This is a genomic window from Solwaraspora sp. WMMD791 (genome assembly GCF_029581195.1).
Classification (GTDB): domain Bacteria; phylum Actinomycetota; class Actinomycetes; order Mycobacteriales; family Micromonosporaceae; genus Micromonospora_E.
The window spans coordinates 4087853-4144536 of the sequence record NZ_CP120737.1; the positions used below are offsets into that span (position 1 = coordinate 4087853).

Here is a 56684-nt window from a genome sequence, read left to right on the forward strand (position 1 = left end):
GCGGCGTCGAGGACGGCTTCGCGGTTGGGGTAGAGGTCGGCGAGGACCGGTACGGCCGCGTAGTCGTCGGCGAGTTCGGGCAGCACCGGGTCGGTCTGGTAGCTGGTGCCGATCATGCGGTCGGCCAGGCCGAGGCTGAGCAGGATCTCGGTGGCGTTCTGCTCCATGGCGAGGGCCCGGCGCGGAGGTGCGGCGATGGTCAGCGTGGTGCCGCAGTTGGTGATCTCGACGGCGTCGGCCGCCGGGGTCGTGGCGGTGCCGGCGTCGGCGTCGGTGCTGGCGGTGGCGCAGCCGGCCAGGCCGACCGCCAGCGCCACCGCCAACCCGGCAGAAACGGTAACGGTTTTCATGTCGGCAAGCTAGCATGGTCGAACCGCAGGTCAACCCAGGGGTCCGCAGGTCAGCCCGGGATCACCCGCCGCGCCTTCCGCAGGTTGACGATCAACTCGTCACGGTTCTGATGTGCGTGCCGGAGCCAGGCGGGTTGGCCGGGACCACTGCGCCAGGACTCGGCCAGCGGGCTGTTGTCGACGGTGTCGAACCCGAACTGGTCGTACAGCCGGGTCACCAGCGCCACGGCGTCCGGGAAGTTGCTCGACACCGACAGCGCCAGCCGGTCGGGGGCACCCGGCGGCCGTCCGGAGGTGAGCAGCCGGGGAGCCTGGATGTGGGTGAACGCCTTGGCGACCTTGGACGTCGGGAGTTGTTCCTGACGGAGTTCGTGGACCGTCTTCTCTCCGGAGTCGAGGACCGGAATGTTGCCGTCGCGCCAGACCATGTAGTTGTTGGTGTCCAGCACGACCTTGCCCGCGAGTTCCTCGACCGGCATGTCGTTGACGACCTTGAGAGGCACCGCCACGACGGCGAAGTCGCCGGCGGCTGCGGCCTGTGCGGCGGACGCCGCCCGCGCCATCGGGCCGAGCTCGGCGACGAGGCCCGCCAGCGTCGCCGGTCCCCGGGAGTTGGCGATGACGACCCGGTATCCGACCGACACCGCCGCCCGCGCGATCTGGCTGCCGACCTCGCCGGCACCGATGATCCCGATCGTCGTTCCCACTGTCTGTGTCTTCGGTCGGTCAGCCACTGTCCCTCTCCTGTCCCGTCACAACCTGCTCCTTCCCGATCGCGCCCACCAGCCCGCCTTTTGTACCGATCGGTTGGGAGGAACCGTAACAGATTCTGTACCGATCGGTCGGTGAGCCCGGTCACGATCTGTACCGAGCGGTAAAGTGGGCGCATGGGCACAGGGACACACCCCGCCGGCCGACCCCGGGCCTTCGACGAGGAGGCGGTCCTCGACCGGGCCACCGAGGCGTTCTGGCAGTACGGCTACGAAGGCGCCTCACTGAGCATCCTCACCGCCGCGATGGGCATCAACCGGCCCAGCCTGTACGCCGCGTTCGGCAGCAAGGAGCAGCTGTTCCAGCGCGCCTTCGCCCGCTACCAGGACACCCAGCTGGCCGCCGTGCGCACCGCGCTCGACCAGCCCACCGCGTACGCCGCTATGGAAGCGTTCCTGCGCGCCAGCGCCGACGGCCTCACCGCCGACAACCACCCCGCCGGCTGCCTCTCCGTCCAGGGCGGACTGAGCTGCTCGCCGGAGAACACCCGGATCACCGAGATGCTGGCCGCCGGCCGGGCCGCCATCGAAGCCGCCGTCGCGCAACGGCTGTCCCGCGCGGCCGAGGACGGCGACCTGCCCGAAGGCGTGGACGTCCGGGCGCTGGCCCGGTTCGTGATGTCGCTCAGCGAGGGCCACGCCGTGCAGGCGGCGGCCGGTGCCAGCCGCGAGCAACTGCACGCGTCCGTCGACATCGCGCTGCGCGCGGTCGCCGGGTCACCACGCTGACCGGCGGCTTCACCGAGAAGCCGAGCGCATCAACCGGCGACGAACCGGACCCGCAACAGCGTCGGCCAGTACTTGCCGGTGATGAGGAACTCGTCGGAACCGGGCACGGCGGCGATGCCGTTGAGCACGTCGGCGCCGGCCCGCTCGGCGTCGCTGAGCAGCCCGGCGGCATCCACCTGCCCGGTCACCGCACCGGTGGCCGGGTCGATCCGGACGATCTCGTCGGTCTGCCAGACGTTCGCCCAGACCACGCCGTCGACGCACTCCAACTCGTTGATCTGCGTCAACGGCGTACCGGCCCGGGTCACCGACACCGACCCGGTCTCGGCGAAGCTCGCCGGATCCCGGAAGGTCAACTGGTCGCTGCCATCGCTCATCACCAGCCGGTCGGCGGCGGTGTCGTGGCAGATGCCCCACCCCTCACCCGTGTAGTCGACCCGGCGCCGCTCGGCCAGGGTCACCGGGTCACGCTCGTAGGCGACCCCCTCCCGCCAGGTGATCTGCCACACCCGTGAGTCCGCCACGGTGATGCCCTCACCGAAGTCACCCGCCGGCAGGGCGACCCGCCGGCGTACCTCACCGGTGTCGAGATCGACGACCCGCAGCTCGGACTCGCCGTACTGGCCGGTGCCCTCGTAGAGGTCGCCGTCGTGCAGCTCCAGCCCCTGGGTGAAAGCCGCCGGGTCGTGCGGATACCGCTCCAGCACCTCGACCCGCAGTCGCTCCACCGACTCCGGGGCCGTATCGGGGACGACCGGCACCACCGCCGGGTCGGACGTCGTCGCGCATCCGGCGACCAGCAGCCCGGCGACCAGCAGCGCGGGGAGCACCGCCAGCGGAACCATCCGACGTGACCGCACGCCACCACCTCCAGCTCGGCCGACGACACACCTGCCCGGGTGCCGTCGTCGACCAGTCTTGCGCATCGTCGGCGGTGGCTGCCGATGTCGACGCGCCGCGAGTCACATCTCGATGACGTACTTCGAGCGGGGGTGCTCGGCGGCGAAGACCCGCATCGCCTCGGCGGCGTCGGCCAGGGGGAACGTCCGCTCCACCGGCGGCACGATCCGATGGGCCTCGATCAGCTCGGTCACCTCGCGCAGCGACCGCTGGTCCGCCACGGCCAGGTAACCCGCCAACCGCTGGCCGACGAACGGCGACCAGGCAAGGGCACGCGCCAGCCGGGGCAGCGGCCCGAGCCACCGCCCGCCGGCACCGCCGCACAGAATCAACGTCCCGCGCGGGGTCAACGCCCGGCGGCAGTCGGCCAGCCGGTGCCGGCCGGCCACGTCGAGGATCAGGTCCCACCGCCGGCCGGTCCGGGTGAAGTCCTGCCGGGTGTAGTCGATCACGTCGGATGCGCCGAGCCCGCGCACCAGCTCCACGTTGCGGGTCCGGCAGACTCCCGTCACCTCGGCGCCGAGCGCCGTCGCGAGAAGTACGGCGAACGTGCCGACGCCGCCGGAGGCGCCGTTGACCAGCACCCGTTGACCGGGCTGGAGCCGGCCGTGTCGGTGCAACCCCAGCCAGGCGGTGACCCCGGCCAACGGCACCGTCGCCGCCTGCGTGACCGTGAGGTGCGCCGGCCGGTGCCAGGCCCGGTCGGCGGGTACGGCGGCGTACTCGGCGAAGCTGCCGGTCTCGATCTCGGCGTACACGGCGTCGCCGGGGCGGAAGTCGGTCACCGCCGCGCCGACCGCGACCACCTCCCCGGCGACGTCGCGGCCCCGGACCGCCGACTTCGGGCGGGTCAGGCCCAGGGCCAGTCGACCGAGGTACGGCTCACCGGTCATCAGCACCAGGTCGGCGTAGTTGATCGAGGCGGCCCGGACCCGTACCAGCAGCTCGGAGTCGGTGATCGACGGACGCGGCAGCTGCCGCACGGACAGCACCTCGGCGGACCCGTAGCGGTCCTGGGCGAGAGCGCGCATCGTGGCGGCAAGCTGGTTGGTGCTCTCGGTGCTCTCGGTGCTCATTCGACGGTCCGTAGGATCTGCTCGATGGTGTTGGTCCGCGAGCGCAGCTCGGCCAGGTCGGCGGCCACCCGCTGCTGGGCGTCGAGGGAGTTCGCGGCGAGCTGTTCGTACCGTTGCACGAGCTGGCGCATCGCTTCCTCCTGGCCGGCCAGGATCCGGGTCTTGCGGAACTCGTGCAGAGTGGCCATGACCGCCACGATCAGCACGACCCCGAGGGCGAGCACCCCGAGGACGAGGATGGTGCCGGGCCAGGTGGCAGACTCGGCGGCCTGCGCCGCGTGGACGTACATCAGGACTTCTCCTTGCGCGCGGGACCCGATGCGGACGGGTCCGGTTCGGTGAGGGTCGCCGCGGCTGCGGCCAGGGTCGCCGGGGTCAACCGCAGGTCGACGTCGACGACCTCGTAGTACTTCATCGCCTTGCCGTCGGCGGAGAGCTCGAGGTTGCCGACGATCAGACCGGCGGCCTCCAGCCGCTGCAGGTGCATGTGCAGCAGCGGCCGGCTGATGCCGATCTCCCGGGAGAGATGGCTGACGTAGTCACGGCCGGCGGCGAGCCGACCGATGATCCGCAGCCGCAACGGATGGGCCAGCGCCGCCAGCTTCTCGACCAGGTCGTCACCGGAGGGCGCCGCCGATGTCATCGCTCTCCTTCACGTGTCAGAATCTTCTTACACGTGAAAGAGTAGCAGACCTCAGCTGGTTCGGAGGCGGATCGGTGCCTCGATGCCGTCCTGGATCAGCTCGCCCCACCACCCGCGCCAACGTCAACGCCGGCCGGGGACGGCAGGCCGGTCGAAGTGTCCGTGGTCGCTCCGCCACCTTCCACAGGCACCCACAGGTTTTCCACACCTTTGTCCACAGGCCGCGCCCGGTTGACGACATGGCGGTGCACACGACCGCGCTCACCAAGGCGTACGGCAGACAGCCGGTGCTGACCAGCCGGTGCTGACCAGCCGGTCGGGAACAGCGTCGGACCGGCGCTGGCCTGGTGCGCGGGCATCGCCGCCGCGTCGGTGCTCGCCGCCGGCTGGTTGTTCCGGTCCCGTACCAGCTGCTGAAGCGGGCCGCGCGGTCGACGGATCGCCCAGGGACCTCACGGGCTGTGACTGTCCGGAAGGCAGGTACGCGTTCAGCGAGTATTCCTGTGAGGAATGATTATTCCTCACAGGAATACTGGTCTAGCGCAGTACGTGTCCGCCAGGTTCGGCCGCGCAGCGGCGAAGGTGAGCCCGCACCGCCTAGGGTGAACCGGTGACGAGTATCTCCTGGACCGAGTCGTACCTCGGTCAGCTGCGGGCGTTGGCCGGCGACCGTACGTTGATGTTCGTCGGCGCCCGCTGCGTGGTCCGCGACGCCCACGACCGGGTCCTGCTGATCCAGCGCTCCGACAACGGGCTGTGGGCGCTGCCCGCCGGTGCGATGGAGCTCGGTGAGTCGATCGCCGGCTGCGCCGCCCGCGAGGTCTTCGAGGAGACCGGGCTGCGGGCAGCCGGCGTGACCCCGTTCGCCATGCACACCGGCGTCGACTACACCTTCACCAACATGTTCGGCGACACGTACCAGCTCTTCGTGACCTGCTTCCGGGTCGACGGTTTCAGCGGGGACCTGCTGACCAGCACCGACGAGACCACCGACGCCGGCTTCTTCGACCCCGACGCGCTGCCGACGCCGCTGGCCGGCACCGTTGGCGAAACCCTTTCCGACCTGGCCGCCTTCGAGCACTCCGGCCAGCTCGTCCTCAAGTAGGCCGGCCGGACGGCCCGTCAGCCGGCCAGGTCGGCGGCGGACGTCGTCGACTCCTCCAGCTCACCGCGCAACTCCCGGTCCGGCAGCACCAGGGTGATCAGCACCGCGATCAGCCCGACCAGCCCGGTCACCAGGAACACGGTGTGCAGCGACTCGACGAAGGCGTACTGGATGGCCTCCCGGACCGGATCGGGCAGCGCCAGGATCGCCGACGGCTGGTCGATCGAGATCTCGGTGCCGCCGGCCGCGGCCACCGACGCCGCCTGCTCCGGCGGCAGCTGGGCGACCGCGCCGGGCATCCGGTCGGCCAGTTCCCCGGTCAACCGGGCGTTGAGCACCGCACCCAGGATCGCCACGCCGAACGAGCCGCCCAACGACCGGAAGAAGGTCACCGCCGAGGTGCCGGCCCCCAGGTCCCGCAGCGGGATCGCGTTCTGTACGGCGAGCACCAGCGACTGCATCGATAGTCCCAGCCCGACGCCGATGATCACCATCATCAGGAACGCCAGCCACAGTGAGGTGTCCACCTCCAACCGGGTGAACAGCAGGCCGCCGAGCACCAGCGAGACCGAGCCGGCCACCGGGAACCACTTGTACCGCCCGTACCGGGTCATCGCCCGGCCCGCGACCACCGAGGTGACGATGATTCCCGCCATCATCGGCAGCATCAGCAGTCCGCTGGCGGTCGGCGAGGCACCCTTGACGATCTGCAGGTACAGCGGGATGAAGATGATCGAGCCGAACATCACCAGACCGAGCACGAAGCCGGCGGCGGTGGCCAGCGCGACGGTCCGTTCCCGGAACAGCCCCAGCGGCAGGATCGGCTCGGCGACCCGGGACTCCTGCATCAGGAACAGCACGGCGAGCACGGCACCGGCGACGAACAGGCCGATGATCAGCGGGGAGCCCCAGGGGTACTCGCCGCCGCCCCAGCTCAACGCCAGCAGGATCGCGCTGACCCCGGCGACCAGCAGGGTCGCGCCGAGCCAGTCGATCGCGTGATCACGACGCTGGAACGGGATCAGCCGCATCACGTACCAGCAGATCACCATGGCGACGATCGCCAACGGCACGTTGATGTAGAAGATCCACCGCCAGTTGGTCTCGGCGAAGTAGCCGCCGACGAGTGGACCGGCCACCGACGACAGGCCGAACACCGCACCGAACAGCCCCTGGTAGCGGCCACGCTCACGGGGCGAGACCACGTCGGAGATGATGGTGAACGCCAGCGTCATCAGGCCACCGGCGCCGATGCCCTGGATGCCCCGGGTGACGATCAGCTGGGTCATGTCCTGGGACATGCCGGCGAGCAGCGAGCCCAGCAGGAACGTCCCGATGGAGAACAGGAACACCGGGCGGCGGCCGAGCAGGTCGGCCGTCTTGCCGTACAGCGGGGTGGAGGCCGTCGACGCCAGCAGGTACGCGGTCACCACCCACGAGTAGTGGTTGATGCCGCCGAGCTCGCCGACGATCGTCGGCAACGCCACGCCGACGATGGTCTGATCCAGCGCGGCCAGCAGCATGCCGGTCATCAGGCTGCCCATCAGCAGCATGATCTGCCGGTTGTTGAGGGCGGGCGCGACCCGTTCCTCGGTGGTTGTCACGGCTTCTCCTCTTCCACCCGCGGACACCGGTCCGCCGGATCGGTCCCCCCGTAGCGGGCGTTGATCGTTTCGTTCAGCCGGGTGAGCAGGCGTTTGAACTCGGTCGCCTCGTCCGGGGTCCAGTCGGCCAGCAACTCGCGCATCGCGTTCACCCAGATGGCCCGGTTGCGGGTGAAGACCTCCTGGCCGAGCGGCGTCGGGGCGATCACGCTGGCCCGCCGGTCGGTCGGATCCGGGGTACGGGTGGCCAGGCCGGCGGCCTCCAGGGCGGCCACCTGGCGGCTGACCGTGGACAGGTCCAACGCCATGTCCTCGGCGAGCACGCTGAGTCGCGCCGGCCGGTCGGCGACCCGCACCAACAGGGTGTACGCCGCCCGCTCCAACGGCGGGTCGAAGCGCAACCGCTGGTAGAACATGTGCACCGAGCGGTGGAAGACGCCGAACTGCTTGCCCAGTGCGATCAGTTCGGCGTCGGATCCGCTCAGTGGGTCGGCCTGCGTCGCCACCTGCACCCCATCCAATAGTTGCTTGCTACAAGCATTCTGTCACGCCAGCGGCGGATGGCGAGCCGATTTCCTGTGATCCCGGACAACACCGGGCAGGTTTGGTCGGCACCGACCGGGGCACCCGCAGTGCATGGGCCCCTCACCCACCGACCCACGGCACCTGGCCGGCATCGTCGACCGCTGGGTCGGCCGGCCAGTCCTCGTCGTCGGCGACGCGATGCTCGACGAATGGCGCTTCGCCATATCCACCCGGCTGTGCCGGGAGGCGCCCGCCCCGGTGCTCGCCCTCGACCACCGGCAGATCGCTGCCGGCGGGGCCGCCAACACCGCTGTCAACCTGGCCGCCCTCGGAGCCCGGCCGTTGCTGGTCGCCCCGATCGGCGTCGACCCGATCGGCGACCAGGTGGCCCGCTGCCTGCACCAGGCCGGCGTCCAGGACCGGATGGTCGCCCAGCCGGGAGCCCGTACCCCGGTGAAACGCCGGCTGATCGCCGCCGACCAGATCCTGCTGCGCGAGGACGAAGGCGACCTGTTCGGTACGCGGCCCGCCGCCACCGAGCGACTGCTCGCCGCGATCGCCGCCAGCACCGAGCAGATCCGACTCGGCCCCGCCACCGGCCCGGCCGGACCCGACCGCCCCGACCTGGTGATCTGCGACTACGGGCTCGGCGGCCTGGCCGAGCCGGTCCGGCGCTGGCTGATCGACAACCGGCACCGCTACGGCACCGTCGCCCTCGACGCCCACGACCTGCGCCAGTGGGCGGGACTGCGGCCCACCGTGATCACCCCCAGCATCGCCGAAGCGGCCCTGGCCGTCGGTCACGCCGTACCCGATCATCACCGCACCGACGCGGCGCGGTCGCTGCTGCCCCGGCTGCGGGCCGCCACCGGCTCCGAGGTGGTCGCGGTGACCCTGGACGTCGACGGCGCGGTCGTCGACGACGGCCACGGCCCGGCCCACCACAGCCCGACCACCCCGGTCCCGGCCAGCCGGGCCGTCGGCGCCGGCGACGCCTACCTGGCCGCCCTCACCCTCGCCGTCAGCGTCGGTGCCGCCGGCCCGGCCGCAGCCGAGCTGGCCCAACGCGCCGCCGCGCTCACCGTCCGCGACATCGGCACCTGCGTATGCCACCGGGAAACGCTGCTCGCCACTCTCACCGACGCCGGCACCGACCCGGCCGACCTCGTCGACCAGGTCCGCACCGCCCGCGCCGCCGGCGCCCGGATCGTCTTCACCAACGGCTGCTTCGACGTCCTGCACCGCGGCCACGTCACCTACCTCGCCGAGGCCGCCGCCCTCGGCGACCTGCTGATCGTCGCCGTCAACTCCGACGACAGCGTCCGCCGGCTGAAGGGACCCGACCGGCCGGTCAACCCGGTCGAGGACCGGGTCGCCGTCCTGACCGCGCTGACCTGCGTCGACCACGTCGTGACCTTCGAGGAGGACTCACCGGCGGCGCTGATCGAACGGATCCGGCCCGACGTCTACGTCAAGGGCGGCGACTACCCGCCGGAGATGGTGCCCGAAGCGCCCCTGGTCCGCCGGCTCGGCGGCGAGGTGCACATCCTCGGCTACGTCGCCGACCGCTCCACCTCGGCGATCATCGACCGGATCCGGGCCGAGCACGTCGACGTACGAGGTGGCACGTGAGCCGACCACTGTCCCCCGGCGACCCGGCCGAGTTCCGCCGCAACCGGCTGCTCGACGTACTGATCCCGACCCGCAACCGGCCCGCCGAACTGGCCACCACCCTCGCCGGGCTGGCCGCCCAGGAGCTGCCGGAGGAGTTCGGCGTCGTGGTCAGCGACCAGTCCGACGGTGGGCCGGCGTGGGCCGAACCGGCCCCGGCCAGCATGGTCCGGGCGCTGCGGCACACTGGTCACCCGGTGCTGCTCACCCGCCGGCTGCCCCGACGCGGGCTGGCCGAACACCGGGCGTACCTGCTCAGCCTCTCCACCGCCCGGCTGGTGCTGCTGCTCGACGACGACGTCTGGCTGGCCCCCGGCACCGTGGACCGGCTGGTCACCGCGCTGCGCGAGCTGCGCTGCGGCTTCGTCGGCAACGCCGTACACGGATTGTCCTACCTGGACGACGTACGGCCGCAGGACCACGACGCGTACGTCGAGTGGGACGGCCGGCCGGAGCCGGAACGGATCCTGCCCGGCACCGCGCAGTGGCAGCGGGCCCGACTGCACTCCGCCGCCAACCTGCTGCACGTCACCGAACGACTGCGGCTGCGCCCCGACGAATGGCGGGCGTACCGGGTCTCCTGGATCGGCGGCTGCGTGCTGTTCGACCGGGCCAAACTGGTCGCCGCCGGCGGCTTCGACTTCTGGCGGCAGATGCCCCCCGACCACCAGGGCGAGGACGTCGCCGCCCAGCTCGCGGTGCTGCGCCGCTACGGCGGCGCCGGCATCGTGCCCAGCGGCGCCTACCACCTCGAATCGCCGACGACCGTCACCGAACGGCGGGTCGAGTGCTGGCAACTGCTGCTCGACGACGCCGACGAGGCCGGCGAAACCGGCGAGGCCGGCGAACGCCAGCAGCGACGACACCAGGAGGTACGGCGATGACGGTGCGGCTGGTCCGGCCGACCACCACGATCTGGCAGTGGGACGTGGCGGTGCTGCGTACCCTCGTCGAGGCCCTGCCCGCCGGTGAGGCCGCGCTGCTGGTCGACGCCCTTCCGCCGCTGCTGGCCATCGCCGCCCGGCCCGACGACCACGCCGACCACGGCGACCAGGGCAGCGACCAGGTCGAGTTGGTCGAGTTGGTCCGCCGGGTCCGGCGACGCACCGCGACCTACGACCTCGACGACGACGCGGTACGCGAGGAGATCCGCGCCGCGCTGGGCCGCGTCGCCGGCCACTGCCCGGCCGGGCTGCTCTACCGGCTGCAGCTACCGCTGCCCGACGACGTCCGTGCCCTGTTCCCGGAGCCGGTCCGGGTGCACGCCGTCGGCACCGGTTAACTCGGCGACCGCCTCCAGCACCTCGGCCACCGGCACGTCGACGACGAACGACTCCTGATGTCCGCAGCTGGGCCCGCCGCCCCGGGCCGGGAAACCGACCCGGCTGACGTCCTGTCCGCAGACCGGACAGTGGATCGTGAACGCGGCCAGCGGCCGGTGCCGGCCACGCAGCGGCGGCGCGCCGTTGAGCAGGTTGCCGATCCAGTAGATGCCGACCGTCGGGGTGCCGACGGCCGCCGCCAGGTGCAGCGGGCCGGTGTCGTTGGCGACCAGGACGGCGCTGCCGGCGAGCAGCCCGGCCAGCCCGCCCAGGCTCAGCGCGTCGACCACCGTACGCACGGGTCGGGTCGCCGCCGCGGCCACCTGCTCGACCACCGCCCGTTCCGGCCCGGTACCGGTCACCAGCACCTCGAATCCCTGGCCGACGCAGACGTCGGCGACCGCCGCGAACCACTGGGCCGGCCAGCGCCGCCGGGGGTCGCTCGCCCCCGGGTGCAGCACCACCCGGGGCCGCCGGGCCGGCCCGAGGACCTCGTCGGCTTCGGCCCGGTCGGTCTCGGTCACCGGCACCCGGGGCAGCATCGTCACCGGCGCGGCCCCGAGCAGTCCCACCACCTCCAGGTACCGGAACACCTCCGGCTGGTAGTAGACATAGCGGATCCAGCGGTCCAACGGCGGTGCGTCGACCGCCCGCAGCCCCGCCGTCACCCGCGCACCCAACGCCGTGACCAACGGGTTGCTGTTGCGTCCGCCGCCGTGCAGCTGCACCGCCAGGTCGAACCGCTCGCGGCGGGCCCGCTCCACGAACTGCGTCATCGTCGTCGGCTCGTCGCCGGGTGCGGCGGCCCGGATCCCGTCGGCGGCGGGCACCACCAGCACCCGGTCGACCGGGCCGGGCCGGTCGACCACCGCCCGGGCGTCCAGCCAGCGGGCATGCCACGGGGCGCCGAGCAGCACCAGCTCTGCCTGCGGGTACGCCGCCCGCAACGCGGTCAACGCCGGTACGGCGAAAATGAAGTCACCGAGCGCGTTGGCCCGCAGTACGGCGATCCGCCGCACGTCGGGTACCAGCCCCGGGTCGTCCGGCAGCAGCGGCACGGCGTACGGAGTAGGCGCCACGGCGTCGGTCATCGGGCAGTGCTGGGCTGCTGGCGCTGCATGGACGCCTCGCCGACGTGCGGATGATGCATCTCCCGGTCGGCCGCCGGGTCGATCTCCTCGGCGCCGATCGCATCGGCGTCGGCGGCGATCCGCACCTGCTTCCCGCCGCTGGCCCGGGCGCCGGCCGAGCCGGCGGTCGGCTGCTGGTACTGCGGTCGGCCGACAGTGATCGACCGACGTCCGCCCGGCTCGGCACGGGGCATCGTGACAGTCAGCAGGCCGTGGTCCATCACCGCGTCCATCCGTTGCACGTCCACCCCGCTGGGCAGGCGCAGCCGGTACTCGAAGCCGCGCTCGGTCGATCCGCTGTCCGGCATCCCGTTGTCGATGTTGACTTCCTGCTCCGACCGCGCCCGCACACACAGGTCGGCGCCGTCGACCTCGACGGCCACCTCCTCCGGGGCAACCCCGGCCAGTCGGGCGACCACCCGCCAGCCGTCGTGGGTGTCCTGCAGTTCCATCTCGGGCGGGCCCGCGTCACCGCCGAGGGCGCGGTTCAGCTCCGACCAGAGCGACTGCAGATTGCCGATCGGATCCCAGCCACGGTCCTGCATCTGGTCGCGGGGTTGACTCATCCGGCACCTCCCGTACGGTCCGCCCCGGGCGGGAGGGTGGACCCGCCCGGTCGCGGGGGCAGCATCCCCGACGCGTACCCACGGATCGGGACGGCAAACCGCGACTGGGGCGGGCCAGGGCTGGGCTGGGACCGGTTACGGAGCTGTGCGTCTGCTCCGGCCCGGTGGGTGTGCCGGGCCGGAGCAGACGGTGTCAGGTGGCGCGGTGGTTGCGGCCGTGCTGGTGGTTCAGCGTTGCAGGGTCAGCACACCCGGCCGGTACGGCAGCAGTCCGTAGTCGCCGCCGGAGTTGGGGTCGCGTCCCTGGTAGAGGAACTGGAGGTTGCAGGGGTCGATGGTCATGGTCTGGTCGGCGTTGGTGCGGATGAGTTCGCCGTGGCTGATGTCGTTGGTCCAGGTGGCGCCGCTGTTGGCTTTTCCGGCGAAGGGGTTGGATTCGGTGGTGGCCTGGGGGGTCCAGGTGCCGCCGAGGTTGGTGGCGGTGAAGGAGCGGAAGTAGCGGCCCTGGGAGCCGATGGCTTCGACGATCATGAGGTAGCGCTGTTGGCCCTGGAGTTTGTAGACCTGGACGCCTTCGAAGAGGTTGTTGGTGGTGTCGGTCATGATGGTGGTGTAGTTGGAGCCGAAGCTGCCGGGGAAGTTGCCGATGGGCATGCTGGCGCGGTAGATGCGGCCGTTGTCGCCGGCGAAGAAGAGGTACATGTTCTGGTCGTCGCCGATGAGTGCCTGGTCGATGGGTCCGGTGCCGGAGTTGGAGATGCTGCCGGTGAACAGGGTCTGGTGGGCCGACCAGCTGTTGACGTTCGTCGGGTTGGTGGAGGTGCGGTAGGAGAAGGCGGGGCCGCCCCACTGGTAGGCCAGGACCCAGACGTTGCGGGGGGCGAAGTAGAACAGGCTGGGTGCGACGGCGGAGAACGGCATGGCGTTCTGGCTGGCCGAGCCCATCTGGTTCCAGTTACTGAACAGGCCGAAGTTCATCGAGCCCCAGCTGGTCCCGAAGTCGTGGGTGGTGCCGTAGACGAGGTGCTGGCCGTTGTACGGGGCGTGGGTGAAGTCCTTCAACGACACCCAGCCGGAGCGGGGCTGCGCCAGCGCGCCGGTGGACGACCAGCGGTACGTCGACGGCAGGTCACAGGTGCCACCCGGTGGAGGTGTGGTCGCTGGCGGCGCGGTGGTGGGATTGGGGTTCGGGTTGCCACCGACCCGGACCAGTTGCCACTGCTGGTTGGCGCCGCCCCAGTCGTCGTACTGCACGACGGCGCCGCCGTCGGCGGTCGACGCACCCTGCACCTCCAGGGCCTTGTTGCTGTGCCGGCTGATCAGGCGAATGTAGCCGCCGTCGGAGTTGGCCACCCGCCACTGCTGGTTGGTGCCGTTGAGGTCGGACCACTGCACGATCGCCGCGCCGTTGGCGGTCGACCAGTTGTAGACGTCGAGGACCTTGCCCGAGTGCCGGGCGCGTAGCCGGTAGTAGCCGCCGCCGGAGTCGACGAACTGCCACTGCTGGTTGTTCCCACCCGACCTCGCGTACTGCTGAATGCAGGCGTTGTCCGCCGTGGACACTCCGCAGACGTCCAGCGCCTTGCCGCTGTTGCGGTTCACCACCTCGTAGTAGGCGCTCGGATCGATCGGCCCGTTCGCCGGTGGCGGCGTGGTGGGGTTCGGGCCCGGGGTGGTCGGGCTCGGGCCCGGAGTGACGCTGTTCAGCGCGGAGAGGGTGGCGTCGTACGCGGGCTTCTTGTTGCCGTTGTTGTCGAACAGCAGCGGCGTGCCGTAGGACCGCCACGAGTCACTGTCTCGGATGCCCCACACCGTGATCCCGGTGCAGCGGGCGATCGCCAGACAGTCGTTGACCACACCCCGGTAGGCGTTCGCCTGGGCGGTGCCGGAACCCTCGATGTCCAGCTCGGTGATCTGCACGTCCACCCCGAGGGCGGCGAAGCTCGACAGCGTCGTGCGGTAGTTCGACGGGTACGGCGACTGTGCGTTGAAGTGCGACTGCAGACCCACACAGTCGATCGGCACCCCGCGCTGCTTGAAGTCCCGCACCAGGTTGTACGCCGCCTGCGTCTTCGCCCACGACCAGTTGTCGATGTTGTAGTCGTTGTAACACAGCTTCGCGCCCGGGTCCGCCGCCCGCGCGGCCCGGAACGCCGCCTCGATCCAGTCGTTACCGGTGCGCTGCAGGTTCGAGTTGCGCCGGGCACCGGAGTTGCCGTCCTCGAACGCCTCGTTCACCACGTCCCACGAGTGGATCTTCCCCCGGTAGTAGGACGCGACCCGGGTGACGTGGTTGAGCATCGCCTGGCGCAGCGCGGAGCCCTCCATCTGCTCCATCCACGGCGGCTGCTGGGAGTGCCAGGCCAAGGTGTGACCGCGGACCGCCATCCCCCGCGAGATCGCGTGGTTGACGATCCGGTCACCGTTGGTGAAGTTGAACTGGTTCTGCTGCGGCTCGGTCGCGTCGATCTTCATCTCGTTCTCGGCGGTGACGCTGTTGAACTCCCGGTTCAGGATGTTCACGTACGTCGAATCACCGAGCTTGTTCGCCGCGACGGCGGTGCCGAAGTACCGGCCCGACTGGGCGGCGGCCGCCCCCAGCGTGGACTCGGCGGCGTTGGCGAGGTTGGGAAGCAGGGTCACGGTGAGGACCGCGACGAGCGTGGCGGCGCCTGTGGCCCAGAGCGTTCGGAATCGACGCCGGGCCGGACGGTGGTGAGGGTTCACTGATCCTCCGGTGCGGTGGACGGATGTGCACTGGTTGGAGCGGGACGGATTGTTAGCGCTAACATCGATGCGGATTCATCTAGAGTTGCAGAAAGTTCCGGGGTTGGCAACCAGCGGGATCCGACTCGTCCCGCATTCACCACGGTCGCCCTCACATGGCACCTGACCTGGCGTACGCGATCGGTGACGCATCGACGTGGGTCGCCGGCCGGCACCGTACCGCTGCGGCCTGGCCGGCTCGACCGGCCGGGATCGCGACCTACGGGCGCTCACATTTCCGGAAGTTTTGCGAACAGTACGCCGGCACCAGCCGGTACCGAGCGACCGGCGACGGGCCCGAGCGGCCTCGGCCCCGGCCAACCACAGGTCCGAGCCGTGCGGTTGTATCGGGACGACGGCAACGCCACAGCCGGCGCTGCACCTCCACGACCCCGGCGAGACGGACCAATGATCATCCTGATGCACAGCTCCAAGACGATGCGCCCACCGACGGGCGACCACGGTCACCCGGCAACCGGCGTACCAGCGCTGCTGGAGCGGTCCACCGAGTTGATCACGTACCTGCGGACCCTGTCGGCCGACCAGCTCCGCCGGATGATGGCCGTCTCCGCCGAGCTGGCACAGCGGACCCGGCAGCAGTACGCCGAGTGGACCACCACGCCGCAGCACCAGAGCCCGGCAGCGGCGACGTTCGTCGGCGACATCTACAGCGGGCTGCAGATCGACACGTTCAGCCCGGCCGACCGGTCACACGCCGACCGGCACCTGCGCATCCTCTCCGGTCTGTACGGGATCCTGGGCCCCTTCGACGGCGTCTGCCCGTACCGGCTGGAGATGGGTTACCGCCTGCCGGCCGAGCCGTACGCCAACCTGTACCGGTACTGGGCGGACTCGATCGCCGCGCAACTACCGGCGACCGGCTGGATCGTCAACCTCGCCGCCAACGAGTACAGCAAGGCCGTCCTGCCGTACGTCGACCCCGGCCGGGTGGTCACCCCACGGTTCCGCACCGTCGACCCGGCATCCGGTGAACCGAAGTTCGTGGTGGTCCACGCCAAGATCGCCCGGGGTGCGTTCGCCCGGTGGCTGGTGTCCCGCCGGATCGCCGACACCGCCGACCCGGTCGCCGAGCTGCGCGCGTTCGACGACATCGGCTACCGGTACGACCCGGCGTCCAGTACGCCCGACGCCCCGTCGTTCATCTGTCAGGAGTTCGGCGGCAAGGGCCTGTCCGTCCGCCTCACCTGACCGGCCCGACCTCAGCTCAGCCGAGCCAGGAGATTGCACCCTGTCGCTGGTTGTCGAGGCCCCAGAGGGTTTACGGGGGGTCGACGGGGTAACAAACCGTCAACTGGTGAACAGCAACCGGCCGGTCATGCAGACGCCGCGCAGTGGGTTTCCGCCAGCCGGCGACGTCGACGCGAAGACGTAAGGGGACGACCATGCCGAACATCCAGCAGCCCGAGATGCGCCGCAGCGGCGAGACCCGCCTGGTGCAGGAGAGCGACGGCCGTCAGGACAAGGCCGGCAAGAGCCCGCGGGCCGAGCATCGCACCGTTCCCGCCGAGCAGCAGTCCCCGTACGGCCCGGGTGTCACTGAGAGCAGATCGCATCAGGAGCCCACGGGCCGCGAGGCCGAAGGCGAATAGCGCACCGCGTTCGCCATCAGACCATCGCATTGACCTGCACAAACGCGACGGTGCGGTGGGCTCGACACCGAGGAGCGTGTGAGCGCCTCCGGCGATCATCAGCGAGGACAACGAGTTGCGGAACAACAGCGCCAGCTCGGCCTGCCGTCGGGTGCGGCTCCTGACCGGGCCAGCCCGGCCGCGAGCCTCGAGGAGGCGGTGGAAGGAGGTCGTCAGCGCCTACGACGCCGAGACCGAGCGCAAGACGGCCGGCGATGACGGCTACGAGACAAAGCCGATCCTGACCGGCACTTCTGCCGGTCAGGATCGGATCCTGGAGCCGCCTGACGGAATCGAACCGTCGACCTACGCATTACGAGTGCGTCGCTCTGCCGACTGAGCTAAGGCGGCAACGATCAACCAGTGTACGGCACCGGGCAGCCGGTACGCCCGCCGGCCGGAAGCCGGCCCCGACCGGGCACCAGGCCGGCGGATGACAGGGGTCGATGACCGACAGTAGGCTGCCAGACGTGGACGATCCGACCGGAACCGCCCCGCCCGACTCCTCGACCGGCCCGCACCAGACCGGTACGACCGCGACCGGCCCCGGTCAGACCGGCACGGGCGGTGTCGATCCGGCCGGCGACCGCCGCCCCCGGCCCCGCTCACTCGACCCTTCGGAGCTCGGCTTCACGCCCCGACCGCCGGTGCCGTGGCTCGCGCCGATGCTGCTGCTCAGCACCGGACTGCGGACGGTGCTGGCGATGCTGTTCGGCGCGTACCTCGACAAGCGGGAACTGCAGGGTGCGCTTCCCGACGACGTGCACCACCACGACGCCGTCGACGGCGAGCTGTGGATCGACTACGTCGCCGACCTCGGTGACGGTTTCCCAGCGACCTACTCGTTGGCGTACCTGCTGGCGCAGCCGGAGCTGGCGGTCGACGGTGCCGGCCGGCTGCGCCGCGGCGATCTGCTGGTGATGGGGGGCGACCAGGTCTACCCGTCGGCCAGCGGCGAGGCGTACGAGGACCGGTGCAAGGGTCCGTACCAGGCGGCGTTGCCGACGATGCCGGCCGGCCGGCCGCAGCCGACGCTGTACGCCATCCCGGGCAACCACGACTGGTACGACGGGCTCACCGCGTTCCTGCGGCTGTTCGCCCGGCGGCGGGACGCCTCGATCGGCGGCTGGCGCACCGAGCAGAAGCGGTCGTACTTCGCCGCCCGGCTGCCGCACAACTGGTGGCTGTTCGCCATCGACGAGCAGTTCGGCGCGTACCTGGACGACCCGCAGCTGATCTACTTCGAGAAGGCGGCCGAGCAGCTCGGGCCCGACGACCGGGTCATCCTGGCGGTGCCGGAGCCGACCTGGGTCAAGGCCGTCGTCGACCACCAGGCGTACGACGCCGTCGACTACTTCCTGCGTACGGTGATCAAGCCGACCGGCGCCCGGGTGCCGGTGATGATCTCCGGCGACCAGCACCACTATGCCCGGTACGCCCACCCGGACCGACAGTTGATCACCTGCGGCGGTGGCGGCGCCTACCTGTCGGCGACCCACACCCTGCCGGAGCGGATCACCGTGCCGCCGGTCGACACCATCGCCCGCAACGCCAGCCCACGCCGCCAGTACGGCCTGGCCGGGCGTTACCCGCAGGCCGACCGGTCCCGCCGCTACAGCTGGGGGATCTTCCACCGGTTGCCGCGCCGCAACCCCGGCTTCGTCACCCTGCTCGGCACCCTGCAGACCCTGCTGATGCTGGCCGTCGCCGGCGTCATCGTCTCCTGGGCCGACACCAACGGGCAGCGGTTGTTCAGCATCCCGCTGGTCGCGATGGTGGTGCTCACCCTCGGTGCGTCGGTGGTCTTCGCCAAGCCGCCGAGCGCCAGCGGCGTACGACATTCCCGGCACTGGCTGCTCGGGCTCGGGCACGGCGTCGCGCACATCGCGCTGGCCTGGTGCGGTGCGCTGATCTGGCTGCAGCTGCCGTTCGTCGACTGGCCGTGGCCGCTGCCGGTGGTCGCCGCCGCCGTCGTGTACGGGCCGGTCGCCGGTCTGGTCGCCAGCCAGCTGACCGCCGGTTACCTGGTGCTGGCCGGTGCCTTCGACGTCAACGTCAACGAACTCTTCGCCGGGCAGGGCATCGAGGACTCGAAGAGTTTCGTCCGGATGCGGATCGCCGCCGACGGGGCCCTGACCATCTACCCGGTGGCGGTCGACCGGGTGTGCCGGCGCTGGCGGGCCGACCCGGCCGGGGCGCCGCACGACCCGTGGATCGTGCCGGAGCAGCCGCTGACCGCCCGGCTCGCCGAGGAGCCGATCACCGTCCGGTGACGCGGCGCGCAGCGACGGTGCCGGTACCGGTGCCGGTGCCGACAGCGAAGGCTGCGGTCAGCCGTACGCCTCGTCGTGGGCCTTTCGCGGGCCGCAGACCGACGCCCGGCTGCAGCTGCACCGGCTCCCGTCGGCGTCCATCCGGACCACGACCGCGTCCCGGGGGACGCTGTGGCCGACCACCCGCCCGTCGCCGTCGGGGGTCGACACCCGGGCACCGATCGGCGGGGCGGACTCGGCGAACTTGGCGTACAGCGGATGTTCGTACTTCAGGCAGCACATCAGCCGGCCGCAGGCGCCGGAGATCCGCAGCGGGTTCAGCGGCAGGTCCTGGTCCTTGGCCATCCGGATCGTCACCGGCTCGAAGTCGGTCAGGAACGTGGCGCAGCACAGGTCCCGCCCGCAGGATCCGATCCCGCCCTGCACCCGCGCCGAGTCACGGGCGGAGAGCTGGCGCAGCTCCACCCGGCAGTGCAGGGTGGCACCGAGGTCACGCACCAGGGACCGGAAGTCGACCCGGTGCGGCGCGGTGAAGTAGATGGTGGCGCGGGAGCTGTTCAGCGTGCCGGGCTCCAGCACGTGGTCGACGGCGACGACCTTCATCGGCAGGCCGTGCTCGCGGATCAGCCGCTTCGCGGCGACCTTCGCCTCCGCCTTGCGTTTGCGCTGCACCTCGTCGCGGCGCAGATCCTGGTCGGTGGCGATGCCGGCGAGCCGGGGGAACCCGTCGGTGGGCTCGTCGACCCACTGCGGTGCCCACACGCACTCGGCGACCTCGGTGCCGTCGTCGGTCGGCACCAGGACCTTGTCGCCGACCGCCGGCCGCAGCTCACCCGGATCGAGGTAGAAGAGGCGCCCGTACCGGTTGAAGCTGACCGCGCAGAGCATCCCCATGGGCCCCACCCTACGTCGCCGCCCGCGCGCCGAGAAGGCCGCCGTACATCGAACAGCCGTCCCGGCGCTGCCCGATCCGGCAATGCCGGCCGACCGAACGGCCGGATCCGGCGGGCAGGGCGTAACCCGGCACGGTCGGCCGCGTTCCACCCGGTATCACAAGCCTGCGGGGGGTGCAGGGAAAGGGCCACGGCGTCGCAGCCGGGAGCAATAGGCGAAAAGCCTGGCTCCCTGAGCGCGGCGCCGTCGCCATGTCCGGCGTCGATGACATCCAGCCGCCGCGCACGGCCGCCGGTAACGCGCCGCGGCCGCCGGTAACGCGCCACGGCCGCCGGTAACGCGCCACGGCCGCCGTCAGTAGCGCAGCCGGATCGACCCGTCGGACCGTACGGGTGCGTCGTCGACCGGGCCGGCCGCATCCGCCGGCGCCAGCAGCGGCCCCCACCACGCCGCCAGGCTCTCGCCGTGCTCGACGATCTCCAACAGGACCGACAGCACCGGCACGGCGATACGGGCCGCCGCGTCCGCGCCGGCCGTGACGCCCGGACCATCGGTGCCGGTGCCGGTGCCGGTGCCAGTGGTGACGGTGACCGCCTCGGCCGAGCCCAGCACTTCGGCCAGGGTGCGGGCCAACGCGGCCCGGCTCAACGACACCCACCGGGCGGTCGCCTCGGCGTACGCGGCGGTCGCCGCCAACCGGCCGGCGTGACTGACCGCCCCCGGGTCCGGCCCGCCGCCGACCAGCCGGGCCGCCAGCGCCTGCCGGCCCGCGTCGTACGCCTGCGCCGCCGCACCGGACCAGTCCCGGTGCACCGCCAGGGCGTCGGCTGCCTCGGCGTACCGGTCGAGGTGGGGTCGGATCGCGGTGCCGGCAGCGACCAGCGGCGCCGGCCGGACCGCGACGAACGCGGCCACCGCGTCCCCCGGCAGCGCTCGCAGCCGCCGCGCCAGCGGCCAGACCGGGTCGTCGGCGGCGGCCCCGTGGTGGGCCAGGCTGCTGTCCACCAGTGCCAGCAGGGTCAGCGCCGGCCCGGCGACCCGGTCCAGGGCGTCCATCACGGCGCCTCCGGGTGGTGCTGCCCGGCCTGCGCGTCGATGTCCCGGTACGCCTGCGCCACGGCGCGCAGCGCGGCGGCGGTGTCGGTCAACCGCCGCGCCGCCTCGGCCGCCTCGGCCGCCCGCTGCGCCGTGGCGGCGTGCCAGTGCCCGACCAGCGTGGCGGTCAGCTCCCCGAGCCGCCCCGGCGCGTCCCCGTCGAGTACGGCGTCGACCGCGCTGTCCAGGTCGGGCAGTCGACGGGCGGTCTCCGCCAGCTGATCGGCGCAGCGGGTCAGGTCGGCGGCGACCTGCGTGACGGCGTCCACTCAGGCCCCCCGCAGGGTCGGGTGGCCGCCGACGGTCTCGGCCCACAGTTTCTCCCGGGCCCAGCGGGCGGCGTCGGCGGCGGCGACCACGGTGGAGCGCACCGCGCCGGCCAGGTCGGCGTTGCTGCGGGAGTGCAACGGGCCGAGGATCCGTACGTCGGTGACGGTGCCGGCGGCGTTGACCACGATCTCGACCGACCCGTCCGGCGAGCGGACGGTGACCTCGACGGTGTGCACCGCCTTGTCGAACTCGACCTGCCGGGCCTCGATGCTGCGGTACCGCTCGACCGCGTTCTCGATCCACGCCTCGTCGATTTCGCGTACCACCGGGATCCTCACCATCGTTCGCGGCGAACGGACGCAGACGACGCCTGCACCCAACGTACGGATGGGGCTGCGCTACGGCACCGAACCGTACCGGGCGGAGGTCTAGCCGCGCCAGAGGCTGAGCATCATCGCTTCGACGGCGATACGTGGCTTGACGTTGCCGGCGATGGCGTCCCGGCAGGTCAACACGGCTTCCAGGCGGCGCAGCGTCGCCTCCGGTGTCCACTTTTCGGCAGCTGCGTCGGCCAGCGGCGCGACGTCGGTGTGCACCGGTGCCACCGGTGCCCGCAGCGACGCCACCAGCACGTCGCGGTAGAAGCCGGCGAGGTCGACCAGGGCCCGGTCCAGAGCGTCACGCTGGGCCCGGGTGGCCCGTGACTTCTGCCGCCGTTCCAGCTCCTTGAGCTGGCCGGCGGAGCCCCGGGCCGCGCCGGCCGCGCCGCGTCCGGTGCCACCGGCGCCGAGCGCGGTCTGCAGGGCGGCGCGTTCCGCCGCGTCGGTCTCGGCGACCGCCGCCTCGGCTTCGGCCTCGGCGGCCTCGATCAACGCGGAGGCGGCGTCGAAGCAGGCGCCGACGTTGGTCAATCGACGCGGTACGGCCAGCACCGCCTCCCGCCGCTGCCGCGCCTGCGGATCCCGGGCCAGCCGTCGGGCGCGGCCGACGTGGCCCTGGGCGGCGGCCGCCGCCCACATCGCGGTCTCCTGCGGTACGCCGTCGCGGCTGGTCAGCACCTGGGCGACCGCGTCGGCCGGCGGCTGGCGCAGGGCGACCACCCGGCAGCGGGACCGGATGGTGACCGAGATGTCGTCCGGGTGGGTGGACGGGGTGCAGAGCAGGAACACCGTCCGGGGCGGTGGCTCCTCGACGGCCTTGAGCAGAGCGTTGCCGGCGGCTTCGGTGAGCCGGTCGGCGTCCTCGATGACCAGGACCTGCCAGCGTCCGCCGGACGGGGTGCTGGCGGCCCGCAGTACCAGGGCACGCATTTCGCCGACGCCGATGGAGAGCCCGTCCGGCACCACGAACCGGACGTCGGCGTGGGTGCCGGCCCGGGTGGTGTGGCAGCCGGGGCACTCACCGCAGCCCCGACCGTGCACGCACTGCAGGGCGGCGGCGAGGGCGCGGGCGGCCACCGACCGGCCGGAACCGGGTGGACCGGTGAAGATCCACGCGTGGGTCATCGCGGCGGCGGACGGCGGTGGCTCGCCGTCACCGGCGGCGAGCAGGTCGGCGGCGGCCACGGCGGCTCGGCGCAGGATCTGCACGGCCTCGTCCTGGCCGACGAGTTCGGTGAAGACGTCGGTGTCCGTCACGGCACTCACCCGCGCCGGCCGGCTTCCGCGTCCGCCGACGCCTCCGTTGGCAGCGGTACGGCGTCCGCCGCCGGTGGATCGGCCGGGCCGTGATCGGCCGGACGGTCGTCAGCCGGCCCGGTCAGTGCCGCGACCCGGGTACGGACCGCGTCGTGCAGTTCGTCCGGCGCCCGGCTGGCGTCGAGCACCAGGTAACGCTTCGGGTCGGCGGCTGCCAGGTCCAGGAACGCGTACCGGACCCGCTCGTGGAAGGCAAGCGACTCGCTCTCCAACCGGTCCGCGCCGGCCCCGCGCCCCTGCGCCCGGGTCAGCCCCGCCGCCGGCTCGATGTCCAGCAGCACCACCAGGTCCGGCTTGAGCCCACCGGTGGCCCAGGAGGAGAGCCAGGAAACCTCCTCCACCGGCAGGACCCGGCCGGCGCCCTGGTAGGCGAGCGACGAGTCGACGTACCGGTCGCTGATCACCACCGCGCCCCGGGCGAGCGCCGGGCGGACCACGGTCGCCACGTGATGGGCCCGGTCGGCGGCGTACAGCAGGGCCTCTGCGCGGGGCGACGGCGCGTCCGCCCCGCCTTCCAGCACCAGCCGGCGGATCTTCTCGCCGAGACCGCTCGACCCCGGTTCGCGGGTCACCACCACGTCGCGGCCCTGCTCCCGCAGGGTCTGCGCGAGCTCGGCGACCTGGGTCGACTTGCCGGCGCCCTCACCGCCCTCGAAGACGATGAAGACCCCGCTGGAGGTGAACGGCTCAGCCGGTGCCAACGGCCGGCCCCGGACCGACCCCCACAGGTCGGCCAGGATCGGCACGCCGGGCTTGTCGTCCATCTGGCGGAACGCGCTGAGCCCGGCGAAGATCCCGGACACCCCGGCGAGCAGCAACAGCAGCCGGGTCGACGAGAACGACAGCCCCAGGTTCGCCACCTGGAACTGGCGGGAGCCACCGACGCCGACCAGCACGCTGCTCAACGAGATGGCCAGCATCAGCACCACCCGGGTGCCGGTCTGCACGACGGCGAACACCCGGCCCCGGACGTCGTCGGCGATCTCGCCGCCGAGCAGCGTGATCCCGGCCAGGAACGCCATCCCGGCGGCCGCGCCGACCAGCACCGCGCCGAGGATCGCCATCGACAGGTGGATCGACAGGGCCAGGATCAGCACAGAGCCGCTGGCCAGCATGATGCTCAAACCGAACCAGCGCCGCCGGGACAGGTCGCGCACGATGGTCGGGCCGAGCCCGATCCCGGCGCCCAGGCCCACGAACAGGGCGGCGAACAGCAAATAGAAGGCGGCGTCACCGGCGCTGAGCGAGGCGGTGAAGAACTGGGCCGTACCGATGACGATGCCGCCGCCGGCGAAGGCACCGAAGATGCCCAGCACCAGCCCGCGCACCAGCGGGGTCTTGCCGATGAACCGCCAGCCGTCGACGAACTGGCGCAGCAGGCTCTGCTGGGTGGCCTCGGCCGCCCCGGCGCGGCCGCTGATCTCCTTGATGCCGTAGAAGACGACGATCGCCGTGGCCAGCCGGGACGCGGCGTTGAAGAAGAGCGCGAGCTGCGCCGGCTCCACCCAGGACGGCAGTTCGGCGCCGCCGCCGGCCGCCCGGACCGCGCCGTCGAGGACCGCCAGGCTGATCGCGGCCAGCACCGGGGTGATGCCGTACGTGGCGATCAGGGTCAGCTGGTTGGCGATCTCCAGCCGGGCCCGGGGGATCAGGTTGGGGACGGCGGCTTCCTTCGCCGGGATCCAGATCAGGGTGATCGTCTCGATCAGGAAGATGGCGATCGCCGCCCACGCCACGGTGGCGGCCCCGCTGGCTCCGAACATCGGCAGCAGCGGGATGGAGGCGAACAGAGCGAACCGCAGCAGGTCGCAGATGACCATCGTGTAGCGGCGGTCGAACCGGTCGGCCAGCACCCCGGCGACCGGGCCGAGCACCAGCGCCGGCAGCAGCCGTACGGCGATGACCCCGCCGAACGCGGCACCCTGCGCCGCGCTGCCGGAGACCTGGGCGGCAGCGAAGACCGAGGTGGCGAGCAGGCCGAGCCAGTCACTGAAGGAAGCGACGCCGAGCACCAGCCAGAGCCGGCGGAACGGACGGATCCGCAGCACCGACCGGAGCGCGGGCAGGCCGGAGAGGTCGACCGGCGCAGCGGCCTGGTCGGCGGGTGGCGCGTCCGGCGCGCCACCGCGTCGCGGACCGCTGACGTTGTCGTCGATGATCGTTCCTCCCCGTCGGGCCGGCGTCGGGCCCCGCTGACACTCTAATCGTGGCTTGCACCTGCCCCCGACCGACATTCCTGCGACGTACCGGACCCGGACCTGGCCCGCGAGACACGAGCCTGTTTCGCGTTCCACCGACACCGGCTACCGTGCGTACGTGGATTCCGACCGGCAGCGTCTGCGTGCCCGACTCGACCGGGCCACCGCCCAGCTGGACCCGCCGGTCGCTGTCGTCGACCTGGCCGCCTTCGACGCCAACGCCGCCGCCCTGGTGCGCCGCGCCGACGGCAAGCCGCTGCGGGTGGCCAGCAAGTCCGTCCGGTCCCGCCAGCTGCTGCGCCGGGTGCTGGCCGGAAAGGGCTGGCGCGGGGTGCTGGCGTACACCCTCGCCGAGGCGAACTGGCTGGTCCGCTCCGGCGTCACCGACGACGCGCTGGTGGCGTACCCGACCTGCGACCGCACCGCGCTCGGCGCGCTGACCAGCAGCGAAGCGCTGGCCGACGGGGTGACGCTGATGGTCGACGATCCGGCCCAGCTCGACATCGTCGACGCGGTCCGGCAACCGGGCGACCGGCCGGTCATCCGGGTCTGCGTCGACCTGGACGCCTCCTGGCGGCCGTTCGGCACCGACCGCGCCCACGTCGGGGTACGCCGGTCCCCGGTGCACGCCGCCACGACCGCCGCCGAGCTGGCCGCCGTCATCGCCGGACGCCCCGGTTTCCGCCTGGTCGGGCTGATGGCGTACGAGGCGCAAATCGCCGGGCTCGCCGACGCCCCCGCCCGTCAGGCGCTACGGGCGGCGGCGATCCGGGCGGTGCAGCGACGGTCGTACCAGGAGCTGCTGCGGCGCCGGGCGGCGGCGGTGGCGGCCGTCTCCCGGTACGCCGAGCTGGAGTTCGTCAACGGTGGCGGTACCGGCAGTGTCGCGGCCACCAGCGCCGATCCGGCGGTCACCGAGGTGACCGCCGGATCAGGGCTGTTCGGGCCGACCCTGTTCGACCACTACCGGGCCTGGCGGCCGCAGCCGGCGGCGCTGTTCGCCCTGCCGGTGGTACGCCGGCCGGCGCCCGGCATCGCCACGGTGCTCGGCGGCGGCTGGATCGCCTCCGGGCCGGCACAACCGGACCGGCTGCCCAGCCCCTGGCTGCCGGGCCGACTGCGGCTGCTCGGCACCGAGGGTGCCGGCGAGGTGCAGACCCCGCTGGTCGGGCCGGACGCGGCCGGGCTGCGGGTCGGCGACCGGGTCTGGTTCCGCCACGCGAAGGCCGGTGAACTGTGCGAGCACGTCACCGAGCTGCACCTGGTGACCGGTGACCGGCTCGACGGCGCGGCACCCACCTACCGTGGTGAGGGCTTCGCCTTCCTCTGAGCCCGGTGCGACGTCAGCTGGTCGTCCGCGCCCTACTGCGGCGGTGCGGTGCGGGCCGTCGGGACGTCCGCCGGGTCGACGTGGCGGTGCAGGTACTCCCGGATCAGCGCCTTGGCCTCGCGCAGCACGCTGTCGTCGCCCTCGGTGTCGCGGCGGAACGCCAGCTTGATCAGCGCGTCGGCGGCCTCCACCGCGATCTGCAACGCGAACCGTAGTCGCGGTTCGTCCGGGATGCCGAACCGCTCCACCAGCACCCGGGTCAGTTCCCCGGCGATCACCGCGTTGTTGTCCCGGCTCTCGTCCAGTAGCCGGACGTCCACCACGTCGCCGAAATGCAGGGTCCGGAACCCCGGCACCGTACGGTGCATGCAGATGTACTCGTCGATGCCGGCGTCGACACCGTCCCACCAGTGGGCGAAGTCGCCACCGGCGAACCGGTCGTTCAGCCGTTGCAGATAGGCCTCGATGTTGCGCAGCGTCAACGCCTGCACGATCGCCCGCTTGTCGGGGAAGAACTGGTAGACCGAGCCGATGGCCACCTCGGCCCGTTCGGCCAGCAAGGTGGTGGTCAGGCCCTCGTAGCCCACCTCGTCGACGATCTCGGCGCACGCGTCGAGCATCCGTTGAACCCGGGCGAGACTGCGCCCCTGGACCGGAACCCGACGCAGCGGGCCACTGGTGACGGCCGGTGTCGACACTCGTCCCACTCCTTTCCGAGAAAGATCCCCCGCGCGTCGGATGCACGTCAGCAGCAGCGAGATCGAAAACGTTACTCGGATTAACGATCGAACCCGATATCGGTATTTACCTGCCCAGGATGAGGCTGATATGAATATCTTTCACGTGTGTCCCAGCGCCCGGGAGGCCGGATGTCAGCCACTGCCGCGTCGCCCCCGACCGGCCCGGTGCACTGGTCGAACTGGGCCGGCAACCAGCAGGCCACGGTCCGGCAGGTGCTGCGGCCGGCGACCGTCGACGAGCTCTCCGCCCAGCTGCGGGCCGCCGCCGACGCCGGCGGCCGGGTCAAGCCGGTCGGCAGCGGGCACTCGTTCACCGACATCGCCACCGCCCCCGACCGGCAGCTCGACCTGAGCGCCCTGGCCACCCCGGTGACGGTGAACACGGGGGCGCGGCTGGTCACCGTACCGGCCGGGATGACGCTGCGCCGGCTCAACGCCCTGCTCGCCAGCCACCGGCTGGCCCTGCCGAACCTCGGCGACATCGATGCGCAGACCATCGCCGGGGCGATCTCCACCGGCACCCACGGCACCGGCGCCGGGCTGCCCGGGCTCGCCGGGTTCGTCGACTCCCTCACCATGGTCACCGCCGCCGGCGAGGTGCTGCACTGCTCCGAACGACAACACCCGGACGTGTTCGCCGCCGCCCGGGTCGGGCTCGGCGCACTCGGCGTACTCGTCGAAGTGACCCTGCGCTGCGTGGACGCCTTCGTGCTGCGCGCCGCCGAACGCCCCGGCACCCTCGCCGACGTCCGCGCCACCCTGCCCGAGCTGGCCGACGGCAACGACCACGCCGAGTTCTTCTGGTTCCCGTACACCGACCGGGTGCAGCTGCGGGTCAACAACCGGACCCCGGTCGACGACCAACCGCTGCCGTCCTGGCGCGGCTGGTTCGACGACGAGTTCATGGCCAACACCGTGCTCGACGGGGTCTGCCGGCTCGGCCGCGCGATACCCGGCGTCGTGCCGACGTTGAACACGCTCACCGCCCGCGCCGCGGCCACCCGCACCTACACGGGCCGATCCGACCGGGTCTTCTGCAGCCCCCGCCGGGTGCGGTTCGCCGAGATGGAGTACGCGCTGCCCCGCTCGGCACTCGACCCGGTGTTGACCGCCCTGGCCGACATCGTCGACCGCCTGCCGCACCGGGTGATGCTGCCGGTGGAGGTACGGTTCGGTGCCGGCGACGACAGCTGGCTGTCACCGGGCCACCGGCAGGACTGCGGGTACGTGGCGGTCCACCAGTACACCGGGATGCCGTACGAGGAGTACTTCCAGGCGTTCGAACGGGTCGCCACCGACCTGGGCGGTCGACCGCACTGGGGCAAACTGCACTGGCGCACCGCCGAGACGCTCGCGCCGGCGTACCCACGGTTCGCCGACTTCCTGGCGGTCCGTGACCGGCTCGACCCGGGCCGGGTCTTCGCCAACGACTACACCGAGCGGGTCCTCGGCGGCTGACCGGCGGTCAGCCGCCCCGGTCCCGGTCAGCCGCCCCGGTCAGCCCTCGTCCGGTTGGCCGGTCGCCTTGCGGGCGGTGGTGGCCTTACGGGGCGCGGCTTTCTTCGCTGGCGTCGCCTTCGACCCGGTGGCCTTCTTCGTCGCAGTCGACTTCGCCGCCGCCGTCTTCTTCGCGGCGGTCGACTTCGACGCGGTCGCCTTCTTCGCCGGCGTCGCCTTCTTGGCTGCCGCCTTCTTGCGCGGCGCCGGCCCCTTCGCCCGCTTCTCGGCGAGCATCTCCGAGGCCTGTTCGATGGTCAGCGACTCCGGGGTCTGGCCCCGCCGCAACGAGGCGTTGCTCTCGCCGTCGGTGACGTACGGACCGAACCGGCCGTCCTTGATCACCAGTGGCAGTTCGGTGAGCGGGTCCACGCCCATCTCGCGCAGCGGCGGCGCGGCGGCCCGCCGCTGCCGGGTCTTCGGCGCGGCGAGCAACGCCAGCGCCTCGTCCAGCGAGACGGTGAAGATCTTCTCCTCGGACTCCAGCGACCGGAACTCGTCGCCCTTCTTCACGTACGGGCCGTACCGGCCGGCCGCGGCGAGCACCTCGGCACCGTCGGGTGCGGTGCCGACCAACCGGGGCAGGGAGAGCAGTTGCAGCGCCTCGGCGATGCTCAACGACTCCGGCGACTGGGAGCGCAGCAGTGAGGAGCGGCGTTCGCCACTGGCGACGTACGGGCCGAACCGGCCGGACTTCAGCACGATCGGCTCGCCGGTCTCCGGGTGCTCGCCGAGCTTGCGCTCACCGCCGCCGCCGAGGAACAGCTCGTTGACCTTTTCCGGCGTCAACTCGTCCGGGGCGATCCCTTCCGGCAGCGACACCCGGTCACCGGCGGACCCCGCCGCCTGCTCCGACCCTTCGCCGCCGGCCTGCTCCGACCCTTCGCCGCCGGCAGCCGTCGAAGTCGGGGTCGGGGCCGGGGCCGGGTTCGGCTGTTCGGCGTTGTCCGCACCGTCCGCACCGGGCAGGAACCGCTGCAGGTACGGGCCGTACCGGCCGACCCGGACGACGACCTGCCGCCCGTCGTCGTCGACGAACAGCGGGATCGAGTTGACGCTGCGCGCGTCGATCTCGCCGAGTTTCTCGGTGACCAGCCGCTTCAGGCCGCCGGAGCGGGCCACCGACTGGTCCCCCGCGCTGTCGCTGCCGAAGTAGAACGAGGTCAGGAAGTCGACCGCCTGGTGGTCGCCGGAGGCGATCTCGTCCAGCTCGTTCTCCATGCTGGCGGTGAAGTTGTAGTCGACCAGCCGGGGGTAGTGCGTCTCGAGCAGGCCGATCACCGCGAACGCCAGGAACGACGGGATCAGCGCCTGCCCGCGCTTGGCGACGTACCCCCGGTCCTGGATCGTCTGCATGATCGACGCGTAGGTCGACGGCCGGCCGATGCCCAGCTCCTCCAGCGCCTTGACCAGCGACGCCTCGGTGTAGCGCGCCGGCGGCTGGGTGCTGTGGCCGACCGCGGCCAGCTCCTGGGCGGTCAGCGGCTGGTCCTTGGTCAGGTTCGGCAGCCGCCGCTCGGCGTCCTCGGCCTCGGCCGACTCGTCGTCGGAGGACTCGACGTAGGCGCGCAGGAAGCCGGGGTCGGTGATCGTCTTACCGGTGGCGCCGAAGTCGCACTCCTCACCGGCGGTGGAGACCGCCCGGATCCGCACCGAGACGCTGGAACCGACCGCGTCGGTCATCTGCGAGGCGATGGTCCGCCGCCAGATCAGCTCGTAGAGCTTGAACTCCTCGCCGGACAGCTCGTTGGCCAGCTCACCGGGGGTGCGGAAGTGGTCGCCGGCGGGCCGGATCGCCTCGTGCGCCTCCTGGGCGTTCTTCACCTTGCCGGTGTAGCGGCGCGGCTCCGGCGGCACGAACCGGTCGCCGTACAGCTCGGCGACCTGGCTGCGGGCGGCGGCGATCGCCGTCTCCGACAGGTTGACCGAGTCGGTACGCATGTAGGTGATGTAGCCGTTCTCGTACAGCCGCTGCGCGGTCCGCATCGTCTGCTGCGAGGAGAACCGCAGCTTGCGGGCCGCCTCCTGCTGCAGCGTGGAGGTGATGAACGGGGCGTACGGCCGACGCCGGTACGGCTTCTCCTCGACCCGGGTGACGGTGAACGGCCGGCCGTCCAGCCGGGCCGCCAGACCACGGGCCCCGTCGCCGTCGAGGTGCACCACCGACGCCTCCGGGCGGACCCGGCCGGTGGTCGGCTCGAAGTCCTTGCCGGTGGCGATCCGGTCCCCGCCGAGCGCGATCAGCATGGCGGTGAAGCTGCGCGGTCCGTCGGCGTCGGCACCCGTACGGCCGGTCAGCGCCAGGGTGGCCTGGATGTCCCAGTATTCGGCGGTACGGAACGCCATCCGCTGCCGTTCCCGCTCCACCACGATCCGGGTGGCGACCGACTGCACCCGGCCGGCGGAGAGCCGGGGCATCACCTTCTTCCACAGCACCGGCGAGACTTCGTAGCCGTACAGCCGGTCCAGGATGCGCCGCGCCTCCTGGGCATCGACCAGGTCCCGGTCGATCTCACGGGGGTTGGCGACGGCGGCCTGGATGGCGGCCCGGGTGATCTCGTGGAAGACCATCCGCCGGACCGGCACCTTCGGCTTGAGGGTCTCCACCAGGTGCCAGGCGATCGCCTCGCCCTCGCGGTCCTCATCCGTGGCGAGGAAGACCTCGTCGACCTCCTTGGCCAGCCTGGTCAGCTTGGCGATCTGCTGCTTGCGGTCGGGTGAGACGACGTACAGGGCGGAGAATCCGTTGTCCACGTCGACGCCGAGCCGGGCCCACGGCTCCTTCTTGTACCGGGCGGGCACGTCGGCGGCATTGCGCGGCAGGTCCCGGACGTGCCCGAGGCTGGCCTCCACGACGTACCCCGGGCCAAGGTAGCCCGAGATCGTCTTGGCCTTCGCCGGCGATTCGACGATGACCAGACGGCTGTTTGAGGTGTTGCTCGGCACTTCTCTCCTGACCTCGACCCAGTCAGGTCGCTGCCCGCAGGGCAGCGACCCAGCCACTCCGGGCTGCTGGTGACAGGCAGCGGCCCAGATCGACCGGCGCCCGCCACGGCGGGCGGGCGACAGTCACGACGTCCAACGTAACGCGAACCCGGGGCCGGTGGAGCACACGCACACCAGCCGTACGCCCGATTCGCCTCGGTCGTCCGGTTGTTCCTTCGCAGCCGACCAGCAGCCCGCCCGACGCTGAACCAGCTCGTGCCCACCGCACCAACGGCGACACGGTACACCGAACGGTAGGCGTGACGTGGCGCACCGCACCGGATCGAACCTGGCCAGTGACTCCGACGCGTACCTGCCCGCCCACCGACAGGTACGGGTCGGGCCCGGGGTGGGCCGCCGAGCGGCCCTGGTCACGCCCAGCCGTCGACCGGGGCGGCGGCGGGCCGGTCGCCGAGCAACTCGGCCAGCCGGGTCAGCCGCCGGCGGCCGACGATCCGGTACGCCGGACCACCCGAACCGGCGTCCAGCAGTACCGCCGGCAGGCCGATCGCGGCGAGCGCCGCGCCTACCTGGGGCCAGTTGTCGGCGTCCGCGACGTCCAGGCCGAGCCGGTAGCCGAGCTGGTCGCGCAGGCCCGCGGCGGCCGCCCACAGCCGGAGCCGCTGCCCGGCCAGGTGGAAGCCCGTCGGCGGCCGCTTGACCAGCCGCTCGTCCTCATCACCGGGCTCCGGCCCGGCAGCCTCGTTGGTGCGGTGGGCATCGGGCGGCGGGTGCAGCCAGCCGGCCCCCAGCCGGGCCAGCACCGCCGTGTAGGCGGTCCGCACCACCAGGCCGCCGCCCTCCGGCAGTTGCCGCCAGTTCGGCGTCAGCCCCCGTAGCCGCAGCTCGGCCACCAGCACGTGCACCCGCCAGGGATCGTCGACCCGCACCGACACCCGGACCGTACCGCCCATCCGGCTGATCTGGCCCGGCCCGGCGAGCAGGCCCGCCAGGTCACCCGGCGTCGGATCGACCGCCGCGACCCCGAACAGGGACAGCTGCCGCGCGGTCAGGGCACCGGCGGACGGCTCGACCGGCGGGGTCAGCGACACTCCGGGACCTCGTCGAAGGCCCGGTTGAGTTCGGCGGAATCCAACGAGCTGGTGTCCAGCGCGCTGCGCTGGTAGTCGTCGGTGAGCGTGGCCAGCACCGCCTCGACCCCGTCGTAGAAGGTCTCCGAGGGGCCGCTGGCGTCCAGCCCGGCGATCCCCTCCTCGGCCTTACCGTACGCGTCCCGGACCGCACTCAGCGACGCGACGAAGCCGGTGGCGACCTGCTCGCCCTGGTCGGCGTCGGGGATTCCGGCGTCGGCCACCCGGGTCCGGGCGGTCTCGGTGGCGGCTTCCGCCCCGGCAAGCAGCCGGACCAGGTTCTCCTGGGCCTGCGCCGGGGTGGTCTGCGCCGTCATCTGCTGCTGGGTGCTGCTGGTCAGGTTGCTGATCTCCGTCCGCCACGGGCGCAGCGCGGTGCAGACCTCAGCGGCCCACACGACCGGGCTCGGCCCACCGCCGCAGGCGGCCAGAGTCAGTACGGCGACGACGAGCACCACTGTGGTCCGGGCGGTGGATACCACGTGGTGCGCTCCCATGATGTGCAGCGTACGCACCGGCGCCGACAGCCGTACGGCCCGCCGCCGGTGGCACGATACGTCGATGCCGGTGGCCCCGGGCGGCCCACCCACGAGGGGTACGCGGGCCGCCCGGGGCCACCGGATGGATCAGACGCTCACCCGCTCCGATTCCGAGCCGGTGGCACCGCCGCCGGCCGGGCCGTCGCCGATGTTCTCGCCCATCGCCATCGGCTTGCGCTTGGTGAACACCACGGCGGCCACCACGATCAGCGTGGCCACCACCGCGATGGTGATCCGCAGCGGGTCGTTCTGGTCGGTCCCGACGCCCCACATGATCACGGCGGGCGCGATCAGCAGCGCCACCAGGTTCATCACCTTCAGCAGTGGGTTGATCGCCGGGCCGGCGGTGTCCTTGAACGGGTCGCCGACGGTGTCACCGATGACCGTGGCGGCGTGCGCCTCGGAGCCCTTGCCGCCGTGCGCGCCGTCCTCGACCAGCTTCTTGGCGTTGTCCCAGGCACCACCGGAGTTGGCCAGGAAGACCGCCATCAGCACACCGGTGCCGATCGCCCCGGCCAGGTACGCGGCGAGCGCACCGGCACCCAGGCCGAAGCCGACCGCGATCGGTGCCAGCACCGCCAGCAGACCCGGGGTGAGCAGTTCCCGCTGGGCGTCGCGGGTGCAGATGTCGACGACCTTGCCGTACTCCGGCCGTTCGGTCCGTTCCATGATCCCGGGGTGCTCCCGGAACTGGCGACGGACCTCCATCACGACGGCGCCGGCGGAGCGCGACACCGCGTTGATCGCCAGGCCGGAGAAGAGGAAGACCACCGCGGCACCGATGATCAGGCCGACCAGGTTGCCCGGGTTGGCGACGTTGAGCGAGTCGGCCAGGTACGCCGGGACGTCGTCGATGCCGGCGTCGTTGAGCGCGATGCTGACCGTGTCGGTGTAGGAGCCGAACAGCGCGGTCGCGGCGAGTACGGCGGTCGCGATCGCGATGCCCTTGGTGATCGCCTTGGTGGTGTTGCCGACCGCGTCGAGCTCGGTGAGGGTGCGGGCCCCGGCCTCGTCGATGTCGCCGGACATCTCGGCGATGCCCTGCGCGTTGTCGGAGATCGGGCCGAAGGTGTCCATCGCCACGATCACGCCGACCGTGGTGAGCAAACCGGTGCCGGCCAGCGCCACGGCGAACAGCGACAGGGTGATGGAGCCGCCGCCGAGCAGGAACGCGCCGAACACGGCGGCGCCGACCAGCAGCGCCGAGTAGACCGCCGACTCCAGGCCGACGCTGATGCCGGCCAGGATGACGGTCGCCGGGCCGGTCAGCGAGCTCTTGCCGATGTCCTGCACCGGGCGGCGGTGCACCTCGGTGAAGTAGCCGGTGAGCAGCTGGATCGCGGCGGCCAGCACGATGCCGATGATCACGGAGCCGATGGCCAGGCCGGCCGGGGACAGCGGCAGGTCCACACCGTCGTCGACGCCGAGCTGCGTACGCCAGTCGTCGCCGAGCAGGTCGGTCCAGCTGCCGGGCAGGTAGAGGAACGCGGCGATGGCGACCAGTACGGCGGCGAGCACCGCCGAGGTGAAGAAGGCCCGGTTGATCGCCACCATGCCGTTGCGGTCCGACGGACGCAACCGGGTGATCAGTACGCCGAACAGCGCGATCACCGCGCCGATGGTGGAGACGATCAGCGGGAAGACCAGGCCCTCCTCGCCGAACGCGGCCCGGCCCAGGATCAGGGCGGCGACCAGGGTCACCGCGTACGACTCGAACAGGTCGGCGGCCATGCCGGCGCAGTCACCGACGTTGTCGCCCACGTTGTCGGCGATGGTCGCCGGGTTGCGGGCGTCGTCCTCCGGGATGCCCTGCTCCACCTTGCCGACCAGGTCGGCACCGACGTCGGCGGCCTTGGTGAAGATGCCGCCGCCGACCCGCATGAACATGGCCAGCAGGGCGGCACCGAAGCCGAAGCCCTCGAGGACGGTCGGCGCGTCGACCCGGTAGATGACCACCACCAGGGCCGCGCCGAACAGGCCGAGACCCACCGTCAGGAAGCCGACCACGCCGCCGGTGCGGAAGGCGATCTTCATCGCGTTCTCCCGGCCGCCGGCCCCGGCACCGGCCGCGGCGGCGACCCGCAGGTTCGCCCGGGTGGCCAGGGCCATCCCGGCGCCGCCGATGAAGGCGCTGAACACCGCGCCCACCACGAAGAAGGCGGACCGGCCGATCTTCACCATCGTCTCGCTGCCCTGTGTCTCGTGGACGGGCAGCAGGAAGAGCAGTACGACGGCGAGTACGACGAACACGCCGAGGGTCTTGAACTGGCGGAACAGGTACGCCGACGCGCCTTCCTGCACGGCGCCGGCGATCTCCTGCATGTTCGTGGTGCCCTTACCGGTCGCCAGCACCGCCCGTACCAGGGCGGCGGCGAAACCCAGCGCCACCAGCGCGATGACCGCGGCGATGACGACGTACGTCAGGTGTGAGCCGGTAAGGGACAGCCCGCCGCCTTCAGCGGCCAAGGTGGTCCGGGACATCAGTGTCCTCCTGTACCGAACGCTCGCCCCGGCCGGTGGACGAACCGTCGGGGCGACTCCACGCGGGGAGCAACGAGGTCTGCTGGCGCCCACGGTTTGTGGGGCCAGGACAGTTGGTGATAACCCGCGTACTCTAGCGGCCCGAGGTAAGCCAGGTCACACCGTCTACCCACCCAGTTGTGGATCATTCTCGCAGGCAGCGGGAATTGTGTGACGACCGATGTTGATCTTCGTCGGTTTGGGCGGACCCGTCGGTGTTGCGCTCAGTGGCATCGGCGCTGCGGTAGGTGGCATCGATGGCCGCGCTCAGCGGCAGGATGGATCAGCCGCACGAACGGATCAGCGGCCCGATGGGATCGACGCTTCAGCGGCCGACCGGCCAGACCATCCGTACCTCGGTGCCGATGCCCTCGTCGACCGGGCGCACCTGCAGATCCTCGACGAAGCCGGCCAGCAGCGCGAAGCCCACGCCGACGGTCAACGCCTCGTCGGTCAGCGACTCGTCGGCCAACTCGTCCGGCGGCAACGCGCTGAGCCCCAGACCAGCCTCGATCGGCGCCCGGTCGATCACCCGTACGGTGTACGTCTCCTCATCGGACATCTCGACCTGCACCAGGTCGGTCAGCCCGTACTGGCGGTGCAGGGCGACCGCCCGGGTGCACGCTTCACCGATCGCCAACCGCACCTCGTCGAGCAGCTCCTCGGCGACGCCGGCACGACGCGCGACAGCAACGCCGACCAGGCGCGCGGTGCGCACGTGCACCGGCGCCGGGGAGAACGACAGGCGGACCGTGGCCATCACGCCGTCGGAGCTACGCCGAGTGGGCCGTCCGGTCCGTCACCGGTGGCGGCCTCGACCGTCGGGAAGATCGGGAAGACCTGGTCCAGCGCGGTGATCCGGAAGATCTTCAACAACGGCTCCTTGTCGCAGACCAGCCCGAAGGTGCCGCCGGCGGGGCGCAGCCGCTTGAGCGCGCCGACCAGCACACCGAGTCCGGTGGAGTCGAGGAAGTCGACCCGCCGCAGATCCACCACGATCTTGCGACTGCCGGCGTCGATCAGCTCGATCAGCCGTTCCCGCAGGCGTGGAGCGGTGTAGACGTCCACCTCGCCGCCGACTTCCAGCACCGTGTGCTCGCCCGCCGTGCGAGTCGACAACGACAGCTCCATCGGTCTCCTCCTCGGCTGCGACGCGTGCTGTTGGCATCTAACCACCGACCGGCACACCCGCGCCGCGCGGCTGCCGGTCGACGACGTCCGCCCCGGGGTGCCGACGTCCGCACACCAGTGCGAGAGTGCATTGGTGACCTCACCCGCCACCGTAACGCCTGGGCCGGCACCGGACCCGGCGGGGTTGCTGCGCCGCTGGCGGTCCATCGGGCACCAGCCCCGCCAGGGGCCGGACGGCGGGCACCAGCCCCGCCAGGGGCCGGACGGCGGGCAACTGCCCCGCCAGGGTGGCGGCGACCCCCGGTCGGCGGCCGGCTTCGGGCCGGACGCGGTCACCCACGTCGAACGGCTGCCGGCCCGGGACGGGGTGAGCGTGCCATGGCCCGACTGGGTGCCGGACCAGCTGCGCGCGGCGCTGGCGGCCCGTGGGGTCGACCGGCCCTGGCAACATCAGGCGTACGCCGCCGAGCTGGCCCGCGCCGGACGCCACGTCGTCGTCGCCACCGGCACCGGTTCGGGAAAGTCGTTGGCGTACCTGCTGCCGGCGCTGGCGACGCTGCTGGCCGACCCACGGGCCACCGTGCTCTACCTGGCACCGACCAAGGCACTCGCGGCCGACCAGCTACGGACCGTCGCCGGGCTCGGCCTGGACGGCATCCGACCGGCCTGCTACGACGGCGACACCCCGCAGAGCGAACGGGCCTGGATCCGCCAGCACGCCCGCTTCGTGCTGACCAACCCGGACATGCTGCACCGGGGCATCCTGCCCGGGCACAACGGCTGGTCACAGTTCCTGCGCCGGCTGACGTACGTGATCGTCGACGAATGCCACAGCTACCGGGGAGTCTTCGGCTCCCACGTGGCACACGTCCTGCGTCGGCTGCGCCGACAGACCGAGCGGTACGGCCGGATCCGCCAGCAGGCCGCCGTACCCGACGCCGGTCGGGCCAAGGTCGACAGCCGGGCCAAGGCCGACGACCGGGTCGGTGCCGCCGGCCTGGCCGGGCCGACGTTCATCCTCGCGTCGGCCACCTCCGGCGCGCCGGAGCAGTCCGCCGGGCAGCTGACCGGGCTGCCGGTGACGGCGGTGACCGAGGACGGGGCACCCCGGGGCGCGGTGACGTTCGCCCTGTGGGAGCCACCGTTGCTGCCCGGTGCCCGCGCCGACACCGAGGACCTCACCCCGGTCCGCCGCTCCGCCCTGCGGGAAAGCGCCGACCTGCTCGCCGACGCCGTCTCCGCCGGGGTACGGACGCTGGCGTTCGTCCGCTCCCGGCGGGGAGCCGAGGTGGTCGCCACCACCGCCCGCCGGGCCCTGGACGAGGCGGTCCCCGGGCTGGGTGCCCGGGTGGCGGCGTACCGGGCCGGGTTCCTCGCCGAGGAGCGCCGCGCACTGGAACGCTCCCTGGCCAGCGGTGAACTGCTCGGGATGGCCACCACCAACGCGCTGGAACTCGGCGTGGACCTGGTCGGTCTGGACGCGGTGCTGATCTGCGGCTACCCCGGCACCCGGGCGTCGCTGTGGCAGCAGGCGGGGCGCGCCGGCCGGGCTGGGCGGGAAGCGTTGGCGGTGCTGATCGCCCGCGACGACCCGCTCGACACGTACCTCGTGCACCACCCGGAGGCGGTCTTCGGCCGGCCGGTGGAGGCGACCGTGCTCGACCCCACCAACCCGTACGTGCTCGGGCCGCAACTGTGCTGCGCGGCCGCCGAAGGGGCGCTCACCTCGGCCGACATCGACCTGTTCGGCGGCGCGGTGGTCAAGCAGACCCTGGACGAACTGGTCGCGGCCGGGCTGCTGCGCCGCCGGCCGACCGGCTGGTACTGGACCGCGGCGGGTCGACCCGATGTGGACCTGCGCGGTGAGGGCGGCGCACCGGTCCAGGTGGTGGAGGCGGCCACCGGGCGGCTGCTGGGCACCGTCGACCCCGGCTCGTCGCACTTCCTGGTCCACCCCGGCGCGGTCTACCTGCACCAGGGCGTGTCGTACGTCGTCGACGACCTCGACCTGGCCGACGCCTGCGCCCTGGTGCACGCCGAGGAGCCGGACTGGTCGACGCACGCCCGCGAGGTGACCTCGGTGTCGGTCGTGTCGGTACGCGAGTACCGCGACGCCGGGCCGGTCGGCCTGTTCGTCGGTGACGTCGATGTCACCAGCCAGGTCGTCTCCTACCAGCGGCGACGGATCGGCTCAGGTGAGGTGCTGGACACCCGTCCGTTGGATCTGCCGGCCCGGCAGCTGCGTACCGTCGCGGTGTGGTTCACGGTGTCGCCGGCCGCGCTCGCCGCCGCCGGGGTAGACCCGGCCGACGTACCGGGTGCGCTGCACGCCGCCGAGCACGCGGCGATCGGCCTGCTGCCGCTGGTCGCCACCTGCGACAGGTGGGACATCGGCGGCCTGTCCACGGCGTCGCACGCCGACACCGAGGCACCGACCGTGTTCGTCTACGACGGCCACCCCGGTGGTGCCGGCTTCGCCGAACGGGCGTACCGGGCGGCCCACACCTGGCTCGGTGCCACCCGTGACCTGATCGCCGCCTGTGGCTGCGACACCGGCTGCCCGTCGTGCGTGCAGTCACCCAAGTGCGGCAACGGCAACAACCCACTGGGCAAGGCCGACGCGGTGCGGGTGCTGGACGTGGTCCTGACGAACCTGCCGCCGACATTGGCCGATCAACCATCGGATCCTGGTTGATTTGCTGGCATAGATCTCAGCTGATCTGGATAGATTAGGTCATGGGAGCGCTTCCAGCACGTCGCCGGAGGAGAACGCCGTGGCCGACACCGTGACCGAGACCGTCGAGTTGCTCTACTCGATCGACCAGCAGAACCTCACCGTCGACCAGCAGATAGCCCTGGCCCAGGCGTACGCGTCCCTGGCACAGGCCGAACGCCTCGAGCTGATCCAGCAACGCCTCTACAACATCCAACAGGTCATCTCCCGCTGGGCGATGCACGCCACCACCGCCGACGGTCCGGCCCGCTGATCTCCGGCTCAGTCCTGCGCGTCGGTGCCTCCCCATGGAGCGGCCCGGAGCGGCCCGGCACGGGCGGTGGCGGTCACCGGCCGGTCGACGGCGGTGGCCGGCAGCGGCGTCACCTCGACGGTGACGACGACCTCCAGCCCGTCGACGGTGCAGACCCGCAGCCGTCCGCCGTTGCGCCCGGCGACCTCGGCCGCTCGGGCACAGGCGACGTCGGGGCCGGCGAACACCCGGGCGGCACCGGCCAGGGCGGCCAGGTCGGCCGCCACCGACGCCTGCTGGCGGGCGAGGCGGACCGCGCCGATCAGCGCGCCGGCCGTACCGGCGGCGACCAGCGTCAACCCGACCGCGAGCAGCCACAGACTGGCACTGCCCCGCTGCCTGTCGCCGACCACAGACTGCGACCGACGCTGGTCCCCGGTCACCGGTGCTCGACCGGGGCGTCGGTGCCGTCGGTGGAGCCGGGCCGGTAGGCGCTCCCCGGCGCGGCGGTGGAGCCGGGCTGGTCGGCGCTCCCCGGCTCGTCGGTGGTGCCCGGTTCGAGGGCGGCGGTCGCCGAGGCGGTGACCGACGCCGGCCCGAGTCGGGCACCCAACGCCCGCAACGGCGCCCGGACGGTCACCGTGACCAGGTCACCGTCCACGACGACCCGGACCTCGGCCCCGGCCGGGCCGGGCGGGGCAGCCGTACGGTCCCCACGGGCGGTGGCCAACGCGACCGACCGGGCAAGGTCGAGGCACTCGGCCTTGGTGACCACGGCGGCGACGGCCGAGAGCCCGACTGTCAGCAGCAGGACCAGCGCCGGCAGACCGGCGGCCAACTCGGCGGTGAACGAACCCCGGTCACCGCCGGTCCGCCGGCGCGGCCTCATCCGAGCGCCCGATCGATCACCGAGGCGAGGGCTGCCTGCACACCGTCGCTGGTCAGCACCTTGAGCAGGATCCCGGCGAACGCGACGGCGGCCAGGGTGCCGACGGCGTACTCGGCGGTGTTCATCCCGGCGTCGTCGGCCAACCGGTAAGCCAACCGGGCGCGCCACCGGCCACCCGAGGGGCGACCGGACGCGCCGGCCGCCGTCACCTCCGCTGCCGTCGCCGCCGCGTCGAGCGGAACCTTCGTCAACCGCATGGTCGTTCCTTTCCTCAGAGGACGTCGCCGAGGACGGCGACGATCACCGGCACCAGGCCGGCGAGAATGAAGGCGGGCAGGAAACACAGCCCGAGTGGGAGCACGATCAGCACACCGGCGCGACGGGCCGCCGCCTCGGCCGCCGCCGAACGGCCGGCCCGCAGGTCGTCGGCGAGCCGGATCGCCGCACCGGCGAGAGCGGCTCCGCTGGCGGCGGAGCGCGCCGCGGCGGCGGCCAGCCGGTCGCCGCCCGGCACCGCGTCGAGCTGCCGCCACGCCTCGACCGGCTCCGCCCCGAGCCGCAACGCCCGCGCCACCCGGCTCAGCCGGGCACCGAGCGGCCCGGCGACGGCGTCGGCCACGGCGACCACCGCCTGATCCACCGGCGCTCCGGCGCGCAACGCCGCCGCCAACAGGTCGGCGGCCAACGGCAGGTCAGCGGCCGCGCGCAGCCGTCGACGGCGTACCGACGGGGGTTCGATCCGCCGCAGCGACCGGTCGACCCCGACAGCGACCCCGACAGCCACCGGCAGGTACCACCCGCTCCCGCCGATCACCAGCACCGCCAAGCCGGACAGTGCCGCGACCGGCCGCACCAGCCGGGACAGATCGAACTCCGGTGCCGGCTCCCCGCCGAGGCGGGCCAGCCGGCGGCGGGCAGCACGCGCCGTGACCGGCCCGGCGGCGGTCCGCAGTGGTGCACGGATGCTGGTCGCCATCAGCTGGTCGCCTCCGGTGCCCGGTTCAGCCGCTCGGTCCAGGCCAACCCGGCGACTTGCAGAGCGACGGCGGCCAACGCGCAGCCGGCACCGGTCGGGGTCCGCAGCAGCACCGCCAACGGGTCCACTCCGATGCTGTAGCCGAGCGCCAGACCGCCGACCGGCAGGGCGGCCAGCAGCCAGGCGGTCATCTGCGCCCCGGCGGCCTGCGCGGCCACCGCATCCCGTGACCGGTCCACCGCCCGGGCGTCGGCTTCGATCCGTTCGATCAGGTCGGCCAGTGGCGCGCCGGTGCGTTCCGCCAGCCGTACGGCAGCGGCCGACAGGTGCGCGAGCCGCGTCGCGGCGGCGTCCGCCGGTACGGCCGTCAGCGTCACCGGCTGCACCGGAAGGCCGGCCCGCAGGTCGGCGGCGTGCGCGGCCAGTGCGTCCACCTGCCGTACCCGCCCGTCCCGTCTGGCCTTGCCGGCCGCGCGGCCCGCCGCCGTCCTCAGGCCGAGCCCGAGGTACGCGGCGGCGACCGCCGCCGCCACCGGCCCGCCCAGCCAGCCGGCGGCCAGCCCACCGCCGCCGGCCACCGCGACCAGCGTCCAGCGTGGATGCCTGCGGGCGGCGTCGCCGAGCCACCGCGCCCCGGCGCGCAGCCGGACGCCGACCTGGGTGCTCGCCGGTGCGGTCGGTGCCGGCAGCGTCGAGGCCTGGCCGGTCACCGCCAGCAGCCGACGGCGGTAACTCCGAGGCCGCAACGGGCGGGGCCAGCGCCGAAGTAGCGGACCGGGACGCCGGCGCGGCGGGTCGGACCGGCCTGCCGGGCCGGGCCGGGTCATCGCGGTCCCCCGTCGTCGAGCACCGCCGGCACCGGTACGCCGCGTTCGGTGAGCAACCGGGCCAGGGCCGGTCCGGCCGGTTGCGGGCCCGCACCGCGCCGCCAGGCCGAGGTGACCGTGATCAGCTGGTCCGGGCCCTGCGGGGTGAGCAGGCACACCGCGTCGACCACCCGCCGCCCGGCGATCCGGCGCAGCTGGACGACGACCTGGATCGCGGCGGCGATCTGCGCGTGCAGTGCGGCGCGCTGCAGCCCGCCGAGCAGCCCCAACGCCTCCAGCCGGGCCGGCACGTCGCTGGCCGCGTTGGCGTGCAGGGTGCCGGCACCGCCGTCGTGGCCGGTGTTGAGCGCGGCCAGCAGATCGACGACCTCGGCGCCCCGGCACTCGCCGACGACCAGCCGGTCCGGCCGCATCCGCAACGCCTGCCGGACCAGCTCCCCCAACCCGACCGACCCGACACCCTCCACGTTGGCCGTCCGCGCCTGCAACGTCACCACATGCGGATGCTCCGGCCGCAACTCCGCCGCGTCCTCCACCATCACGATCCGCTCACCGGCCGGCACCAGCCCGAGCATCGTGTTCAACAGGGTCGTCTTGCCCGACCCCGTACCGCCCGCGATCAGGTACGCCAACCGGCCGGCCACCACCGCCCGCAGCAGCTGCGCCACCCCGTCGTCGACCATGCCGTTGGCCACCAGCTCCGCCAACTGGAACGGCCGCTGCCGGAACGTCCGCAACGACAGGTACGGACCCGTCGCCGCCACCGGCGGCAACACCGCGTGCAACCGGGTCCCGTCCGGCAACCGGGCGTCGACGTACGGGCAACCGTCGTCGAGCCGACGCCCACACGCCGCCGCCAGCCGCTGCGCCAACCGCCGTACCTCGTCGACCGACCGCAACGCCACCGCGGCCCGCTCCAGCCCGCTGCCCCGGTCCACCCACACCTGCACGCCGTTGACCAGCACATCGGTCACCCGTACGTCGGCCAGCAACGGCGCCAACGGCCCAGCGCCGGCCAACTCCCCGTGCACCCGGTCGGCCAGCCGCAACAACCCGGCGTCACCGCGCAACGCCGCCCCCGGCTCGGCCCGCACCGCACTGACCACCGACGCCGGCGTCACCGGCGTACCGTCCGCGACGAACCGCTCCCGCACGCGGGCCGCCACCGCCGCACGATCGACCTGGCCCGCGACGTCACCCCGGGGTCGCCTCTCGGCGGTGACGAGCGGCGGGTCGGTGCGGTGCATCGCGGTGGGGTACGGCGGCGGCATCTGAGCCCTCCTACGGATCAGGAAGCGATGCCGAAACTGTGGACGTCGACACGGCGTCCACGCCTGGCCGATCAGACGGCCTGTGGACAACCGACCCGCCTGTGGATAACTCCTCCCGGCGCAGGTGATCTGCTATGGCAACCGGGGCACCGAATCGACCGGGTCAGATCGAACGGCGTGGCCAGCGTCGGCGCGGGCGCGGCTCCTCCTCGCGGTGTTGGCGCTGGTGCTCGCGCACCCGGTCTTCCCATGCCTGCTGGTCGTCGTCGGCGGGATCGAACGGGTACCAGCGGTGCGAACCGTCCTCGAAGTGCATGTCCTCGTCGCCGGGCCGAATGACCGACATCAGCGCCACCACCCCATGAAGCGCCAGTACAGGTAGCCGCTGCGGTCGTCTGCCAGGTCGATCATCGCGTCGAGCAGGCACGTCGCCATGTAGACCGACAGCGACACCGTCGCCCCCGCGTACTCCGCGAGGAGTTCCTGACGACGGGTGTGACAGGGCCAGGGATCCGCGCATCCGGCACAGGTCCACGCCGGCTGGATCGGGATGTGGACGCTCACTCGTCCTCCTTCGGCCAGTGACCCCGGTTGATCGGTATCCGGTGCCGCGCCCGGCAGGGCAAGGCCGACCCGCACCGACAGACCTGCTGCCACTTGCTCCAGGACCACACCGGCCGATGTCGCCTGGCCAGAGTCCGTGCGACCGCGACGACGTACGCCTCGTAGCTGACCACAGGCTGCCTCCTCGCTACAGAACGAGAGCATCGGTGCGGCGTCGGGCACGCCGCGCTGTTCGCCGTACCGGTGATGCGGCCGGCGTTCACATGTGCCCTATCACCATGGCAGCCATCATTGAAATCCGCAATATGCGGATCGCAGACTGGCCTTGATCAACTTGTGTCGGACATGGGCTTGATCAGCAGTTGGGTGGAGTGCAGTATGCGTCTGTGGCACCACGACAAAGCCCGACAGTCAAACGGCGACGACTGGCGATGACGCTCCGACGCCTGCGGGAGCAGGCAGGTCTATCGTCGACCGAGGCTGCCCGGCAGGTCGATCATGACGGGAGCTGGCTGTCCCGTATCGAAACCGCCGAGGTCCGACCGCATCCGAACGACGTGCGAGCGCTCCTTGGGCTCTACGGTGTCGGCGGTGAGCAAGCTGAGGCTGTCATCGCTGTCGCCCGACAAGCCCGGCAGCGGGGCTGGTGGCAGCGCTACAGCGAGGTGCTACCTGAGTGGTTCGTGACCTACGTCGGCATGGAGTCCGAAGCGTCGGTCATCCGGTCCTACCAGTGCCAGATGGTTCCAGGCATTCTGCAGACCGAGGAGTATGCACGGGCGGCGTTCCGGGGCGCGCCGATCCCGATGCGCGACAGTGAGCTCGAACAACAGGTCGCACTGCGGATGGACCGGCAGTCCATCCTGGGCACAGACGAACAGCCGATCCTGCGGATGATCCTCGACGAAGCAGCGGTACGGCGGATGGTCGGCGGGCCGCAGGTGCTTCGGGCGCAGCTCGACCGCTTGATCGCGGAGTGTGACCGGACCCGAGTTCAGATTCAGATCCTGCCGTTCGGTGCCGGTGCTGGTTTCGACGGTAGCTTCGTCATCCTTGACTTCCCGCCGATGCCCGAGCCGTTTCCTGAATCGGCCGAGGATCGGCTGGTCTACGTCGGCACCCTCACCGGCGCGCTCTACCTCGAGCAACCGTCCGAGGTCGCCGCCTACTCGGCCGCGTTTGAGCAGCTCGCCGCCGAGGCTCTGCCACCAACGGCCTCCCGCGATACCTTGGCTAGGATCGCCAGCGATCTGGCGACCTAGCAGAAGGAGCATGACGTGGACTCGGCGTGGCGCAAGAGCACCCGGTCTGGTTCCTCCGGTGACTGTGTAGAAGCTCGGCGCAGCGACCATGCTGCCCAGGTCCGCGACAGTAAGGATGAGGCTGGGCCGGTGCTGTCGTTCACCGCCGACACCTGGACCGACTTCGTCCAGGGGATCAAGATCGGCCAGTTCAACCGCTGACTCCGATGAACGGCTGCCCCCGCTCCCAGGCATGGGACCGAGGGCAGCTCGGGGCGTCAGATCACCGCCGGCCGTACGAGAACCCGACGCTGTCGGCCACGACCGGACTCCACGTGTCGTATCGGCGTCAGCAAGACAGTACGCCAGCACGTAGTGACTTAACTTGCCATTGTGGCCAGAGAAGGCGATTTCGATCCCGACGTCGCTACGTGGAAGCAGCTCGCAGACCGGCTACGCCAGGCGATCCGTACGGGCGAGCTTGCCGCTGGTCAGCGAGTTCCTTCGGAGCTGCACCTGGTGCAGGAGTACGAGTTGAGTCGCCTCACGGTCCGGCGCGCGCTACAGCAACTGCGAAGCGAGGGCTTGATCGTGGTCGTGCAGAGTCGCGGAACGTTCGTCATGGGCGAGCAGGAACGAACTGTCGTCACCTTGGGTCGCGGCGACCGGGTGCAGGCCCGGATGCCCGATCCGGAGGAACGCCGGCAGTACGGGCTACACGAAGGCGAGCCGGTCGTACTCGTGACCCGCGCCGACGGCAGCAGGGAGGGCTACGGGGCACACCGGGTCACGATCGAAGGAAGGTAGTACCGAACTACGCCCGGTCCAGCGGAGGAACTGACATGACCGAACTCGTGTGGAAGAAGAGCACCCGCAGCAACGGAGGCGGGGACTGCGTCGAGGTCGCCAGCCCCAACCGAGCAGTCCTTGTCCGTGACAGCAAGGACCAGGCCGGACCAATCCTGTCGTTCACCGCCGACACCTGGACCGGCTTCGTCCGAGGGATCAAGGTCGGCCAGTTCGACCTCTGAACTCGCTGAACGTCTGCCCCTGATCCCAGGAACGGGACCAGGGGCAGACCCTGGCGTCAGGGTAGGCGGTCAGGCTGCGATGAACTCGACAGCACCGCTGCTGACCTTGATATTGAAGTCCATGCCTGTACCCTTCGACAGCTTGGCCAGGGTCGCGATCGACGGAGGCTGGTCGCCCGACTCAAGGCGCGCGATCACCGACTGGGTCATCCCGACCTCGCGGGCGAGCGCCGTCTGAGTGAGGCCATGCTCCCGGCGGTACCGCAAGATGCGCAGTGCGACGTCGTTGGCGAACGCTGTGCGGTTCCACTCCGAGCTGAACTCTGGGTCGTGGCGCTGCCCGTCGTGGACTTGGGCCGAGGTCTTCAGATCGGACAGGTTCATCACTCGTCGCCCCTCACTTCATCGATGCGCTACTCAGCTTCCGCCTCGGGGTGGTAGTAGACAGGCCACGACGCCTGGCGAATATAGCAGAACTGCGATAATGGCGTATGCCTGGAGGCCGCATCACCGGAACGTCGGTCGCCCGCGCCCGCGCCTGAACGAGCCGGATCGGTCGTCATGACGCTGCCGCCGTACGGTCGACCAGGCCGGCGACGACCCGCTGACACAACTCGGCCAACGGGCCGCGACCCGACGCACCCGGCGCTTCGCCACGCTCCAGCCCACGGCTGACCCGTGGCTCAGGCTGCAGCACCCCGGTCACCGGCAGCCCGAGGGTCCGGCCGATCTCCCGGGCCCGCAGCCGGCCCGGTGCCGGCCCGCGCACGACCAGCGACAGGTCGGTGCAGTGCGGCTGGATGCCGGCGATCACCCGGGCGGTCGCGGCGGTGGCCCGCAACTCGGCCGGGACCAGGACGAGGACCCGGTCGGTGAGGTGCATCGCGGCGACGGCGGCGTCGTCGGGCCGCCGGGGCAGGTCGACGACGATCAGGTCCCGCTCCCGCCGGGCGGCGTCCAGCGCGGCGGTCATCGTGGCAGCGGGCAACGGCAGCGGCTCGCCCCGGTCCCAGGAGAGCAGGCCGAGGTCACCCCGGCAGGGCAGGGCGACGGCGAGGGCCGCCGGGTCGATCCGGCCGTCACTGTCGGCCAGGGCCGGCCAGCGCAGGCCGTCGATCTGCTCCCAGCCGAGGACCAGGTCGAGGCCGCCGCCGAGCGGGTCGGCGTCGACCAGCAGGCTGCGCAGGCCACGCCGGGCGGCGGTGACCGACAGGGCTCCGGCCAGCACGCTGGCACCGGCCCCGCCCCGGCCGCCGATCACCCCGACGACCGCTGCGGCGGGTCGCTCCGCGTCGCCGTCGTCGGTGAACCGGTCGACCAGCCACGGCTCGGCGGCCGGCAGGATCGCGACATGCTCGGCACCGAGCACCTCGGCGATCTGCCAGGGCGGCTCCTGGTCGGCGCGGCCGACCAGCACCAGCCGGGGTCGGCGGGGCAGCCGGGCCCGCAGGTAGGCGTCCGCCTGGTCGGCGCCGACCAGGACGAGTGGGGCGACGGCTTGCCGGGAGCGGGCGGCCACGGGGTCTGCGGCCAGGTCGACCTCGGTGCCGGCGAGCGCCGCGAGGCGCAGCAGGTCGTCGAGGAGCCGTTCGTCGGCGGTGACGACCAGCGGCAGCCGGCGGGGTACGACGGTGCTGGTGCGCGGCGGCATCCGGACCTCCTGCGGTCGGTGAGGGATGCCGTAACTGTGGGTACAGACCTGGGACCGGCGCGCTGTCGGCCCGGCGGGCTGTGGACAACCGGGCCGCCTGTGGACAACGCCGCCAACAGCGAGTTGATCTGCTACAGCGAGTGCGGCCCGTGAACCGCCGGGCACCGACCCGGAGATAGCGACGACCCCCGCCGGGGGGATGGCGGGGGTCGTCTGGGGTTCGGCTCCGGGGGGGTCGAGCCGAACCCTCTCAGCGGTCACGGGGGGTGCAACCGCCGAGCGTCTGTTGGATGCCACGACCCGGGAAATGAAACCGCGTCACAAACAAGCATGCCTGAGCGGACCGCCACACGTCGAGTGGTGTTTCCCGCGAGTCGCGTGACGCCAGCCGACCCGAGCAGCGGTCGGAGCAGCCCGGTCGCTGATCCGACGATCAGTGTCCAGGCCATCCCGCAGGTGTCGGCCGGGGGGTGGCCCCGGGGACCGCCGACAGCGGCACGCTACGGCTAGACTTCAGCGTCGTGGGCCGCAGCGCCGCTTTTTTTGATCTCGACAAGACCGTCATCGCCAAGTCCAGCGCCTTGGCGTTCGGCCGGCCTTTCTACCGCGATGGGCTGATCACCCGCCGGGACGTGGTCAAGTCGGCGTACGCGCAGTTGATGTTCCGCCTCGGCGGCACCGACGAGCAGACCATGGCCCGCACCCGGGACTACCTTGCCGCGCTGTGCAAGGGCTGGCCGGTGGAGCAGGTCCGCCAACTCGTCGCCGAGACCCTGCACGAGCTGATCAACCCGTACGTTTACGCCGAGGCCGCCGCGCTCATCGAGGAACATCAGGCCGCAGGCCGGGACGTGGTGCTGGTTTCGGCCTCCGGCGAGGAGATGGTCCGGCCGATCGGCGAACTGCTGGGGATCACCGACGTCATCGCGACCCGGATGGCGGTCGAGGACGGCCGGTACAGCGGGGAAATCGAATTCTACGCCGCCGGTCCGGCCAAGGCGACGGGCATCGTCGAGCTGGCCGAGCAGCGCGGATACGACCTGGCGGAGTGCTACGCCTATTCCGATTCCTACACCGACGTGCCGATGCTGGAATGCGTCGGGCACCCCAGTGCGGTCAATCCGGACCGGCAACTGCGTCGGATCGCCACCGAGCAGGGCTGGCCGGTGCTGGCGTTCCGCCATCCCGTACCGCTCGGGCGCCGGCTGCGGGAACGTCCGGCCGTGCCGGTCGCCGCCGCCGCGCTCAGCGTCGGGGTCGGGGTCGCGATCGGCATCGCCTGGTACGGCCGGCACCGCCGCACCCGGGCCACCTCGTCCTGACGACACCGACGAAAGCCGGCCACCTCGGCCTGACCACGTTCAGGCCGTGGCCAGCACCTCGTCGGCGACGGTCGTCAGCTCCCGCGCGGCCAGCTCGACCGCGGTCAGGTAGTGCCGCAGCCAGGAGCGAATGCCGTCCGGCGTACCGGTCGCGAAGGCACCGGCCGCACCGACGTACTCCGGTTCCCGCTCGCGGTGGCCGACCTCGACGGCGAGCAGGCCACGGGGATCCACCCCGGCCGCGACCAGGGTGAGCCGCCCGGCACCCCGGGCGACCAGCCCGCTCGGGCCGGCGAACGGGCGCAGCGCGAGCAGTTCGGCGTGCACCACCGCGGCCACCAGCAGCGCCGGGACCGACGTACCGCCGCCGACCAGCTCCGCGAGCCCGTCCAGGCGAGCCGCGACGGCCGGCGTACCGCTGATCGGACGCCCCAGCTGGTCGGCCGGGACCTGGTCGCGGGCGGCGAGCACGTGCAACCTGGCCAGGACCTGACGGGGGGTACGGGGCCACCGGTCGGCCAGCCCGGGCACCGCCTCGGCCACCCGCAGCGCCCCCTGCGTCACCGGATCGGTCACCGTGCCGGCGCGGACGTCGGCGACCGGGTGCGGGTGGCCTTCCAGCGCGGCGCTGGCGACCGCCGAGCGCAGGCTGACCTCGGCCGCGACCGCTCCGCCGTGGCGGCGCAGGGCGCGGTGCCGCAGCGCGGCGTCGACCTGCTCGCGGGCGGCGGCCAGCGCCGGTGCCACGTCGGCGAGATCCAGCAGCGGGGCGAGCGGATCGGTCCTGGTCACGTCGGTCACGGTACGCCCCGGCCACGGCCGGTGCCGGACCGATCCCGGGTCGGCACCGCACCCGTACGGGCAACCGCCCGTCGCGCCGGTGTGGCCACTCGGCGCGTGGTGGGTACCCCGGGATCTGACAACTCTCGTGCCGGCTGGACGGCGACACTAACCTCGGAGCAAGTCAAGCGACGTGTGAGGAGCCCCACGGATGAGCGAAACGCTGGAGAACCTACTTCAGGAGAATCGGCGGTTCGAGCCGCCGGCCGAACTGGCCGGGGCGGCCAACGTCACCGCGGCCGCGTACGACACCGCAGCCGCCGACCGGCTCGGCTTCTGGGCGGACCAGGCCCGCCGGTTGCACTGGGCCAAGGAGTGGGACCAGGTGCTGGACTGGTCCAACCCGCCGTTCGCCAAGTGGTTCGTCGGCGGTCAGCTCAACGTCGCGTACAACTGTCTGGACCGGCACGTGGCCGCCGGGGCCGGTGACCGGGTCGCCATCCACTGGGAGGGCGAGCCGGGTGACACCCGCACCATCACCTACGCCGACCTGCACCGGATGACCTGCCAGGCGGCGAACGCGTTGACCGACCTCGGCGTCACCGCCGGTGACCGGGTGGCGATCTACCTGCCGATGATCCCGGAGGCCGCGGTCGCGATGCTGGCCTGCGCCCGGATCGGTGCCACCCACAACGTGGTCTTCGGCGGATTCTCCGTCGACGCGCTCTCCGGCCGGGTCCGCGACGCCAGCGCCAAGGTGATCATCACGGCGGACGGTGGCTACCGCCGGGGCAAGCCGTCGGCGCTCAAGCCGACCGTCGACGAGGCGGTCGCCCAGTGTCCGTCGGTCGAGAACGTGCTGGTGGTACGGCGTACCGGGGAAGATGTCGCCTGGACCGACAAGGACCACTGGTGGCACGAGACGGTCGAGACGGCGAGCAGCACGCACGAGGCGCAGCCGTTCGACGCCGAGCACCCGCTGTTCATTCTCTACACCAGCGGCACGACGGCCAAGCCGAAGGGCATCCTGCACACCACCGGCGGCTACCTCACCCAGGCGTCGTACACCCATCACGCGGTCTTCGACCTCAAGCCGGAGACCGACGTCTACTGGTGCACCGCCGACATCGGCTGGGTCACCGGGCACTCCTACATCGTGTACGGTCCGCTGTCCAACGGTGCCACGCAGTTGATGTACGAGGGGACGCCGGACACCCCGCACAAGGGCCGGTTCTGGGAGCTGGTGCAGAAGTACCAGGTGAGCATCCTGTACACCGCGCCGACGCTGATCCGCACCATGATGAAGTGGGGCGAGGACATCCCGGCCAAGTACGACCTGAGTTCGCTGCGGCTGCTCGGCAGCGTCGGTGAGCCGATCAACCCCGAGGCCTGGATGTGGTACCGGGAGCACATCGGTGCCGGCCGCTGCCCGATCGTGGACACCTGGTGGCAGACCGAGACCGGGGCGATCATGATCTCTCCGCTGCCCGGGGTCACCGCGACCAAGCCGGGCTCGGCGATGACCCCGCTGCCGGGGATCAGCGCCGACGTGGTCGACGACCAGGGCGCATCGGTGCCCGACGGGGGCGGCGGCTACCTGGTGCTGCGCGAGCCGTGGCCGTCGATGCTGCGCACCATCTGGGGTGACGACCAGCGGTTCATCGACACCTACTGGTCGCGGTTCGACACGATGTACTTCGCCGGTGACGGGGCCAAGAAGGACGCCGACGGGCATGTCTGGCTGCTCGGCCGGGTCGACGACGTGATGCTGGTCTCCGGTCACAACATCTCGACCACCGAAGTGGAGTCGGCGTTGGTGTCGCACCCGTCGGTGGCGGAGGCGGCGGTGGTCGGCGCGACCGACCCGACGACCGGTCAGGCGATCGTCGCGTTCGCCATCCCCCGGGGCAGCGCCGACACCGCTGGCGACGCGGGCGAGGCGTTGATCCAGGAGCTGCGCAACCACGTCGCCCGTACGCTCGGGCCGATCGCCAAGCCCCGGCAGATCATGCTGGTGCCGGAGCTGCCGAAGACCCGGTCCGGCAAGATCATGCGTCGGTTGCTGCGGGACGTCGCCGAGAACCGTTCCCTCGGTGACGTCACGACCCTGCAGGACTCCACGGTGATGGAGCTGATCTCCTCCGGCATGCAGGGCGGCAAGTCCGACGAGGACTGACAGCCTACCGTCGGAGCTGGACATTCTGGCCGGTTCGGCCGCTTCGGCGGCCGGACCGGCTTTTTCGCGCGCCCTGAGCGTTGTGACATATCAGGGCGTTCCAACCATGATCGTGAAACAAATCGACGCATGGACCTTCACAGAAGTTCCCTCGGGTGACTAGGTTCACGATGGCCCCGCAACACGAGGCCGGATCATCCGGAACCCCCAGCCCCGCTCACCCAAGTGGCGGCTTGGTATCCCCCGAACCGGAGGTAACCACGTGCGCAGAGTCATGGTGGGAATGCTCACCGTGTCGCTTGCCTCGGGAATGGGTGTCGCTCTCCCCGCGTCAGCGGGGGCGGCACCGCCGGTGGACACACCGGTGGCAGCGCCCTCCCAGGCCGTAGCCCCCAGCATCGACGACCTACCCAACCCGCTCGGCGAGAAGCGGCGTGAGCTGCGCGAACGCGCGGTCAGCGAGGTCGTCAGTGGACGGATCACCCCGCAGCGCCGGGGTGCCAGCACCGTCGCGAAGATCGGCGAGACATCCGGCACCGGCCTCGCCGGGCGGGGCACTGCCGCCGCCGGCAAGGACCAGTACGTCGAACTCGCCCGGGAGACCACCGACCGGATCTTCGTGATCCTGGCCGAGTACGGCGACGAACGGCACCCCAGCTACCCGGACGTGGACAGCAACCCCGGCTGGCCCGGCCCGGTCAGCTTCGACGGACCGCTGCACAACCAGATCCCCGAGCCGGACCGGTCGGTCAACAACAGCACCGTCTGGCAGGCCGACTACTCCGCTGAGCACTACCGGCAGCTGTACTTCGGCGCCGGCGAGGGCGTCGAGTCGGTCAAGACGTACTTCGAGACGCAGTCCTCCGGCCGGTACAGCGTCGACGGCACCGTCACCGACTGGGTGAAGGTCCGCTACAACGGTGCCCGCTACGGCCGTGACCTGTGCGGCAGCAACGTCTGCAGCAACGTCTGGCAGCTGGTCCGCGACGCCGCCAACCAGTGGGTCGCCGACCAGCGGGCACTCGGGCGCACCGACGCCGAGATCACCGCCGAGCTGCGCGAGTTCGACAAGTGGGACCGGTACGACTTCGACGGTGACGGCGACTTCAACGAGCCCGACGGCTACCTCGACCACTTCCAGATCGTCCACGCCGGTCACGGCCAGGAGGACGGCGACCCCTGGCAGGGTGAGGACGCCATCTGGAGCCACCGCTGGTACGCCTTTGCCAGCGACGCCGGCCTGACCGGCCCGGCCGACAACCCGTTGGGTGGCACCCAGATCGCCGACACCGGGCTGTGGATCGGTGACTACACCATTCAGCCGGAGAACGGCGGCCTGAGCGTCTTCGTCCACGAGTACGCCCACGACCTGGGCCTGCCGGACGACTACGACACCTCCGGTGGTGGCGACAACAACAACGAGCACTGGACGTTGATGGCGCAGAGCCGACTGGGCGCCGCCACCGACCAGGGCATCGGCGAGCGCCCCGGCGACCTCGGTGCCTGGAACAAGCTGCAGCTCGGCTGGCTGGACTACGAGGTGGTGGTGGCCGGTCAGAAACGGACCCTGCACCTCGGTCCACAGGAGTACAACACCAAGCGGGCGCAGGCGGTCGTGGTGGTTCTGCCGAAGAAGCAGGTCACCACCGAGCTGGGCGAACCGTACGCCGGCGAGCTGCAGTACTTCTCCGGCAACTCAGACGATCTGAACAACACGATGACCCGCGAGTTCGACCTGACCGGGGCCGCCACCGCCGCCCTGTCGATGAAGGCCCGCTACGACATCGAGGACGACTACGACTACCTGTACTTCCAGGCGTCCACCGACGGCGGCGAGAGCTGGACGTCGCTGGACGGCACCATCAACGGCAGCCCGTTCGGCACCGACGGCAGTGGCACCCCGGCGATCGACAGCTCGACCGGTGGCCAGTGGGTGGACATCGCCGTACCGCTGGACGCGTACGCCGGGGACGAGGTGCTGGTGCGGCTGCTCTACCGCACCGACGGCGCGGTGGCGTACGGCGGCTTCTTCGGTGACGAGATCGTCGTCACCGCCGACGGGTCGCCGATCTTCACCGACGGCGCGGAAGGCGACGGCGACTGGACCCTGACCGGCTGGTCGGCGGTCGGTGCCAGCACCACCGGCGAGTTCGACAACTACTACATCGCCGGGCACCGCTCGTACGTCTCCTACGACCGGTACCTCGAAACCGGTCCGTACTACTTCGGGTACGCCGACAGCAAGCCGGACTGGGTGGACCACTACGCCTACCAGGAGGGTCTGCTGATCTCGTACTGGGACACCTCCCAGGCCGACAACAACACCAACGTGCACCCGGGTGAGGGCCGCAACCTCTACATCGACTCGCGGCCACGGCCGATGTACAACCTGACCGGCGCGCCCTGGCGGGCCCGGGTCCAGGTGTACGACGCGCCGTTCAGCCTGGAGAAGGCCGACTCGTTCACCCTGCACATCAACAGTCAGCCGCAGTACATCCGTGGCCAGGCGGCCCAGCCGCTGTTCGACGACACCAAGAAGTACTTCTTCGAGGAGTTGCCGAACCACGGGGTCAAGCTGCCGGCTGTCGGTGTCAAGATCCGGGTGGTGGATGTCGACGGCACCACCATGAAGATCAGGATCTCCTGAGCCGGTGCCGCCCGGCCGGCGGATGCAACGTCGGCCGGCCGGGCGGCGTCCAACCGGGATGACACCTCCACAGCTGATTCACCGGTCAACCACCCGGCGTCGTCGGACCCGCACCGGGTGGTTGACCGTCGGCGTCTGCGCCCTCGCACTCACCGCTGCGGCCTGCGCCCCACCGCCGGACGGCACGACGCCGGCCGCCACGCAGCCCGGAGGCACGATGCCCACTGAGCCCGGCGGGACCCCGACCGGGCCCGCCGAGAGTTCGACCGGACCCGCCGAGAGTTCGACCGGACCCGCCGGCCCGACGGGGCCGCCGCTGTCGCGTACGGATCCGCCGGTACCGACCCGCCCCGGTACGCCGCCGTCGACGCCGTCGGACCTGATCACCGGCGACTGGCTGGTCGGCACCGTCACCACCGGCGGCACCGGCCCCTGCTACCGCCTGGTCACCGACGACGGCGTGGAGCATGCGCTGTACGGCGACGCCGGTGCTCCACTCGTCCGGCACACCCGGATCCGGGTCAAGGTCGAGCCGCTCGACGTACGGATCAGTTGCGGGCCTGGTCAGTCGTGGCGGCTGGTACGCGCGGAGCTGCTGCGCTGACGTCCCGGTCGCCGGTCAGCTCCAGCCACTGGTAGTCGTGCCGGCACGGCGGCCCGGCCGCCAGACCCAGTCGTCGACTGTCGAGATCGAGCAGCACCGAGTGGACCGTCTCGGCCTGATCCGCCGGGGCGTCCCGTTCGTCGAGGTGCCGGCAGATCGCCAACGGCAGTCCCAGGTGGTCGTGGAAGACGTCGGCCAGCGCGTCGAGCCCGACCGGGCCGCGACCGGTCCGGTCGACCAGCAGCCGTCGGGCCCGGGCCGAGCGGAACAGCGACGACCCGCCCAGATCCTTCATCGTGTCCCGCACCGCCAGGGCGCTCTCCAAGTGGTTGGCGTGCGTCAACACCCCGTCCGCCGGATGCAGCCAGCCCACGTCACCGGGTACGACCTCCAGGTCCAGCAGTTCCCCGCCGCCCGGCCCGGCCTGCCCGAGCAGCAGGTTGATCGAGGCGTTGCGCGGCGTACGGCAGGCCACCCTCGTCGCCTGACCGAGGCTGCCGGCTTCCAGCACGGCACGCAGCAGGACGTGGTACGGCACCCCGGGCGTACGGCCGGCCGACAGCCCGTCCCGGTCGGTGCCGAGCATGTTGACGCAGACACCGAGGCCGGCGGAGTTGAGCCCGGTCTTGGCGAGCATGCCGGCTTCGGCGAGGGTGAGCACCGCGTCGCCACG

56 protein-coding genes and 1 tRNA gene (2 of these 57 running past the window's edge) are annotated in these 56684 nt (G+C 71.8%); 20 read left to right on the forward strand and 37 right to left on the reverse strand.

Features of this window, described 5'->3' with window-relative positions; translation table 11 throughout:
- Positions 1-350: the beginning of an ABC transporter substrate-binding protein gene (locus tag O7623_RS18115; protein ID WP_282224214.1), read on the reverse strand. It extends 667 nt beyond the left edge of the window; the window shows 350 of its 1017 coding nt (coding positions 1-350); its start codon is at positions 348-350; its stop codon lies off the left edge, out of view.
- Between the two features lie 50 nt (positions 351-400).
- Positions 401-1084, reverse strand: a complete 684-nt coding sequence (locus tag O7623_RS18120) for an NAD(P)-binding domain-containing protein (protein WP_282224215.1) — start codon at positions 1082-1084, stop codon at positions 401-403.
- Between the two features lie 153 nt (positions 1085-1237).
- On the opposite strand from O7623_RS18120, the gene O7623_RS18125 reads away from it, so the two are divergent.
- Positions 1238-1849: a TetR/AcrR family transcriptional regulator gene (locus tag O7623_RS18125; RefSeq protein WP_282224216.1), complete on the forward strand. Its 612-nt coding sequence runs from the start codon at positions 1238-1240 to the stop codon at positions 1847-1849.
- A gap of 29 nt (positions 1850-1878) precedes the next feature.
- Here the strand turns inward: O7623_RS18125 and O7623_RS18130 are convergent, their stop codons facing one another.
- The 4 genes from O7623_RS18130 to O7623_RS18145 form a co-directional block, all read right to left on the reverse strand.
- Positions 1879-2709 carry a glutaminyl-peptide cyclotransferase gene (locus tag O7623_RS18130; RefSeq protein ID WP_282224217.1) on the reverse strand — a complete coding sequence of 277 codons (831 nt, stop codon included), beginning with the start codon at positions 2707-2709 and terminating at the stop codon, positions 1879-1881.
- Positions 2710-2811: 102 nt separating this feature from the next.
- Positions 2812-3780: an NAD(P)-dependent alcohol dehydrogenase gene (locus O7623_RS18135; protein ID WP_282229459.1), complete on the reverse strand. Its 969-nt coding sequence runs from the start codon at positions 3778-3780 to the stop codon at positions 2812-2814.
- Between the two features lie 41 nt (positions 3781-3821).
- A complete protein-coding gene (locus O7623_RS18140) occupies positions 3822-4115 on the reverse strand; it encodes a hypothetical protein (protein WP_282224218.1) in 294 nt (97 codons plus the stop codon).
- The gene (locus tag O7623_RS18145; protein ID WP_282224219.1) at positions 4115-4468 is read right to left on the reverse strand and encodes a winged helix-turn-helix domain-containing protein; all 354 of its coding nucleotides are present in this window, start codon (positions 4466-4468) and stop codon (positions 4115-4117) included. The genes O7623_RS18140 and O7623_RS18145 overlap by 1 nt, the downstream gene beginning before the upstream one ends.
- A gap of 679 nt (positions 4469-5147) precedes the next feature.
- Here O7623_RS18145 and O7623_RS18150 point away from each other — a divergent pair.
- Positions 5148-5573: an NUDIX domain-containing protein gene (locus O7623_RS18150; protein ID WP_282229460.1), complete on the forward strand. Its 426-nt coding sequence runs from the start codon at positions 5148-5150 to the stop codon at positions 5571-5573.
- A 17-nt stretch (positions 5574-5590) separates the two neighbouring features.
- Here the strand turns inward: O7623_RS18150 and O7623_RS18155 are convergent, their stop codons facing one another.
- Positions 5591-7177 carry an MDR family MFS transporter gene (locus tag O7623_RS18155; RefSeq protein WP_282224220.1) on the reverse strand — a complete coding sequence of 529 codons (1587 nt, stop codon included), beginning with the start codon at positions 7175-7177 and terminating at the stop codon, positions 5591-5593.
- On the reverse strand, positions 7174-7683 hold the full coding sequence (locus O7623_RS18160; protein WP_282224221.1) for a MarR family winged helix-turn-helix transcriptional regulator: 510 nt from the start codon (positions 7681-7683) through the stop codon (positions 7174-7176). The genes O7623_RS18155 and O7623_RS18160 overlap by 4 nt, the downstream gene beginning before the upstream one ends.
- A gap of 130 nt (positions 7684-7813) precedes the next feature.
- Between O7623_RS18160 and rfaE2 the strand changes: the two genes are divergently transcribed.
- The 3 genes from rfaE2 to O7623_RS18175 are packed head-to-tail and all read left to right on the forward strand — an operon-like array spanning position 7814 to position 10655.
- Complete coding sequence (gene rfaE2 / locus O7623_RS18165) at positions 7814-9334, forward strand: D-glycero-beta-D-manno-heptose 1-phosphate adenylyltransferase (RefSeq protein ID WP_282224222.1); 1521 nt, start codon at positions 7814-7816, stop codon at positions 9332-9334.
- A complete protein-coding gene (locus tag O7623_RS18170) occupies positions 9331-10257 on the forward strand; it encodes a glycosyltransferase family A protein (RefSeq protein WP_282224223.1) in 927 nt (308 codons plus the stop codon). The genes rfaE2 and O7623_RS18170 overlap by 4 nt, the downstream gene beginning before the upstream one ends.
- Positions 10254-10655 (forward strand): DUF2267 domain-containing protein, encoded by a 402-nt coding sequence (locus O7623_RS18175; protein WP_282224224.1) that lies wholly within the window; start codon positions 10254-10256, stop codon positions 10653-10655. The genes O7623_RS18170 and O7623_RS18175 overlap by 4 nt, the downstream gene beginning before the upstream one ends.
- Here O7623_RS18175 and O7623_RS18180 read toward each other — a convergent pair.
- The 3 genes from O7623_RS18180 to O7623_RS18190 all read right to left on the reverse strand — a co-directional run bounded on the left by O7623_RS18180 (position 10584) and on the right by O7623_RS18190 (position 15028).
- Entirely contained in the window at positions 10584-11786 is a 1203-nt protein-coding gene (locus O7623_RS18180) for a glycosyltransferase family 9 protein (RefSeq protein ID WP_282224225.1), read from the reverse strand. The genes O7623_RS18175 and O7623_RS18180 overlap by 72 nt on opposite strands.
- Positions 11783-12391 carry an Hsp20/alpha crystallin family protein gene (locus tag O7623_RS18185; RefSeq protein WP_282224226.1) on the reverse strand — a complete coding sequence of 203 codons (609 nt, stop codon included), beginning with the start codon at positions 12389-12391 and terminating at the stop codon, positions 11783-11785. The genes O7623_RS18180 and O7623_RS18185 overlap by 4 nt, the downstream gene beginning before the upstream one ends.
- A gap of 228 nt (positions 12392-12619) precedes the next feature.
- Positions 12620-15028 (reverse strand): non-reducing end alpha-L-arabinofuranosidase family hydrolase, encoded by a 2409-nt coding sequence (locus O7623_RS18190; protein WP_282229461.1) that lies wholly within the window; start codon positions 15026-15028, stop codon positions 12620-12622.
- Positions 15029-15565: 537 nt separating this feature from the next.
- Between O7623_RS18190 and O7623_RS18195 the strand changes: the two genes are divergently transcribed.
- Positions 15566-16366 (forward strand): YaaA family protein, encoded by an 801-nt coding sequence (locus tag O7623_RS18195; protein WP_348775093.1) that lies wholly within the window; start codon positions 15566-15568, stop codon positions 16364-16366.
- A gap of 194 nt (positions 16367-16560) precedes the next feature.
- Positions 16561-16767: a hypothetical protein gene (locus O7623_RS18200; protein ID WP_282224228.1), complete on the forward strand. Its 207-nt coding sequence runs from the start codon at positions 16561-16563 to the stop codon at positions 16765-16767.
- Between the two features lie 314 nt (positions 16768-17081).
- Here the strand turns inward: O7623_RS18200 and O7623_RS18205 are convergent.
- A tRNA-Thr gene (locus O7623_RS18205) sits at positions 17082-17157 on the reverse strand.
- Positions 17158-17276: 119 nt separating this feature from the next.
- Here O7623_RS18205 and O7623_RS18210 point away from each other — a divergent pair.
- A complete protein-coding gene (locus tag O7623_RS18210; protein ID WP_282224229.1) occupies positions 17277-19079 on the forward strand; it encodes a metallophosphoesterase in 1803 nt (600 codons plus the stop codon).
- A gap of 57 nt (positions 19080-19136) precedes the next feature.
- On the opposite strand, the gene ricT is transcribed toward O7623_RS18210, so the two are convergent.
- The 6 genes from ricT to tmk all read right to left on the reverse strand — a co-directional run bounded on the left by ricT (position 19137) and on the right by tmk (position 25047).
- Positions 19137-19973, reverse strand: coding sequence for a regulatory iron-sulfur-containing complex subunit RicT (gene ricT / locus O7623_RS18215; RefSeq protein WP_282224230.1), 837 nt, complete (start codon positions 19971-19973; stop codon positions 19137-19139).
- A gap of 354 nt (positions 19974-20327) precedes the next feature.
- Entirely contained in the window at positions 20328-21029 is a 702-nt protein-coding gene (locus O7623_RS18220; protein WP_282224231.1) for a hypothetical protein, read from the reverse strand.
- A complete protein-coding gene (locus O7623_RS18225; protein WP_282224232.1) occupies positions 21029-21337 on the reverse strand; it encodes a hypothetical protein in 309 nt (102 codons plus the stop codon). The genes O7623_RS18220 and O7623_RS18225 overlap by 1 nt, the downstream gene beginning before the upstream one ends.
- Positions 21338-21664 carry a YbaB/EbfC family nucleoid-associated protein gene (locus O7623_RS18230; RefSeq protein ID WP_282224233.1) on the reverse strand — a complete coding sequence of 109 codons (327 nt, stop codon included), beginning with the start codon at positions 21662-21664 and terminating at the stop codon, positions 21338-21340. It lies immediately after the preceding gene.
- Between the two features lie 102 nt (positions 21665-21766).
- Positions 21767-22975 carry a DNA polymerase III subunit delta' gene (locus tag O7623_RS18235; RefSeq protein ID WP_282224234.1) on the reverse strand — a complete coding sequence of 403 codons (1209 nt, stop codon included), beginning with the start codon at positions 22973-22975 and terminating at the stop codon, positions 21767-21769.
- A gap of 5 nt (positions 22976-22980) precedes the next feature.
- The gene (gene tmk, locus O7623_RS18240; RefSeq protein ID WP_282229462.1) at positions 22981-25047 is read right to left on the reverse strand and encodes a dTMP kinase; all 2067 of its coding nucleotides are present in this window, start codon (positions 25045-25047) and stop codon (positions 22981-22983) included.
- Between the two features lie 304 nt (positions 25048-25351).
- On the opposite strand from tmk, the gene O7623_RS18245 reads away from it, so the two are divergent.
- Positions 25352-26563 (forward strand): alanine racemase, encoded by a 1212-nt coding sequence (locus O7623_RS18245; RefSeq protein ID WP_282224235.1) that lies wholly within the window; start codon positions 25352-25354, stop codon positions 26561-26563.
- 32 nt (positions 26564-26595) lie between these two features.
- Here O7623_RS18245 and O7623_RS18250 read toward each other — a convergent pair whose 3' ends face one another.
- Positions 26596-27183 carry a TetR family transcriptional regulator gene (locus tag O7623_RS18250; RefSeq protein WP_282229463.1) on the reverse strand — a complete coding sequence of 196 codons (588 nt, stop codon included), beginning with the start codon at positions 27181-27183 and terminating at the stop codon, positions 26596-26598.
- A gap of 249 nt (positions 27184-27432) precedes the next feature.
- Between O7623_RS18250 and O7623_RS18255 the strand changes: the two genes are divergently transcribed.
- Positions 27433-28761 carry a D-arabinono-1,4-lactone oxidase gene (locus O7623_RS18255; RefSeq protein WP_282224236.1) on the forward strand — a complete coding sequence of 443 codons (1329 nt, stop codon included), beginning with the start codon at positions 27433-27435 and terminating at the stop codon, positions 28759-28761.
- Positions 28762-28800: 39 nt separating this feature from the next.
- Here the strand turns inward: O7623_RS18255 and topA are convergent, their stop codons facing one another.
- From topA to O7623_RS18285, 6 genes are all read right to left on the reverse strand, one after another.
- Entirely contained in the window at positions 28801-31746 is a 2946-nt protein-coding gene (gene topA / locus O7623_RS18260) for a type I DNA topoisomerase (protein ID WP_282224237.1), read from the reverse strand.
- Positions 31747-32156: 410 nt separating this feature from the next.
- Complete coding sequence (locus tag O7623_RS18265; protein ID WP_282224238.1) at positions 32157-32837, reverse strand: hypothetical protein; 681 nt, start codon at positions 32835-32837, stop codon at positions 32157-32159.
- The gene (locus O7623_RS18270) at positions 32828-33373 is read right to left on the reverse strand and encodes a hypothetical protein (protein WP_282224239.1); all 546 of its coding nucleotides are present in this window, start codon (positions 33371-33373) and stop codon (positions 32828-32830) included. Before O7623_RS18270 ends, O7623_RS18265 begins: the two co-directional genes overlap by 10 nt.
- 129 nt (positions 33374-33502) lie before the next feature.
- The gene (locus O7623_RS18275; RefSeq protein ID WP_282224240.1) at positions 33503-35896 is read right to left on the reverse strand and encodes a sodium-translocating pyrophosphatase; all 2394 of its coding nucleotides are present in this window, start codon (positions 35894-35896) and stop codon (positions 33503-33505) included.
- Between the two features lie 364 nt (positions 35897-36260).
- Positions 36261-36698: an ATP-binding protein gene (locus O7623_RS18280; RefSeq protein WP_282224241.1), complete on the reverse strand. Its 438-nt coding sequence runs from the start codon at positions 36696-36698 to the stop codon at positions 36261-36263.
- Complete coding sequence (locus tag O7623_RS18285; RefSeq protein ID WP_282224242.1) at positions 36695-37066, reverse strand: STAS domain-containing protein; 372 nt, start codon at positions 37064-37066, stop codon at positions 36695-36697. Before O7623_RS18285 ends, O7623_RS18280 begins: the two co-directional genes overlap by 4 nt.
- A 274-nt stretch (positions 37067-37340) precedes the next feature.
- Here O7623_RS18285 and O7623_RS18290 point away from each other — a divergent pair, with 274 nt between their 5' ends.
- Positions 37341-39761: a DEAD/DEAH box helicase gene (locus tag O7623_RS18290; protein ID WP_348775165.1), complete on the forward strand. Its 2421-nt coding sequence runs from the start codon at positions 37341-37343 to the stop codon at positions 39759-39761.
- A 79-nt stretch (positions 39762-39840) separates the two neighbouring features.
- Entirely contained in the window at positions 39841-40053 is a 213-nt protein-coding gene (locus tag O7623_RS18295) for a hypothetical protein (RefSeq protein WP_282224243.1), read from the forward strand.
- 8 nt (positions 40054-40061) lie between these two features.
- Here the strand turns inward: O7623_RS18295 and O7623_RS18300 are convergent, their stop codons facing one another.
- The 8 genes from O7623_RS18300 to O7623_RS18335 all read right to left on the reverse strand — a co-directional run bounded on the left by O7623_RS18300 (position 40062) and on the right by O7623_RS18335 (position 44559).
- Entirely contained in the window at positions 40062-40475 is a 414-nt protein-coding gene (locus O7623_RS18300) for an Rv3654c family TadE-like protein (protein ID WP_282224244.1), read from the reverse strand.
- A complete protein-coding gene (locus O7623_RS18305; protein ID WP_282224245.1) occupies positions 40472-40921 on the reverse strand; it encodes a TadE family type IV pilus minor pilin in 450 nt (149 codons plus the stop codon). Before O7623_RS18305 ends, O7623_RS18300 begins: the two co-directional genes overlap by 4 nt.
- A complete protein-coding gene (locus O7623_RS18310; protein WP_282229464.1) occupies positions 40918-41046 on the reverse strand; it encodes a DUF4244 domain-containing protein in 129 nt (42 codons plus the stop codon). Before O7623_RS18310 ends, O7623_RS18305 begins: the two co-directional genes overlap by 4 nt.
- A 146-nt stretch (positions 41047-41192) precedes the next feature.
- Entirely contained in the window at positions 41193-41897 is a 705-nt protein-coding gene (locus O7623_RS18315; RefSeq protein WP_282224246.1) for a type II secretion system F family protein, read from the reverse strand.
- On the reverse strand, positions 41897-42607 hold the full coding sequence (locus tag O7623_RS18320; RefSeq protein WP_282224247.1) for a hypothetical protein: 711 nt from the start codon (positions 42605-42607) through the stop codon (positions 41897-41899). The genes O7623_RS18315 and O7623_RS18320 overlap by 1 nt, the downstream gene beginning before the upstream one ends.
- Positions 42608-42720: 113 nt before the next feature.
- Positions 42721-43995: a TadA family conjugal transfer-associated ATPase gene (locus O7623_RS18325; RefSeq protein ID WP_282224248.1), complete on the reverse strand. Its 1275-nt coding sequence runs from the start codon at positions 43993-43995 to the stop codon at positions 42721-42723.
- 163 nt (positions 43996-44158) lie between these two features.
- Complete coding sequence (locus O7623_RS18330; protein WP_282224249.1) at positions 44159-44341, reverse strand: hypothetical protein; 183 nt, start codon at positions 44339-44341, stop codon at positions 44159-44161.
- Entirely contained in the window at positions 44341-44559 is a 219-nt protein-coding gene (locus O7623_RS18335; RefSeq protein ID WP_282224250.1) for a hypothetical protein, read from the reverse strand. The genes O7623_RS18330 and O7623_RS18335 overlap by 1 nt, the downstream gene beginning before the upstream one ends.
- A gap of 431 nt (positions 44560-44990) precedes the next feature.
- Here O7623_RS18335 and O7623_RS18340 point away from each other — a divergent pair, with 431 nt between their 5' ends.
- From O7623_RS18340 to O7623_RS18355, 4 genes are all read left to right on the forward strand, one after another.
- Positions 44991-45821 (forward strand): helix-turn-helix transcriptional regulator, encoded by an 831-nt coding sequence (locus tag O7623_RS18340; protein WP_282224251.1) that lies wholly within the window; start codon positions 44991-44993, stop codon positions 45819-45821.
- Between the two features lie 15 nt (positions 45822-45836).
- Positions 45837-46022: a DUF397 domain-containing protein gene (locus O7623_RS18345; protein ID WP_282224252.1), complete on the forward strand. Its 186-nt coding sequence runs from the start codon at positions 45837-45839 to the stop codon at positions 46020-46022.
- 171 nt (positions 46023-46193) lie between these two features.
- Positions 46194-46607, forward strand: a complete 414-nt coding sequence (locus O7623_RS18350) for a GntR family transcriptional regulator (protein ID WP_282224253.1) — start codon at positions 46194-46196, stop codon at positions 46605-46607.
- A gap of 35 nt (positions 46608-46642) precedes the next feature.
- Positions 46643-46831 carry a DUF397 domain-containing protein gene (locus O7623_RS18355; protein ID WP_282224254.1) on the forward strand — a complete coding sequence of 63 codons (189 nt, stop codon included), beginning with the start codon at positions 46643-46645 and terminating at the stop codon, positions 46829-46831.
- 69 nt (positions 46832-46900) lie between these two features.
- On the opposite strand, the gene O7623_RS18360 is transcribed toward O7623_RS18355, so the two are convergent.
- Both O7623_RS18360 and ssd read right to left on the reverse strand, forming a co-directional pair.
- Positions 46901-47215 carry a helix-turn-helix transcriptional regulator gene (locus tag O7623_RS18360; RefSeq protein WP_282224255.1) on the reverse strand — a complete coding sequence of 105 codons (315 nt, stop codon included), beginning with the start codon at positions 47213-47215 and terminating at the stop codon, positions 46901-46903.
- Positions 47216-47390: 175 nt separating this feature from the next.
- Positions 47391-48482 carry a septum site-determining protein Ssd gene (gene ssd / locus O7623_RS18365; protein WP_282224256.1) on the reverse strand — a complete coding sequence of 364 codons (1092 nt, stop codon included), beginning with the start codon at positions 48480-48482 and terminating at the stop codon, positions 47391-47393.
- Positions 48483-49003: 521 nt separating this feature from the next.
- Between ssd and O7623_RS18370 the strand changes: the two genes are divergently transcribed.
- A complete protein-coding gene (locus O7623_RS18370; protein ID WP_282224257.1) occupies positions 49004-49804 on the forward strand; it encodes an HAD-IB family hydrolase in 801 nt (266 codons plus the stop codon).
- A 39-nt stretch (positions 49805-49843) separates the two neighbouring features.
- On the opposite strand, the gene O7623_RS18375 is transcribed toward O7623_RS18370, so the two are convergent.
- On the reverse strand, positions 49844-50596 hold the full coding sequence (locus tag O7623_RS18375; RefSeq protein ID WP_282224258.1) for an oxidoreductase: 753 nt from the start codon (positions 50594-50596) through the stop codon (positions 49844-49846).
- Between the two features lie 199 nt (positions 50597-50795).
- Between O7623_RS18375 and acs the strand changes: the two genes are divergently transcribed.
- The 3 genes from acs to O7623_RS18390 all read left to right on the forward strand — a co-directional run bounded on the left by acs (position 50796) and on the right by O7623_RS18390 (position 56011).
- Entirely contained in the window at positions 50796-52760 is a 1965-nt protein-coding gene (gene acs / locus O7623_RS18380) for an acetate--CoA ligase (RefSeq protein ID WP_282224259.1), read from the forward strand.
- 277 nt (positions 52761-53037) lie between these two features.
- Positions 53038-55407, forward strand: coding sequence for an immune inhibitor A domain-containing protein (locus O7623_RS18385; RefSeq protein WP_282229465.1), 2370 nt, complete (start codon positions 53038-53040; stop codon positions 55405-55407).
- A 217-nt stretch (positions 55408-55624) separates the two neighbouring features.
- Positions 55625-56011 carry a hypothetical protein gene (locus tag O7623_RS18390; protein WP_282224260.1) on the forward strand — a complete coding sequence of 129 codons (387 nt, stop codon included), beginning with the start codon at positions 55625-55627 and terminating at the stop codon, positions 56009-56011.
- Here O7623_RS18390 and O7623_RS18395 read toward each other — a convergent pair.
- Positions 55956-56684, reverse strand: partial view of a C45 family peptidase gene (locus O7623_RS18395; protein ID WP_282224261.1) — the 3' portion only. The gene runs 507 nt beyond the window's last position; only the last 729 of its 1236 coding nucleotides appear in the window; its start codon lies beyond the right edge, outside the window; its stop codon occupies positions 55956-55958. The genes O7623_RS18390 and O7623_RS18395 overlap by 56 nt on opposite strands.

Coding starts and splice junctions, on each gene's coding strand:
- O7623_RS18125 (WP_282224216.1), top strand. CDS start 1,238: ATGGGCACAGGGACACACCCCGCCGGCCGACCCCGGGCCTTCGACGAG.
- O7623_RS18135 (WP_282229459.1), bottom strand. CDS start 3,780: ATGCGCGCTCTCGCCCAGGACCGCTACGGGTCCGCCGAGGTGCTGTCC.
- O7623_RS18140 (WP_282224218.1), bottom strand. CDS start 4,115: ATGTACGTCCACGCGGCGCAGGCCGCCGAGTCTGCCACCTGGCCCGGC.
- O7623_RS18145 (WP_282224219.1), bottom strand. CDS start 4,468: ATGACATCGGCGGCGCCCTCCGGTGACGACCTGGTCGAGAAGCTGGCG.
- O7623_RS18150 (WP_282229460.1), top strand. CDS start 5,148: ATGTTCGTCGGCGCCCGCTGCGTGGTCCGCGACGCCCACGACCGGGTC.
- rfaE2 (WP_282224222.1), top strand. CDS start 7,814: ATGGGCCCCTCACCCACCGACCCACGGCACCTGGCCGGCATCGTCGAC.
- O7623_RS18175 (WP_282224224.1), top strand. CDS start 10,254: ATGACGGTGCGGCTGGTCCGGCCGACCACCACGATCTGGCAGTGGGAC.
- O7623_RS18180 (WP_282224225.1), bottom strand. CDS start 11,786: ATGACCGACGCCGTGGCGCCTACTCCGTACGCCGTGCCGCTGCTGCCG.
- O7623_RS18185 (WP_282224226.1), bottom strand. CDS start 12,391: ATGAGTCAACCCCGCGACCAGATGCAGGACCGTGGCTGGGATCCGATC.
- O7623_RS18195 (WP_348775093.1), top strand. CDS start 15,566: ATGATCATCCTGATGCACAGCTCCAAGACGATGCGCCCACCGACGGGC.
- O7623_RS18200 (WP_282224228.1), top strand. CDS start 16,561: ATGCCGAACATCCAGCAGCCCGAGATGCGCCGCAGCGGCGAGACCCGC.
- ricT (WP_282224230.1), bottom strand. CDS start 19,973: ATGGGGATGCTCTGCGCGGTCAGCTTCAACCGGTACGGGCGCCTCTTC.
- O7623_RS18220 (WP_282224231.1), bottom strand. CDS start 21,029: ATGGACGCCCTGGACCGGGTCGCCGGGCCGGCGCTGACCCTGCTGGCA.
- O7623_RS18250 (WP_282229463.1), bottom strand. CDS start 27,183: ATGCTCGACGCGTGCGCCGAGATCGTCGACGAGGTGGGCTACGAGGGC.
- O7623_RS18255 (WP_282224236.1), top strand. CDS start 27,433: ATGTCAGCCACTGCCGCGTCGCCCCCGACCGGCCCGGTGCACTGGTCG.
- O7623_RS18270 (WP_282224239.1), bottom strand. CDS start 33,373: ATGGGAGCGCACCACGTGGTATCCACCGCCCGGACCACAGTGGTGCTC.
- O7623_RS18275 (WP_282224240.1), bottom strand. CDS start 35,896: ATGTCCCGGACCACCTTGGCCGCTGAAGGCGGCGGGCTGTCCCTTACC.
- O7623_RS18285 (WP_282224242.1), bottom strand. CDS start 37,066: ATGGAGCTGTCGTTGTCGACTCGCACGGCGGGCGAGCACACGGTGCTG.
- O7623_RS18305 (WP_282224245.1), bottom strand. CDS start 40,921: ATGAGGCCGCGCCGGCGGACCGGCGGTGACCGGGGTTCGTTCACCGCC.
- O7623_RS18310 (WP_282229464.1), bottom strand. CDS start 41,046: ATGAACACCGCCGAGTACGCCGTCGGCACCCTGGCCGCCGTCGCGTTC.
- O7623_RS18315 (WP_282224246.1), bottom strand. CDS start 41,897: ATGGCGACCAGCATCCGTGCACCACTGCGGACCGCCGCCGGGCCGGTC.
- O7623_RS18325 (WP_282224248.1), bottom strand. CDS start 43,995: ATGCCGCCGCCGTACCCCACCGCGATGCACCGCACCGACCCGCCGCTC.
- O7623_RS18330 (WP_282224249.1), bottom strand. CDS start 44,341: ATGTCGGTCATTCGGCCCGGCGACGAGGACATGCACTTCGAGGACGGT.
- O7623_RS18340 (WP_282224251.1), top strand. CDS start 44,991: ATGACGCTCCGACGCCTGCGGGAGCAGGCAGGTCTATCGTCGACCGAG.
- O7623_RS18355 (WP_282224254.1), top strand. CDS start 46,643: ATGACCGAACTCGTGTGGAAGAAGAGCACCCGCAGCAACGGAGGCGGG.
- O7623_RS18360 (WP_282224255.1), bottom strand. CDS start 47,215: ATGAACCTGTCCGATCTGAAGACCTCGGCCCAAGTCCACGACGGGCAG.
- ssd (WP_282224256.1), bottom strand. CDS start 48,482: ATGCCGCCGCGCACCAGCACCGTCGTACCCCGCCGGCTGCCGCTGGTC.
- acs (WP_282224259.1), top strand. CDS start 50,796: ATGAGCGAAACGCTGGAGAACCTACTTCAGGAGAATCGGCGGTTCGAG.
- O7623_RS18390 (WP_282224260.1), top strand. CDS start 55,625: ATGCCCACTGAGCCCGGCGGGACCCCGACCGGGCCCGCCGAGAGTTCG.